Annotated in this window: 49 protein-coding genes and 1 pseudogene (2 of these 50 cut by a window edge); 26 read left to right on the top strand and 24 right to left on the bottom strand. The window is 65.1% G+C overall.

The window, feature by feature from the left end; genetic code table 11:
- Together JOD97_RS04035 and JOD97_RS04040 are read right to left on the bottom strand one after the other, a co-directional pair.
- On the bottom strand, positions 1–1,141 hold the start of the coding sequence (locus JOD97_RS04035) for a nitrate reductase subunit alpha (RefSeq protein ID WP_209713519.1). The gene continues 2,567 nt to the left of window position 1, outside the view; the window shows 1,141 of its 3,708 coding nt (coding positions 1–1,141); its start codon is at positions 1,139–1,141; the stop codon falls past the left edge of the window.
- A gap of 412 nt (positions 1,142–1,553) precedes the next feature.
- Entirely contained in the window at positions 1,554–1,997 is a 444-nt protein-coding gene (locus JOD97_RS04040; protein ID WP_209713521.1) for a hypothetical protein, read from the bottom strand.
- 208 nt (positions 1,998–2,205) lie between these two features.
- Here JOD97_RS04040 and JOD97_RS04045 point away from each other — a divergent pair, with 208 nt between their 5' ends.
- Positions 2,206–2,583: a hypothetical protein gene (locus JOD97_RS04045; protein ID WP_209713523.1), complete on the top strand. Its 378-nt coding sequence runs from the start codon at positions 2,206–2,208 to the stop codon at positions 2,581–2,583.
- A gap of 7 nt (positions 2,584–2,590) precedes the next feature.
- The gene (locus tag JOD97_RS04050; protein WP_209713525.1) at positions 2,591–2,797 is read left to right on the top strand and encodes a DUF3079 domain-containing protein; all 207 of its coding nucleotides are present in this window, start codon (positions 2,591–2,593) and stop codon (positions 2,795–2,797) included.
- Positions 2,798–2,894: 97 nt separating this feature from the next.
- Here JOD97_RS04050 and JOD97_RS04055 read toward each other — a convergent pair whose 3' ends face one another.
- The 5 genes from JOD97_RS04055 to JOD97_RS04075 are packed head-to-tail and all read right to left on the bottom strand — an operon-like array spanning position 2,895 to position 8,416.
- Complete coding sequence (locus JOD97_RS04055) at positions 2,895–3,563, bottom strand: carbonic anhydrase (RefSeq protein ID WP_209713527.1); 669 nt, start codon at positions 3,561–3,563, stop codon at positions 2,895–2,897.
- 10 nt (positions 3,564–3,573) lie between these two features.
- Entirely contained in the window at positions 3,574–4,254 is a 681-nt protein-coding gene (locus JOD97_RS04060) for a Crp/Fnr family transcriptional regulator (RefSeq protein ID WP_209713529.1), read from the bottom strand.
- A gap of 9 nt (positions 4,255–4,263) precedes the next feature.
- The gene (gene hemN / locus JOD97_RS04065) at positions 4,264–5,718 is read right to left on the bottom strand and encodes an oxygen-independent coproporphyrinogen III oxidase (protein WP_209713531.1); all 1,455 of its coding nucleotides are present in this window, start codon (positions 5,716–5,718) and stop codon (positions 4,264–4,266) included.
- Positions 5,719–5,732: 14 nt separating this feature from the next.
- Positions 5,733–7,118, bottom strand: a complete 1,386-nt coding sequence (locus JOD97_RS04070; protein WP_209713533.1) for a NarK family nitrate/nitrite MFS transporter — start codon at positions 7,116–7,118, stop codon at positions 5,733–5,735.
- A 26-nt stretch (positions 7,119–7,144) separates the two neighbouring features.
- Positions 7,145–8,416 (bottom strand): nitrate/nitrite transporter, encoded by a 1,272-nt coding sequence (locus tag JOD97_RS04075; protein WP_209713535.1) that lies wholly within the window; start codon positions 8,414–8,416, stop codon positions 7,145–7,147.
- A gap of 319 nt (positions 8,417–8,735) precedes the next feature.
- On the opposite strand from JOD97_RS04075, the gene JOD97_RS04080 reads away from it, so the two are divergent.
- From JOD97_RS04080 to JOD97_RS04115, 8 genes are all read left to right on the top strand, one after another.
- Positions 8,736–11,009, top strand: a complete 2,274-nt coding sequence (locus JOD97_RS04080) for a nitric-oxide reductase large subunit (protein ID WP_209713537.1) — start codon at positions 8,736–8,738, stop codon at positions 11,007–11,009.
- 73 nt (positions 11,010–11,082) lie between these two features.
- The gene (locus JOD97_RS04085; protein WP_209713538.1) at positions 11,083–11,349 is read left to right on the top strand and encodes a DUF2249 domain-containing protein; all 267 of its coding nucleotides are present in this window, start codon (positions 11,083–11,085) and stop codon (positions 11,347–11,349) included.
- A gap of 112 nt (positions 11,350–11,461) precedes the next feature.
- A complete protein-coding gene (gene nirK, locus JOD97_RS04090; RefSeq protein ID WP_209713540.1) occupies positions 11,462–12,913 on the top strand; it encodes a copper-containing nitrite reductase in 1,452 nt (483 codons plus the stop codon).
- 2 nt (positions 12,914–12,915) lie between these two features.
- The gene (locus tag JOD97_RS04095) at positions 12,916–13,725 is read left to right on the top strand and encodes a formylglycine-generating enzyme family protein (protein WP_209713542.1); all 810 of its coding nucleotides are present in this window, start codon (positions 12,916–12,918) and stop codon (positions 13,723–13,725) included.
- Positions 13,722–14,336 (top strand): SCO family protein, encoded by a 615-nt coding sequence (locus JOD97_RS04100; RefSeq protein WP_209713545.1) that lies wholly within the window; start codon positions 13,722–13,724, stop codon positions 14,334–14,336. The genes JOD97_RS04095 and JOD97_RS04100 overlap by 4 nt, the downstream gene beginning before the upstream one ends.
- A 133-nt stretch (positions 14,337–14,469) precedes the next feature.
- Positions 14,470–16,503, top strand: a complete 2,034-nt coding sequence (locus JOD97_RS04105; RefSeq protein WP_209713547.1) for a ribonucleoside triphosphate reductase — start codon at positions 14,470–14,472, stop codon at positions 16,501–16,503.
- Positions 16,504–16,513: 10 nt separating this feature from the next.
- A complete protein-coding gene (nrdD, locus tag JOD97_RS32970; protein ID WP_209713549.1) occupies positions 16,514–16,693 on the top strand; it encodes an anaerobic ribonucleoside-triphosphate reductase in 180 nt (59 codons plus the stop codon).
- 1 nt (position 16,694) lies between these two features.
- Positions 16,695–17,402, top strand: coding sequence for an anaerobic ribonucleoside-triphosphate reductase activating protein (locus tag JOD97_RS04115; RefSeq protein WP_209713551.1), 708 nt, complete (start codon positions 16,695–16,697; stop codon positions 17,400–17,402).
- A 71-nt stretch (positions 17,403–17,473) separates the two neighbouring features.
- On the opposite strand, the gene JOD97_RS04120 is transcribed toward JOD97_RS04115, so the two are convergent.
- Genes JOD97_RS04120 through JOD97_RS04130 form a run of 3 tightly spaced genes read right to left on the bottom strand, consistent with a single transcriptional unit; the run spans position 17,474 to position 19,925 of the window.
- Positions 17,474–17,965, bottom strand: a complete 492-nt coding sequence (locus tag JOD97_RS04120) for an SCP2 domain-containing protein (protein WP_209713553.1) — start codon at positions 17,963–17,965, stop codon at positions 17,474–17,476.
- Positions 17,962–18,864, bottom strand: coding sequence for a U32 family peptidase (locus JOD97_RS04125; RefSeq protein WP_209713554.1), 903 nt, complete (start codon positions 18,862–18,864; stop codon positions 17,962–17,964). The genes JOD97_RS04120 and JOD97_RS04125 overlap by 4 nt, the downstream gene beginning before the upstream one ends.
- A 26-nt stretch (positions 18,865–18,890) precedes the next feature.
- Positions 18,891–19,925, bottom strand: coding sequence for a peptidase U32 family protein (locus JOD97_RS04130; RefSeq protein WP_209713556.1), 1,035 nt, complete (start codon positions 19,923–19,925; stop codon positions 18,891–18,893).
- Positions 19,926–20,071: 146 nt separating this feature from the next.
- Here JOD97_RS04130 and JOD97_RS04135 point away from each other — a divergent pair, with 146 nt between their 5' ends.
- From JOD97_RS04135 to JOD97_RS04150, 4 genes are all read left to right on the top strand, one after another.
- Positions 20,072–20,323, top strand: coding sequence for a DUF2249 domain-containing protein (locus JOD97_RS04135; RefSeq protein ID WP_209713559.1), 252 nt, complete (start codon positions 20,072–20,074; stop codon positions 20,321–20,323).
- Positions 20,320–21,642, top strand: coding sequence for a permease (locus JOD97_RS04140; RefSeq protein ID WP_209713561.1), 1,323 nt, complete (start codon positions 20,320–20,322; stop codon positions 21,640–21,642). Before JOD97_RS04135 ends, JOD97_RS04140 begins: the two co-directional genes overlap by 4 nt.
- Positions 21,639–22,586 (top strand): PaaX family transcriptional regulator C-terminal domain-containing protein, encoded by a 948-nt coding sequence (locus JOD97_RS04145; RefSeq protein WP_209713563.1) that lies wholly within the window; start codon positions 21,639–21,641, stop codon positions 22,584–22,586. Before JOD97_RS04140 ends, JOD97_RS04145 begins: the two co-directional genes overlap by 4 nt.
- A gap of 74 nt (positions 22,587–22,660) precedes the next feature.
- Positions 22,661–22,852 carry a hypothetical protein gene (locus JOD97_RS04150; protein ID WP_209713565.1) on the top strand — a complete coding sequence of 64 codons (192 nt, stop codon included), beginning with the start codon at positions 22,661–22,663 and terminating at the stop codon, positions 22,850–22,852.
- Positions 22,853–22,854: 2 nt separating this feature from the next.
- On the opposite strand, the gene JOD97_RS04155 is transcribed toward JOD97_RS04150, so the two are convergent.
- The 6 genes from JOD97_RS04155 to JOD97_RS04180 all read right to left on the bottom strand — a co-directional run bounded on the left by JOD97_RS04155 (position 22,855) and on the right by JOD97_RS04180 (position 31,042).
- A complete protein-coding gene (locus JOD97_RS04155; protein ID WP_209713567.1) occupies positions 22,855–24,843 on the bottom strand; it encodes an LTA synthase family protein in 1,989 nt (662 codons plus the stop codon).
- Positions 24,844–24,862: 19 nt separating this feature from the next.
- Positions 24,863–25,702 (bottom strand): hypothetical protein, encoded by an 840-nt coding sequence (locus JOD97_RS04160; protein WP_209713569.1) that lies wholly within the window; start codon positions 25,700–25,702, stop codon positions 24,863–24,865.
- A gap of 24 nt (positions 25,703–25,726) precedes the next feature.
- A complete protein-coding gene (locus JOD97_RS04165) occupies positions 25,727–26,476 on the bottom strand; it encodes a hypothetical protein (RefSeq protein WP_209713571.1) in 750 nt (249 codons plus the stop codon).
- On the bottom strand, positions 26,473–27,630 hold the full coding sequence (locus JOD97_RS04170; RefSeq protein ID WP_229264175.1) for an exo-alpha-sialidase: 1,158 nt from the start codon (positions 27,628–27,630) through the stop codon (positions 26,473–26,475). The genes JOD97_RS04165 and JOD97_RS04170 overlap by 4 nt, the downstream gene beginning before the upstream one ends.
- A 201-nt stretch (positions 27,631–27,831) precedes the next feature.
- On the bottom strand, positions 27,832–28,965 hold the full coding sequence (locus JOD97_RS04175) for a HupE/UreJ family protein (RefSeq protein ID WP_209713575.1): 1,134 nt from the start codon (positions 28,963–28,965) through the stop codon (positions 27,832–27,834).
- Positions 28,966–28,969: 4 nt separating this feature from the next.
- Positions 28,970–31,042 (bottom strand): DUF3500 domain-containing protein, encoded by a 2,073-nt coding sequence (locus JOD97_RS04180; RefSeq protein WP_209713577.1) that lies wholly within the window; start codon positions 31,040–31,042, stop codon positions 28,970–28,972.
- A 258-nt stretch (positions 31,043–31,300) separates the two neighbouring features.
- Here JOD97_RS04180 and JOD97_RS04185 point away from each other — a divergent pair, with 258 nt between their 5' ends.
- From JOD97_RS04185 to JOD97_RS04200, 4 genes are read left to right on the top strand one after another with little or no spacing between them, the layout of a single operon-like run.
- Positions 31,301–34,147, top strand: coding sequence for a type VI secretion system Vgr family protein (locus JOD97_RS04185; protein WP_209713579.1), 2,847 nt, complete (start codon positions 31,301–31,303; stop codon positions 34,145–34,147).
- Entirely contained in the window at positions 34,137–35,105 is a 969-nt protein-coding gene (locus JOD97_RS04190; protein WP_209713581.1) for a hypothetical protein, read from the top strand. The genes JOD97_RS04185 and JOD97_RS04190 overlap by 11 nt, the downstream gene beginning before the upstream one ends.
- A 19-nt stretch (positions 35,106–35,124) precedes the next feature.
- Positions 35,125–38,142: a T6SS effector BTH_I2691 family protein gene (locus JOD97_RS04195; RefSeq protein ID WP_209713582.1), complete on the top strand. Its 3,018-nt coding sequence runs from the start codon at positions 35,125–35,127 to the stop codon at positions 38,140–38,142.
- 51 nt (positions 38,143–38,193) lie between these two features.
- Positions 38,194–39,150 (top strand): DUF6708 domain-containing protein, encoded by a 957-nt coding sequence (locus JOD97_RS04200; RefSeq protein ID WP_209713584.1) that lies wholly within the window; start codon positions 38,194–38,196, stop codon positions 39,148–39,150.
- Between the two features lie 243 nt (positions 39,151–39,393).
- On the opposite strand, the pseudogene JOD97_RS32540 reads toward JOD97_RS04200, so the two are convergent.
- Positions 39,394–39,687, bottom strand: a pseudogene (locus JOD97_RS32540) (helix-turn-helix domain-containing protein); the annotation flags it as partial.
- 41 nt (positions 39,688–39,728) lie between these two features.
- On the opposite strand from JOD97_RS32540, the gene JOD97_RS04210 reads away from it, so the two are divergent.
- The gene (locus JOD97_RS04210) at positions 39,729–40,370 is read left to right on the top strand and encodes a hypothetical protein (protein ID WP_229264176.1); all 642 of its coding nucleotides are present in this window, start codon (positions 39,729–39,731) and stop codon (positions 40,368–40,370) included.
- A gap of 14 nt (positions 40,371–40,384) precedes the next feature.
- Here JOD97_RS04210 and JOD97_RS04215 read toward each other — a convergent pair whose 3' ends face one another.
- The 7 genes from JOD97_RS04215 to JOD97_RS04245 form a co-directional block, all read right to left on the bottom strand.
- Complete coding sequence (locus JOD97_RS04215; RefSeq protein WP_209713588.1) at positions 40,385–40,765, bottom strand: hypothetical protein; 381 nt, start codon at positions 40,763–40,765, stop codon at positions 40,385–40,387.
- Positions 40,766–40,983: 218 nt separating this feature from the next.
- A complete protein-coding gene (locus tag JOD97_RS04220; RefSeq protein ID WP_209713590.1) occupies positions 40,984–41,127 on the bottom strand; it encodes a hypothetical protein in 144 nt (47 codons plus the stop codon).
- A complete protein-coding gene (locus tag JOD97_RS04225) occupies positions 41,124–43,136 on the bottom strand; it encodes a phospholipase effector Tle1 domain-containing protein (RefSeq protein ID WP_209713592.1) in 2,013 nt (670 codons plus the stop codon). Before JOD97_RS04225 ends, JOD97_RS04220 begins: the two co-directional genes overlap by 4 nt.
- Positions 43,126–43,611 carry a hypothetical protein gene (locus tag JOD97_RS04230; protein ID WP_209713594.1) on the bottom strand — a complete coding sequence of 162 codons (486 nt, stop codon included), beginning with the start codon at positions 43,609–43,611 and terminating at the stop codon, positions 43,126–43,128. The genes JOD97_RS04225 and JOD97_RS04230 overlap by 11 nt, the downstream gene beginning before the upstream one ends.
- Before the next feature lie 59 nt (positions 43,612–43,670).
- Positions 43,671–44,573: a DUF4123 domain-containing protein gene (locus tag JOD97_RS04235; protein WP_209713595.1), complete on the bottom strand. Its 903-nt coding sequence runs from the start codon at positions 44,571–44,573 to the stop codon at positions 43,671–43,673.
- Between the two features lie 2 nt (positions 44,574–44,575).
- Complete coding sequence (locus JOD97_RS04240; RefSeq protein WP_209713597.1) at positions 44,576–47,425, bottom strand: type VI secretion system Vgr family protein; 2,850 nt, start codon at positions 47,423–47,425, stop codon at positions 44,576–44,578.
- A complete protein-coding gene (locus tag JOD97_RS04245; RefSeq protein WP_209713599.1) occupies positions 47,422–48,237 on the bottom strand; it encodes a hypothetical protein in 816 nt (271 codons plus the stop codon). The genes JOD97_RS04240 and JOD97_RS04245 overlap by 4 nt, the downstream gene beginning before the upstream one ends.
- A gap of 235 nt (positions 48,238–48,472) precedes the next feature.
- Between JOD97_RS04245 and JOD97_RS04250 the strand changes: the two genes are divergently transcribed.
- The 7 genes in view from JOD97_RS04250 to tssA are tightly spaced (at most 49 nt apart) and all read left to right on the top strand, a layout consistent with a single transcriptional unit that may run on beyond the window.
- Positions 48,473–49,318, top strand: a complete 846-nt coding sequence (locus JOD97_RS04250) for a M15 family metallopeptidase (protein ID WP_209713601.1) — start codon at positions 48,473–48,475, stop codon at positions 49,316–49,318.
- Positions 49,319–49,327: 9 nt separating this feature from the next.
- Entirely contained in the window at positions 49,328–49,597 is a 270-nt protein-coding gene (locus JOD97_RS04255) for a PAAR domain-containing protein (protein ID WP_209713604.1), read from the top strand.
- Positions 49,598–49,633: 36 nt separating this feature from the next.
- Positions 49,634–51,070 (top strand): hypothetical protein, encoded by a 1,437-nt coding sequence (locus JOD97_RS04260; protein ID WP_209713606.1) that lies wholly within the window; start codon positions 49,634–49,636, stop codon positions 51,068–51,070.
- A gap of 49 nt (positions 51,071–51,119) precedes the next feature.
- Positions 51,120–55,055, top strand: a complete 3,936-nt coding sequence (tssM, locus tag JOD97_RS04265; RefSeq protein WP_209717162.1) for a type VI secretion system membrane subunit TssM — start codon at positions 51,120–51,122, stop codon at positions 55,053–55,055.
- The gene (tagF, locus tag JOD97_RS04270; RefSeq protein ID WP_209713608.1) at positions 55,052–56,035 is read left to right on the top strand and encodes a type VI secretion system-associated protein TagF; all 984 of its coding nucleotides are present in this window, start codon (positions 55,052–55,054) and stop codon (positions 56,033–56,035) included. Before tssM ends, tagF begins: the two co-directional genes overlap by 4 nt.
- Before the next feature lie 2 nt (positions 56,036–56,037).
- Positions 56,038–56,826: an OmpA family protein gene (locus JOD97_RS04275; RefSeq protein WP_209713610.1), complete on the top strand. Its 789-nt coding sequence runs from the start codon at positions 56,038–56,040 to the stop codon at positions 56,824–56,826.
- A 27-nt stretch (positions 56,827–56,853) separates the two neighbouring features.
- Positions 56,854–57,671: the 5' portion of a type VI secretion system protein TssA gene (tssA, locus tag JOD97_RS04280; RefSeq protein WP_209713612.1), read on the top strand. The gene runs 247 nt beyond the window's last position; only the first 818 of its 1,065 coding nucleotides appear in the window; the start codon lies at positions 56,854–56,856; the stop codon falls past the right edge of the window.

The following is a 57,671-nucleotide window of genomic DNA, read 5'->3' on the forward strand; positions in this document are numbered from 1 at the left end:
TGGCCTCGTCGATGACGAGGGTTTTCCAGTCCGGATTATTGGTCTCGTCGAGGTTGTTGGCCAGGTGCGAGGCGCGCAGGAAGTATTCGGGCGCCAGGGTGCCGTTCTGCTCCTTGAGCAGCACCAGCATCGGGAAGTCGGTGTATTGCTTGGCGTACTCCTTGAAGTACTGCGACTGTTGCGCGGTGTGGTATTCCTTCAGGATCACATGGCCCATGGCCATCGCCAGCGCGGCGTCCGTGCCCTGCTTGGGCGCCAGCCAGATGTCGCCGAACTTGGCCATTTCGCCGAAGTCGGACGACACGGCCACCGTCTTGGTGCCCTTGTAGCGCACCTCGGTGTAGAAGTGGGCGTCGGGGGTGCGCGTCATCGGCACGTTCGAGCCCCACACCATCAGGTAGGTCGAGTTGTACCAGTCGGCCGATTCCGGCACGTCGGTCTGCTCGCCCCACACCTGCGGGCTGGCCGGCGGCAAGTCGCAGTACCAGTCATAGAAGCTCAGCGCCACGCCGCCGATCAGCGACAGATAGCGGGTGCCGGCGGCGTAGCTGACCATCGACATCGCGGGAATCGGCGAGAACCCGACGATGCGGTCCGGGCCGTATTTCTTGATCGTCAGCGCGTTGGCGGCGGCGATCATCTCGTTGCTCTCGTCCCAGGTGGCGCGCACGAAGCCGCCCAGGCCGCGGATCGACTTGTAGCGGGCCGCGCGTTCGGGGTTCTGGCTGATGTAGTCCCAGGCGGTGACCGGGTCCATTGTTTTGCGCGCCTCGCGCCACATTTCCATCAAGCGGCCGCGCACCATCGGGTATTTGACGCGCTGGGCCGAATAGACGTACCAGGAATAGCTGGCGCCGCGTGGGCAGCCGCGCGGCTCGTGGTTGGGCAGGTCCGGGCGGGTGCGCGGATAATCGGTTTGCTGGGTTTCCCAGGTGATCAGGCCGTTCTTCACATACACCTTCCAGCTGCACGAGCCGGTGCAGTTGACGCCGTGCGTGGAGCGCACGATTTTGTCGTGCTGCCAACGTTGGCGGTAGGCGTTTTCCCAGGTGCGATCTTCGTGCACGACGGCGCCGTGGCCGTCGGAGAACGTCGACGTGGTTTTATTGAAGAACTTCAGGCGATCCAGAAAGTGACTCATGCTGCCTCCTAACTTGCACCCGGCGTTTGCCAGGTATGCGGTCGCATGCGACATGCACGGACTCGACTATGGGACACAGTCTACGGAGCGCAATGGATGATGTGAATCGGCAAGAAGGTGGCTGTGGGGTGGGAGAAGGACTAGTCGGCCTACGCCTAAGTGACTAGTTGGATGGTTGCGCCGCTTGATAGGCCGGGTTTTGATTCGCCGGCAGAGCGTGCATGGCGGATCAACCGCCCGCGCGATACCAAGGAGACACGTAGGGCGGATTAGGCGGAACGCCGTAATCCGCCATTCCATGAGCCGTCGAGACGCGCGCAATGGCGGATTACGCTACGCTAATCCGCCCTACGTGATTTAGACGCATGCCCGGGCTGCGGGCCGCCGCGATGCCGCCAACAACGCAACGCCGTCAGGCGCCACAATCCCCCCGCGCGCACGCCCGCAGCAATTGCGAATAACTAAGCACATCACCCTCGACCACGGCCGCCCGCGCATAGGCGAGCGCGACGCCGCCCGACCGCCGCAGATAAAGCGCGAGCCGCGCGTCGATCCACCCACCATCGACGGTAAACACATACACCGCCCGCACCAACCCCGGCTGCTCCTGCGCACCCAGCTGCGCGAACATCGACTGCACGCCGCAATAACGCAACACCAGCCCGCTGTCATACCGTATCTGCGCCGACACGGCGCTCCGCCCCGTCGACAGCGGCGGATCGCAGCGCGCGTCCGACAACGGCACGGGCGACGCCACGGCCGCCGTGCCATACCCGCGAAATACCACCACCGTGACCAGCGCCGCCGCCAGCGCCAACACGCCCGCCGCGCGGCGGCTCAATTGTTTCGACATCATTCCCCCTCATGCGGGCACACCTTGTGCCGCGCGTCCATTGTCGAGCGCCTCCGCCGCCGCGATCCATGATGCGCATCAAGGATTTCCCGGCGTCATAGACGGCAAAGGAACTAGACGGACTAGTCATTCATGGCGATGGGCGACCGCGCGGGGGCACGGTATAACGGAGGCTGAGGACCACTGTATCCACCAACCCGAGAGGAACATTATGAATATCGCCACCTTTGAAGAACTGCTGATCGCCGCCGCCGTGCAACCGCAACCGCAGCGTCTGCTGATGACGTTCGCGGTCGCCGAGCCGGAAGAAAACGGCGCGCCCGGCCGCGCCACCCTGGTGCCGGTGATGTGCGTCGACAAACAGGTTGGCGAGCTGGATACCTTCGACAACCTGGCCGAAGAAGCCGGCCGCATGGGCCAGCCGTGGGATGTGGTGTTGGTGACCACGCTATCGGGCCAGGGCGGGGTGCTGCCCGACCACAAGCAGACGGACGCGGCATTGAACAAGATGTTGTCGGCGATACAAAACGGCCAGATGGACAGGCTGTTGGCGTTCGACCGCAGCGGCGACCTGCTGCATCACGCCTGAGGCCGTCATGGCCAAGATCTTCCCGATCCATCCGGCCAAGCCGGAGCTGATCTGCTGGGGATGCGACCGCTACTGCGCCGCCAGCGACATGATCTGTGGTAACGGCTCGGACCGCACCCAGCACCCGGTCGAGCTGTTCGGCGACGATTGGGATACGTTTGGGTTGAATGCCAACGACGCGCCGCCGGCCCCGCCAAAGCCAAGTAACACGTAGGGCGGATTAGGCGAAGCCGTAATCCGCCATCTATGGGCCGCCGACGGCGCATGCATGGCGGATTACGCTACGCTAATCCGCCCTACGTGGATCTTCTTTACGCCGACGCCTCAGCCATCGCGCGCGCGGGCAATGGACACACCAGCGGCAGAAATTGCTGCTGCCGCGCCGAATACGCCATCAGCGCCCCGCTCTCGAGGTCGAAATACCAGCCGTGCAGCTTGAGCTTGCCCTCCTCTACCCGCCGCTGGAGCCATGGATACGTCAGCAAATTGTCCAGCGACAGCAGGATGCTGGCCAGCTCGCACGCGTGGTGCTGCTCGGCGCTGTCGCGGTGCCCCAGTTCGCGCCGCACGCGCGCCGCCACCGGTTCGGCGATGCGCATCCACTGGCCGACGAAATCGGTCTCGCGCGCGGCCGGACGCGGCGCCATCAACGCCCGAATGCCGCCGCAACGGGCGTGCCCAAGCACGATCACGCGCTCGACCTCAAGATCGCAGACGGCGAATTCGATCGCCGAGCTGACCCCGGCCGAGGCCGTCGGCGTGCACGGCGGCACCAGGTTGGCGATGTTGCGCACGACGAACATGTCGCCGGGGTCGCTGCCCGTCAGCAGCACCGGATCGACCCGCGAGTCGCAACAGCCGATCAGCAAGGTGCGCGGCCGCTGCCCCGCGCGCAGGTTGTCGTACAAGCTTTGGCTGTCGTTGAAATATTGTTGCTGGAAGCGGCTGAAGCCGCCGATGAATTTTTCGATGTCCTGCATGATATTTCCTTCAACCGGCGCAGCGGCGCAGCGCGGCGGCGTCGGCAATGTTGATCTTGCGGCCCTTGACGGCGATCAGTCGCTGGGTGCTGAGCTCGGTGAGGATGCGGGAGAAATGCTCCGGCGTCAGGTTCAGCCGCGACGCCAGCACCGCCTTCGTCACCGGCAAGGTCAGCTCGACCGGGCCGTCCTCGGTCAGTTCCTTGAGCAGGTAGCCCACCACCCGCTGCGTGCCCGAGCGCAGCGAGTACGATTCCATGTCGCACATCAGGCTGTGCATGCGCTGGCTCAGGCCGGCCAGCATCTTGCAGGCGAATTCCGGGTCGTTGTGGATCTCGCGGTAGATCGCCGCCTTCGACACGTGCAGCAGCAGCGTGTCCTCGGTGGCCTGGGCCGAGACGATGTACGGGCTGCCCATGAACATCAGCGCTTGCCCGAAACTGTGGCCCGGGCCGATCAGCTCGATCACCTTCTCGTTGCCGGACACCGAGGTGAACGACAGCTTGACCTGGCCGTACAGCACCTGGTGGAAACCAAGGCACGGCTCGCCGCGCTGGAACACGATCTCGCCGCGCTCGACATGCCGCTCGGTGGTACCGAGCGCCAGGCGGTCGAGCTCCGCCGCCCCCATCGAATTGAACAGCGGCATGCGCGCCAGGAAGGTCTGCACCTTGATCTGTTTCTTGTCCATGCCCATACCTCAAATGGTTCGCGAGTAGCGCGCCAGTGCCGGGCCTTCCGGCGCCGGCGCGTGCAGGTAGCTGTCGAAGGCCATGCAGATATTGCGTATCAACAGGCGCCCGCGCATCTTGACCTTCAGGCCCTTGCTGCCGATGCATAACAGGCCCTCGTCCTCCAGCGGCTTGAGCCGTTCGATCTCGGCGGCGAAATAGCTGCGGGCGTCGACGCCACCCGGCAGCGCCAGGCGCGCGTAATCCAGCTCGAAGTCGCACATCAACTGCCCGATCACGGCGCGCCGCAGCAGGTCGTCGTCGCTCAGCGCGATGCCGCGCGCGATCGGCAGCTCGCCGCGGTCGAGCCGTTCATAATAGGCCGCCAGCGTCTTTTCGTTCTGGCTGTAGCTGGCGCCGACGGCGCTGATGGCCGACACGCCCAGCGCCACCATCGGCGCGTCCGCGTGCGTCGAGTAGCCCTGGAAGTTGCGCTGCAGGCCGCCCTCGCGCTGGCTACGCGCCAGGTCGTCGTCCGGCAGCGCGAAGTGGTCCATGCCGATGTAGACGTAACCGGCGGCCGTCAGGCGCTCGATGCACAGCCCCAGCATGGCCAGCTTGGTCTCGGCGTCCGGCAGCTCTTCCTCGACGATCAGCCGCTGCGCCTTGAACAGCCGCGGCATGTGCGCGTAGTTGTAGACGGCGATGCGGTCCGGCCGCGCGGCGACGATCTTGTCGAGCGTCGGCCCGAAGCTGGCCACGCTTTGCAGCGGCAGGCCGTAGATCAAGTCGACGCTGATCGAGCGGAAGCCGTTGGCGCGCGCCGCCTCCAGCACCTCCAGCGTCTGTTCGTGCGATTGCACCCGGTTGACGGCACGCTGCACCGCCGGGTCGAAATCCTGGATGCCCAGGCTGATGCGGTTGAAGCCCTGCCGGCGCAACGTGGCGATGCGCGCCGGCGTGACCGTGCGCGGATCGACCTCGATCGAGAATTCGCCCTCGTCGTCGGCGGCGAAATCGAAGTGCGCACGCAAGGTGGAGAGCAGCTCGTCCATCTGCCCGTCGCTCAGGTAGGTTGGCGTGCCGCCGCCGAAGTGCAGCTGGTCGACCCGGTTGCGGCCGGCCAGCAGCGCGCCCTGCAGCGCGATCTCGCGGTACAGGTAGCCGAGGTATTCAGCGGCCTTGCTGTGGTCCTGCGTGATGATCTTGTTGCAGCCGCAGTAGTAGCACAGCGATTCGCAAAACGGGATGTGCACATACAGCGACAGCGGAGAGCGCTCACCGTCCGTGTCCAGGCTGGCGACGGCGGCCCGGTATTGCCCGGGGCCGAAGTCGCCGCTGAACCGGTCCGCCGTCGGATACGAGGTATAGCGCGGCCCGGTCTGGTTGAGCTTGCGCACCAGCGCGGCGTCGAATTCCACCGACGGGGTCAGCGGAATCACCCTGGCGGCTGGCGTGGTGCCTGGTTTGGCGTCGGCTGGCATGGTGGTTCTCCGTGTTAGCAAGGCATGTCCGCGTTTTTGCGGGCGTAGCACCACCAGGTGATGGCGATGCAGCTGACGTAGAAGGCGATGAAGCCCCACAGCGCCGCGTCCGGACCGCCGGTCAGGGCGATCGAGGTGCCGTAGCTCTTCGGAATGAAGAAGGCGCCGTAGGCTGCGATGGCCGAGGTGAAGCCCAGCACGGCGGCGCCCTCCTTGTTGGCGTCGACGATGGCTTGCTGCTGCACCGCGTGCGGCTGGCCGGCGGCGGCGCGCTGGCGTTCGGTCAGGAAGATGATCGGGATCATGCGGAAGGTCGAGGCGTTGCCGACGCCGGTGCCGGCGAACAGCAGCATGAACATCCAGAAGAAGCCGGTGAAGCTGCCGCCGGTGCCGCCCTGCGGCAGGAAGGTGATGACGCCATAGACGGCGCCGATCATGACGGCGAAGGTCCAGAGGGTGACGCGGGCGCCGCCCAGCTTGTCGGAGATGATGCCGCCGATGACGCGCGCCAGCGCGCCGACCAAGGGGCCGAGGAAGGCGTATTGCAGCGGATTGACATCCGGGAACTGGGTCTTGATCAGCAGTGGGAAGCCGGCCGAGTAACCGATGAAGGAGCCGAAGGTGCCGGTGTAGAGCCAGCACATCAGCCAATTATGCTTGCGCTTGAAGATCACCGCCTGCTCGGCGAACGAGGCCTTGGCCGAGGCCAGGTCGTTCATGCCGAACCAGGCCAGCAGGCTGCTGACGACGATGAATGGTACCCAGATGAAGCCGGCGTTCTGCAGCCACATGGTGGTGGTGACGCCGGCCTTGACGGCGTTTTGCGACTCGCCGCCAAGGCTGCCGAACACGCCGGCGGTGATCACCAACGGCACGACGAACTGCACCGCCGACACGCCCAGATTGCCCAGGCCGGCGTTCATGCCCAGCGCGTAGCCCTTTTTCGCCTTCGGGTAGAAGAAGCTGATGTTGGCCATCGACGAGGCGAAGTTGCCGCCGCCGAAGCCGCACAACAGCGCCAGGATCAGCATGGTCGGATAGCCGGTGGTCACGTCCTGCACCGCGAAGCCGATGCCGATGGCCGGGATCAGCAGCGAGGCGGTCGAGATCGTCGTCCATTTGCGGCCGCCGAAGATCGGCACCATGAACGAATAGAAGATGCGCAAGGTGGCGCCGGACAGGCCGGGCAGCGCGGTCAGCCAGAACAGCTGGTTGGTGCTGTACTGGAAGCCGATGGCCGGCAGGTTGACCACCACCACGCTCCACACCATCCACACGGCAAACGCCAGCGCCAGCGCGGGGATCGAGATCCACAGGTTGCGGTTGGCGGTGTCGCTGCCCCCGCTGCTCCAGAACGTGGAGCTTTCGGGCTCCCACGTGTTAATCATGTATTTGCTCATAGTATTCTCCTTAAAATCGTTATGAATCAGGCGGCGGCGGGCACGGCGGCGGACACGGCCGCCGTTGCGGCTGGGCGGAACGAATAATGCATCCACACCAGCGACACGCACACCGCGCCGTACAGCAGCATGAAGGCGCTCGACCGCACGCCGGTCAGGTCGAGCAGCGCGCCGAACATGATCGGCAGCACGAAGCCGCCCAGCCCTCCGGCCAGCCCGACCACGCCCGAGACGGCGCCGATGTTGTCGCTGAAATCGTCGGCGATGAATTTGAAGACCGAGGCCTTGCCGACCGCCATCGCGGTGCCGACCACGAACAGCAGCGCGGTGAAGACCGTCGGCGACAGCGCCAGGTTGATGCCGACGTCGCCATGGGTGGTCTTGACGATCATCGCGGTCGGTGGGTACGACAGCAGGAAGAAGCACACCCAGCACACCCACATCACCCACCAGGTGACCTTGTAGGCGCCGTAGCGGTCCGAGATCCAGCCGCCCAGCGCGCGCAGCACGCCGCCCGGCAGCGAGAAGCAGGCCGCCAGCAGCGCCGCCAGGCGCAGGTCGAAGCCGAATTCGCCGACGTAGTATTTGGTCATCCACAGCGCCAGGCCGACGTAGCCGCCGAACACCACCGAGTAATATTGGCAGTAGCGCCACACGCGGCGGTCCTTGAGCACCTTGACCTGCTCGGAAAACGGCACGCTGGCGCCGCTCTGGTGCGACGGATCGGTGGCCGAGAACATCCAGAACAGCAGCGCCGTGACCAGCATCGCGGCCGCGTACACGGTCGGCAGCGCTTGCCAGCCCCAGGCGGCGATGATGGCGGGGGCGACGAACTTGGTCAGCGCCGAACCGGAGTTGCCGGCGCCGAAGATGCCCATCGCCAGTCCGCGCCGTTCGCGCGGGAACCAGCGCGCCACGTACGGCGTGCCGACCGAGAACGAGCCGCCGGCCAGGCCGATGAACAGCCCCAGCACCAGGAATTGCCAGAACTGCGTGGCCATGCCGATCAGGTAGATCGCCGGCACGGTGGACAGCATCAGCACGAAGAACACGATGCGGCCGCCGTATTTGTCGCACCAGATGCCCAACGGCACCCGCACCAGCGAGCCGCTCAGCACCGGCATCGCGGCCAGCAGGCCGAATTCGGTTTCGTTCAGGCCCAGCATCTTCTTGATCGGAATGCCGAGCACGGCGAACATCATCCAGATCGCGAAGCAGATCGTGAACGACACGGTGCTGCTGGCCAGCACCCGGATTGCCTTATTGTTATTTGACACCTTGATTCTCCTGATACACATAGGGATGGCATCAGGTTACGCGGGGCGGCACAGGCCGCCAATCGGCAGGACGGCTACTTATCCCAAGGCAAGAAGACTAGCCGCCTACGCCGAAATGACTAGGTCGAACAGGCGGGATTGACGGCCGTTGCAATTGCTCATAATCTGGATCAAGGAAAACATGCATCGAATATACATGTTTATCCCGGAAGACTAGAATCGGCGCCATCAACCCCGCACGACGGTCCGCTGCGGGGTCGGACCCCATGGGGTCCGACCCCTCTTCCGAAGTGCGGGTTGAAGCCACGCCCCCCATCAAGCCACCATAAGGAACCATGCCATGCACGCCACACGCAAGCTCTGGACCTGGCTCGCCGTCATCTGCGTCCTCTCCTTCGCCGTCCTCGGCTGGGTCGGCGCGGAAATCTACCTGACCGCGCCGCCTATCCCCAAACAAATCGTCAGTGCCGACGGCGATGTGCTGTTCGCCGAGGGCCAGGTCGACCGCGGCCAGCAAGCCTGGCTGTCGGCCGGCGGCCAGCAGCTCGGCACCGTCTGGGGCCACGGCAGCTACGTCGCGCCCGACTGGTCGGCCGACTGGCTGCACCGCGAGGCGCTCGCACTGCGCCAGATCTGGGCCCTGCGCGACCACGGCGTCGACTTCGACCGGCTCGACAAGCCGGCCCAGGCCGCGCTCAACGCCCGCCTCAAGGACGAACTGCGGCGCAACACCTACGACGCCGCGCGCGGCACCATCGTGCTGTCGGCCGACCGCGCCGCCGCCGTGCGCAGCGTCGCCCGCCACTACACCGACCTGTTCGGCGACGCCCGCGCGCTCGACCATCTGCGCGAACAGTACGCGATGAACGCCAACTCGATCACCGACGCCGACGACCTGCGCGCGCTGCCGGCGTTCGTGTTCTGGTCGGCCTGGGCCGCCGGCACCGACCGCCCCGGCGCCGTCGACCTGAGCTACACCAGCAACTGGCCGCATGAGCCGCTGATCGACAACCGTCCCAGCGCCGGCGCCGGCGTGTGGTCGATCGCCAGCATCATCCTGATGATCGGCGCCATCGCCGCGATGGTGATGTACCACTCGATGGCCAAGGAGGACGCCGATCCGGTGCCGCCCAAGGACGATCCGCTGTTCAGCCTGAAGCCGACGGCGTCGATGCGGGCGACCAAAAAATACTTCTTCGTCGTCATCGGCCTGATCCTGGCGCAGGTCGGCATGGGCGTCATCACCGCCCACTACGCCGTCGAGGGGCAGAGCTTCTTCGGCTTCCCGCTGGCCGAGCTGCTGCCGTTCGTTGTCAGCCGCACCATCCACACCCAGTTCGCGGTGCTGTGGATCGCCACCGCCTGGCTGGCCACGGGCCTGTACATCGCGCCGGCCATCTCCGGCCACGAGCCGCGCTTCCAGGCGCTGGGCGTGAACGTGCTGTTCTACGCGCTGCTGTTCATCGTGGTCGGCTCGACCGCCATGGGCTGGCTCGGATCGCTGCAACACAAGGGCACCGCCTTCGCCTTCTGGCTCGGCAACCAGGGCCTGGAATTCACCAGCATGGGCCGCATCTGGCAGATCCTGCTGTTCGTCGGTCTGCTGTTCTGGGTCCTGCTGCTGGGCCGCGCGCTGTGGCCGGCGCTGAAAAAACCGTCGGAAAGCCGTGGCCTGATCGTCATGGTGTTCCTGGCCGCGCTGTGCATCGGCGGCTTCTACGCCACCTCGCTGACCTGGGGCCGTCATAGCCACTATTCGATGATCGAATACTGGCGCTGGTGGCTGGTGCACCTGTGGGTCGAGGGCTTCTTCGAGGTCTTCGCCACCGCCGTCATCGCGCTGCTGTTCACCCGTCTGGGCCTGATCCGCGCCGCCTCGGCCAACAGCGCCATCGTGCTCGAGACCATCGTGTTCCTGTTCGGCGGCATCCTCGGCACGCTGCACCACCTGTACTTCACCGGCACGCCGACCTTCGTCATCGCCATCGGCGCCATGTTCTCGGCGCTGGAAGTGGTGCCGCTGTCGATGATCGGCGTCGAAGCCTGGCGCAACCTGCAGCGCTCGAAGGCCGCGCCGTGGGTGCAAAGCTACAAGTGGCCGATCCTGTGCTTCATCGCGGTGGGCTTCTGGAACACCGTCGGCGCCGGCCTGCTCGGCTTCACGATCAACACGCCGATCGCGCTGTACTACATGCAGGGCCTGAACATGACGGCCGCCCACGGCCACGCCGCGCTGTTTGGCGTCTACGGCATGCTGGGCATCGGCCTGCTGCTGTTCTGCCTGCGCGGCCTGAGCGAACGCCTGGCCTGGTCCGACGCCCTGCTGCGGCCAATGTTCTGGTGCCTGAACATCGGCCTGGCGATGATGGTGTTCATCTCGCTGGTGCCGGCCGGGATCTACCAGGCCTGGGCCAGCATCGGCACCGGCATGTGGTTCGCCCGCTCGCCGGAAGTGGTCCACTCCAAGGTCATGGAGACGCTGGTATGGATGCGCGTCCCGGGCGACATCGTGTTCTCGATCGGCACCCTGTTCCTGGCGCTGTTCGCCTGGCGCCTGATCGCCGGCGCCCGCAAGGCCAAGGCCATCGCCGCCGCCGGCGTGCGCCGCGCCTGACCCACCGGGCCTTCCCGCGCGATGCGGGAAGGCCCACAACCCCTATCCCATTTAACGCATACAGGAGTACACCATGTCCCACGATTGCTCGCTTCCGTCCGGCCCGGACGGCATCTATCCCTTCGACGCGCGCGGCGTCGCCAAGCGCTTCCGCCACGCGGCCATTTTCGGCGCGCTGGAGTCGCTCAACCCCGGCGAGATCATGCGCTTTTGTAACGACCACGATCCGCTGCCGCTGCTGGCGCAAATCGAACGGATCTACGGCAACCGCGTCAAAGCCGCTTACGTCGCGCGCCAGCCCGGCCAGGTGGTGATCGACTTCCTCGTCGCCACCGACTGACCGCTTGCGATTTCCAGAATCCAGATCATGGATTCCCGCGCCCAACGCACTTAGCATGAAGCCGCATCCTGTTCGATGGATGCAGCCAATCAAACGCATAAGGTGAAATAAGATGAAAACCCAATTCAAGCTTGCCGCGGCCTGCCTGGCCACCGCCGGCGCCCTGCTGGCCATGATGCCCGGCACCGCCACGGCCGCCACCGAATCCGCACTGCCAGTGATCACCCAGGAGCTGGTGGCGCCGCCGCTGCTACCGCCGCGTATCACCCGCAAGACCGCCGCCCACGTGGTGGTCAACCTCACGGTGGAGGAAGTCGAGCGCGAGATCGCGCCGGGCACGCGCTACACCTTCTGGACCTTCGGCGGCACCGTGCCGGGCAAAATGATCCGCGTGCGCGAAGGCGACACCGTCGAGCTGCACCTGCAAAACCTGGCCGACAACAAGCTGCCGCACAATATCGACCTGCACGCCGTCACCGGCCCGGGTGGCGGCGCCGGCCAGACCCTGATCGCCCCCGGCAACGAGGCCAGTTTCACCTTCAAGGCGCTGGCGGCGGGCTTGTACGTCTACCACTGCGCCACCGCGCCGGTCGGCATGCACGTGGCTAACGGCATGTACGGCATGATCCTGGTCGAACCGAAGGAAGGCATGGCCCCCGTCGACCGCGAATACTACGTGATGCAGGGCGACTTCTACACCAACGGCATCTACCGCGCGCCCGGCCTGCAGAATTTCGACATGCAGAAGGCGATCGACGAGAAGCCGACCTACATCGTCTTCAACGGCGCCGACGGCGCGCTCACCGGCGCCAACGCGCTCACCGCCAAGACCGACGAAAAGGTGCGGCTGTTCTTCGGCGTCGGCGGACCGAATATCACGTCGAGCTTCCACGTGATCGGCGCCATCTTCGACCGCGTGTACACCGAGGGCGGCAGCCATTTCCAGGAGAACGTGCAGACCACGATGGTGCCGGCCGGCGGCTCGACCATTGTCGAATTCACCCCGCGCGTGCCGGGCAACCTGACCTTGGTCGACCATTCGCTCACGCGCGCCTTCAACAAGGGCGCCATCGGCCTGATGGCGGTCAGCGGACCGGAACGGCCGGCCATCTACGGCAAGGGCATCAAGCAGCCGCTGGCCGCCGCCGGCGCGCCCGTCACCGCGAAAGTGGCCGCCAAGTCTGTGGAGAAGCCCGCCGCCAAACCGGCAGTCGCCGCCGCGACGGACATCGATCACGCGCAACAGACGCGCGGCAAGGCCGTCTTCGACAGCAGCTGTGCGGCCTGCCACCAGTCCGACGGCAAGGGCGTCGCGGGCGTGTTCCCGCCGCTGGCCAACTCGGACTTCTTCCAGCAACGGCCATATGAGATGGCGCACATCGTGCTCAATGGCCGCAGCGGCGAGATGGTCGTCAACGGCGAGCACTATAACGGCGTGATGCCGCCCCAGGACCTGAGCGACGACGACATCGCGGCCGTGATCAACTACGTCAGCGTGGATCTGAACAAGGGCAAGGCGGTGCTCACGCCGGCGCAGGTGCGCGACATGCGCAAGAGCCGCTAGCCATGCGCGCGCGCCTGTCATCGGCGCTGGCCCTGACGGCGCTGATGGCCGTCGCCGGCGGCGCACAGGGCCGGCCGGACGCCGACTACCGCGCCATCGGCGGCGGCGCACTGCGCAGTGTGCTGCCGGCCGACGGTGTGGCGTCCGACGCCACCGTCGCGCCTTATCTGCTGCGCAGCCGCCTGGTCACCAACGGCGAGTTCGCCGCGTTCGTGCGCAGCCATCCGGCATGGCGGCGCGGTGACGCCCCGGCGCTGTTCGCCGCCGCCACCTATTTGTCCGGCTGGGGCGATGCCGCCGACCCGGCGCCGCTGGCCGATGATGCGCCGGTGGTCCACGTTAGCTGGTACGCCGCCCAAGCCTACTGCGCCAGCGAAGGCGCGCGCCTGCCGCGCTGGTACGAATGGGAATTCGCCGCCGCCGCCGACGCCACCCGCGCCGACGCCCGTGACGACGAAGCCTGGCTCGCCGGCATTCTCAACTGGTACGCGGACGCCGGCAAATCGGCGCCGGGCAGCGTCGCCACCGGCGCGCCCAACTACTACGGCATCCACGACCTGCACGGATTGGTGTGGGAGTGGGTCGAAGACTACAGCGGCTTGTTCGTCAACGCCGACAGCCGCGCCAAGGGCGAACAAAAACTGCTCGACTACTGCGGCGGCGCCGCCGTCTCGCTGGCCGACCGCCGCAACTACGCCATCCTCATGCGCCTTGCCCTGCTGTCCGCGATGGGCGGCCAGCAGGACGGCGCCAACCTGGGGTTCCGCTGCGCGCGCGATCCCCTCCCTCCCGATAAAGAAAGCACACCATGAAAACTGCAACAACCCTGCGCCGCCTGGCGCTGGCCGCCGCCCTGCTGGCCGGCCTGGCCGCTCCCGCAGTCGCCCGCATGCCGATCGCGGCCACCGCGCCCGCCCCAGCCGCGCCAGGCGCCTCGCTCTACCAGCTCGACACGGTGCTCACCGACGGCGCCGGCCAGCGCTTCACGCTGCGCGAGATGGCCGGCGCGCCGCTGCTGGTGACGATGTTCTACGGCGACTGCCACGCCGCCTGCCCGATCATCATCGAAACCCTCAAGCGCACCGTCGCCGCGCTGGGCGCCGCCGGCAAGCCGCTGCGGGTGGTCCTCGTCAGCCTGGACCCGTCGCACGACACCCCGGCTTCGCTCGCCATGCTCGCCAGCAAACACGACCTGGACGCGCCACAGTTCCGGCTCTCGGTGGCCGCCGACGAAAGCCAGACCCGCACCATGGCCGCCGCGCTCAACATCAAGTACCGGCGGCTCGACAACGGCGAGATCAACCACACCACGCGGGTTGTTTTAGTCGACGCGACCGGCAACCAGGTGGCCTCCAGCTCGCGGCTGGAAGTGACGCCCGATCCGGTGTTCGTCAAACAGATCGCCGCGCTGCTGAAAAAGTGAAAACGCCGTCTGCATCACGAAAAAACCCGGTCAAATCAAGGAATCGCAAAGTCGCGGCGACATTGATTGACGCCTACCGCATCTAGTATTTACTCTTACCGAACCTACTACATACGGTATTCAAGGAGAAAGCGTGGAAGCGGAATTTTTTGAGACGACAGTCACCAAACGCGATGGCGGCGCGCAGCCGTTCAGGCGCGAGAAGATCGAGGCGGCGCTGCTGCTGGCAGGCCGCGCCAGCGGCGAATTCGACCTGCGCGAGGCGCGCCAACTGGCCGACTGCACGCTGCTGCACCTGGCCTCGACGCGCGCGCCGCAAGCGCTGACGGTCGAACAGATCCAGGACACCGTCGAAAGCGTGCTCTATGACGCCGGCTACCGCCAGACCCTGCGCCGCTACGTGGTCTACCGCGAGCAGCACGCCACGTTGCGCCAGGACCGGCAATCGCTGGTCGACGTCGAATCGTCGATCAACGAATACCTCGACCGCCAGGATTGGCGCGTCAACGCCAACGCCAACCAGGGCTACTCGCTGGGCGGCCTGATATTGAACGTGTCGGGCAAGGTGATCGCCAATTATTGGCTCAATCACGTCTACCCGCCGGAGGTGGGCCAGGCCCACCGCCAGGCCGACCTGCACATCCACGACCTCGACATGCTGGCCGGCTACTGCGCCGGATGGTCGCTGCGCACCCTGCTCAACGAAGGCTTGAACGGCGTTCCGGGCAAGGTGGAATCGAGCCCGCCGCGCCACATGTCCAGCGCCATCGGCCAGATCGTCAACTTCCTCGGCACGCTGCAAAACGAATGGGCCGGCGCCCAGGCCTTCAGCTCCTTCGACACCTACATGGCGCCGTACGTGCGCAAGGATGATCTGAGCTACGCCGACGTCAAGCAGTACATGCAGGAGCTGATCTACAACCTCAACGTGCCGTCGCGCTGGGGCACGCAAACGCCGTTCACCAACCTGACGTTCGACTGGGTCTGTCCCGAAGACCTGCGCGAGCAGATACCGCACATCGCCGGCGAGGAAATGCCGTTCGCGTACGGCGATCTGCAGCGCGAAATGGACATGATCAACCGCGCCTACATCGAGATCATGATGACCGGCGATGCCAAGGGGCGCGCATTCACCTTCCCGATCCCGACCTACAACATCACCGAGGACTTCGCGTGGGACAGCCCCAACGCCGAGCTGCTGTTCGAGATGACGGCGCGCTACGGCCTGCCCTACTTCCAGAACTTCATCAACTCCGAGCTCAAACCAAACATGATACGGTCGATGTGCTGCCGCCTGCAGCTGGACCTGCGCGAGCTGCTCAAACGCGGCAACGGCTTGTTCGGATCGGCCGAGCAAACCGGATCGCTGGGCGTAGTGACGATCAACTGCGCGCGCCTGGGCTATCTGCACCGGGGCGACGAGAAGGCGCTGATGGCGGCGCTGGACCGGCTGCTGGAGCTGGGCCGCGACAGCCTGGAAATCAAGCGCAAGGTGATCCAGCGGCATATGGACAATGGGCTGTTCCCGTACACCAAACGCTATCTGGGCACGCTGCGCAACCACTTCTCGACCTTGGGCGTGAATGGCGTGAACGAGATGATACGCAACTTCGACGCCTCGGGGGAGCACGACATCACCACATCATGGGGCCGTGCCTTCGCACTGCGGCTGCTCGACCACGTGCGCGCGCGCATGATCGAGTTCCAGGAGCAGACCGGCCATATGTACAACCTGGAGGCCACGCCGGCCGAAGGCACGACCTACCGTTTCGCCAAGGAGGACCGCAAGCGTTATCCGCATATCCGCCAGGCGGGCACGGAGCAGATGCCGTACTACACCAACTCGTCGCAGCTGCCGGTGGGGTACACGGACGATCCGTTCGAGGCGCTGGAGCAGCAGGATGAACTACAGCGTAAATACACCGGCGGCACGGTGCTGCATTTGTATATGACCGAGGCGCTGTCGAGCGCGGACGCCTGCCGCACCTTGGTCAAGCGCGCGTTGGGGCGTTTCGGGCTGCCGTATATCACGGTCACGCCGACGTTCTCGATCTGTCCCAAGCATGGTTACCTGAACGGCAGCCACAAGTTTTGTCCGAAGTGCGACGCCGATCTGTTGGCGCGCAAGCAGCACACCAGCAGTTCGTCGCTGTCCCCATCTTTATAAAGGAAATCCCATGATTGATACCAAACTCTCTCCCACCGCCATCGAACTTGACGACGCCGAGCGCCAGCCCTGCGAAATCTGGACCCGCGTGATGGGCTACCACCGCCCCGTCTCGTCGTTCAACACCGGCAAAAAAGGCGAATTCCACGAACGCACCTACTTCCGCGAAACGCCCGCCAAGGCGGCCTAGCATGGACGGCAGACCGCTCAAGGTGGGTGGCTACACGCCCTTCAGCACCACCGACTATCCCGGCCACCTGTCGGCGGTGGTGTTTGTGCAGGGCTGCCCGTGGCGCTGCGGCTACTGCCACAATCCGCACCTTCAGCAGCGCACCCGCGACAGCCCGCTGTCGTGGAGCGCGCTGCTGGCGGGCCTGGAGCGGCGCGTCGGCCTGCTTGACGCGGTGGTGTTCTGCGGCGGTGAAGCCACCATGGATCCTACGCTGGGCGACGCCATCGCGCAGGTGCGCGCGCTGGGCTTCAAGGTCGGATTGGAGACCGCGTGCATCTACCCGGACAGGTTGAAACCCCTGCTGCAGGCGCTCGATTGGGTCGGCTTCGACGTCAAGGCGCCGTTCGCGCGCTATGCCGAGATCACTGGCGTGGCAGGCAGCGGCGAGCCCGCACGAGAGAGCGTCGAGGCGATCCTCGCCAGCGGTGTCGATTACGAATGCCGCACCACGGTGCATCCGGCGCAGCTGCCGGCGGCGACGCTGATCGAGCTGGCGGCGACGCTGGCCGGAATGGGCGTCAACAACTACGCGCTGCAGGAATTCCGCGCCACGGGCTGCGCGGACGAGGCGCTGGTGGCCGCAGCCATCGCCGGCTATCCCGGCGGGGACACGCTGGCCAAGATCGCACCGATGTTCCCGCGCTTCACGATGCGGCGCGGGCACTAAGCTCCCTTCTAAACCACGTAGGGCGGATTAGCGCAGCGTAATCCGCCAATGCATGCTCCGTCGGCGACTCGCTACGTGAATCCGCGCAAATTCACCAGCCGCGACAGCGCCTGCCTCCCCAGCTCCGTCAACGGTACATCGATCGCATCCAGCGTATTCTTGACCAGCAGCCCAAGCTCGGTATCGCCCTCCATCGACAACCGGCGGGAAAAGAACAAGGTATCCGGGTCCTGCTCGCGCCGCGCCAGCGCGACGAAATCGCGCGCGCACGCACCGATCTCCAGATCCGCCTCCGCCCCGCCCCTCAACGCCGCAAAGCCGCCCTCACGCCAAGTGAAATCGAAACCGACGCCGGCGTCGCAGACCCGCACGCGCAGGCGCTTGCCGCGCAAGCTGGCGCGCACGTCGTCCGGCAAATGCGGCCGCAACACCAGGTTGAGCGCGGCCACGCACAGCAACGACCCCGGCCAGGCCGGCAGGCGCCTGCCCAGCGCGCCGACCAGCGGCGGCAGCGGCGAAGGCGCCCGCGCGCCGCCTGCGATGTTGGTGGTGATCGAGTTCATACCGTGGTCTCCGTCAAATGTTCAAGTCCGGGCTTGCCGTACCAGTAGCCGTTGCAGGCCTGCGCCGGCAGCAGCGGCGCCATCATGCGCGCGCTGGCCGCCGCCGGCGCCGCGCCACGCCGCACCGCGTCGAACGCGCCGATGATCTTGCCCATGTGTTGGGACTGCGGACTAAGGCGCACCACGTCGACGCCCATCTCGCGCAGCTGCTCCAGCTCCGCCAGCAGGTTGTACACCAGCGCCGACTGGCTCTGGATGCCGTTAAGGACCAGGAAGTCCTGCTTCTCGCGCGTGCGCATGACCAAGCCGTCGGGATGCTCGATGCAGCTGAAGCGGCAGTCGTCCTTGGGCAGGTTGCGGTTGCGCGCGGTGAAGCAGCGCGCCGAAAACGCCAGCGGCATGCGGCCGTAGGCGAATACCTCGGTCTCGATGCCGGCCGGGCGTTCGCGCTGCATGTGCGCCAATCCGGCGCGTCCCATCTCCAGCGGCATGACCCAGCGCCGCGCGCCCAGTCCGGCCAGCAGCGACAAGGTCGGCGGGTTGTAGATGTTCAGGTGCGTCCCGGCGACGAACGGCGCCTGCCCGGACAGCAGCTGCACCGCGCCCATGTCGCTGGCCTCGACGGTGAAATGGCCATTCGCCGTCAGGCGGCGCAGCGCCGTGACATCGGCGCTCGACTCGATCAGCGCCAAGGTCGACATCACCACCTGCTTGCCCTCGGCCTCAAGCATCGCGCCCAGGGCCAGCCAGTCGGCCGCGCGCAGCTCGTGGCGGCGCGAGCACACCGTCTCGCCCAGGTAGACGATGTCCACCGGCGAGGCCGCGACCTCTTCGTAAAACGCCATCACCTTCTCGCGCGGCCAGTAGTACAGCAGCGGTCCCAGGGCCAGTTTGAGCATAGGTTCTCCGTGTTTCATCATGTTCTTCATTTCCAGGCGCGGTGGTAGGCGCCCAAGGTGTGTTGCTGGCCCTCGGCCAGGGTGTTCAGTTCGGCCATCCAATCCGGTTTGACCGCGTAGCGCGCGGTGTTGTGCAGGCACTGGTCGAGCGCCTCGCGCCACACGCGCGTGACCTGCGCCACGTAGGCCGGGCTGCGCTGGCGGCCTTCGATCTTGACCGCGCGCACGCCCATCGCCAGCAGCTTCGGTAGCAGTTCCAATGTGTTCAGACTAGTCGGCTCCTCGACCGCGTAATAGGTCTCGTCGTTGACTTCGAACCGGCCCTTGCACAGCGTCGGATAGCTGGCGTTTTCCTGCGGGGTGTAGTGGTCGATCATCACACCGTTCAGGCGCGACTCCAGCCCGCGTGGATTCTGCTGCCAGCGCACCGCCTTGGCCGGCGAGCAGACACCGTGCGTGTTGGGTGACTCGCCCGTCACGTACGACGACAACGCGCAGCGGCCCTCGACCATCACGCACAGGCTGCCGAAGCCGAACACCTCGATCTCGACGTCGGTGTTGTCGACCACGTGCTCGACCTGCGCCAGCGACAGCACGCGCGGCAGCACGGCGCGGGCGATGCCGAACTGGCGTTGGTAGAAGTTGATCGCCTCGGCGTTGGTGGCCGAGCCCTGCACCGACAGATGCAGCCGCAGATCGGGATAGTTATCGGCGGCGTAGCGCATCAGACCCGGATCGGCCAGGATCACGGCGTCGATGCCGGCGGCCGCCGCGCGGTCGATGGCGCTGCGCCACAGCGCGCTGGTCTCCGGTTGCGGATAGGTGTTCAGGGCCAGCAGCACCTTGCGGCCGCGCGCGTGCGCGTAGGCGATGCCCTGGGCGATGGCGGCGTCGTCGAAATTGAGGCCGGCGAAGTTGCGCGCGTTGGTGGCGTCGCGAAAGCCGAGGTAGACGCAGTCCGCGCCCAGGTCGACGGCGGCCTTGAGCGCCGGCAGGCTGCCGGCCGGGCACACCAGCTCGATCGGCGGCGCGGCGGAAACGGGGGATTCAGCATGGATCATGGGGTACTTGTGAAGCTAAAAAGTCGTGGCCGGATGGCGGACGAACTGTAGCGCGGCGTCAAGCCCGGAATCCTTGATGTGCATCAAAGAAATTGTGCTTGGGCGAATGGGACAATGCTGTCCAGCACATCAAAGAGGACCACAAGATGCACAACACACACGGCGGCAGCGTACGCCTGCTCGACGTCGGCGGCATGGAGCCGCCGCAACCGATGCAGCACATCCTCGAAGCGCTCGACACGTTGGGGCCGGACGAGCGGCTGCGCGTGCTGATCGACCGCGATCCAATCCCGCTGTACCAGGTGCTGCGACGCTACGGCTTCGCGCACCGCACCACACCGCAGGGGGCGCGCTACGAAGTGCTGATCTGGCAGGTGCCCGACGGCGGTGGCGCGTGAAGCCCGCCGGCGCGCCACGGCGCGCGCTCTCGTTCGATGAGAATCCGGCGCTGTCGCTGCCGCTGCGCTATTTTCTGACCGCGCCGCTGTTCGCCGCGCTGGCGGCCGGCCTGTTGATGTGGCGCGGCGAACCGGCGTTGCTCACGCGCTGGTCGCCGCTGACACTGGCGTTGACGCATTTGATGGTGCTCGGTTGCCTGAGCATGACGATGATCGGCGCGTTGCTGCAGATGCTGCCGGTGGTGGGCGGCATCGCCGTGCCGCATGTGGGCCGGGTCGGCGCCGCTGTGCACCTGGCGTTGAGCGCCGGCGCGCTGCTGCTGGCGTGCGCCTTCTGGTCGGAACAACCGGCGCTGTTCGCGCTGGCGCTGGCGCCGTTGCTGGGAGCCCTGCTGCTGTTCGTGGGCGCCTGCACGGTCGGCATGTGGCGCGAACACGCGCCAGGTTCGGGCGCGGTGGTGGGCGGCATCCGGCTGGCGCTGACGGCGCTGGTGCTGACCGCTACCCTGGGCGGCCTGCTGGCGGGCGCCTTCGCCTGGCCGTCCGGGACGGATCTGCCATTGCAGCGGATGACCGACCTGCACGCGATGTGGGGCTTGCTGGGCTGGGTCGGCCTGCTGGTGATCGCGGTGGCGTTCCAGGTGGTGCCGATGTTCATGCTGACCGAGCCCTACCCCGCGTTCCTGACCGGCGGCTACACCACCGTCCTGTTCCTGCTGCTGGCGGCGGCGTCGCTGTCGAGCGGGCTGCCGGGCGCCGGGCTGCGGTTCCATCAGGTTTGCCTGGCCTTGCTGGCGGCCGGCTACGCGCTGTTCGCCGGCGTCACGCTATATCTGCTGGCGCGCCGCAAGCGGCCCAGGGCCGATCCCACTACGCTGTACTGGCGCGTGGCGATGGCCAGCCTGATGGCGGCGCTGGCGCTTTGGTTGTGGCCCCGGGGCGAGGTATCGAACGCCACGCCGCTGGCACTGGGCGTGCTGCTGATCGCCGGCTTCGCGCTGTCGGCCATCAACGGCATGCTGTACAAGATCGTCCCCTTCCTGGCCTGGTACCACCTGCAGGACGCGATGGCCGGCGGGCGCCGGCCGCCGGCCGCGAACCTGATCATTCCGGAGCGGCGCGCCAACTGGCAGCTGGCCGCGCACGTGGCCGCGCTGCTGCTGTTGCTGGCCGCCTGCTACCAGCCGGCGCTGACACGGCCGGCGGCGGCGCTGATGTGCCTCGCCTGCCTGGCGCTTTGGCTCAACCTGTGCACGGCGGCGCGGCTGTACTGGCAGCTGCGCGCGCCGCCGGCCACCATCACCTCGCAACCATCATGAACGTCACCACATTAAACACCACCACCGAACAATACCTCGACGCCTGCCTGAGACAGATCCGCCCGCGCCTGAGCGGCATGCTGAAGCTGATGTTCGGCGAGGCGCACACCTTCGGCGTGCCGGCGCAATGGGTCGGCAGCGCCATCGCCCTGATGGAGCCGCTGAACATGCAGGAACGGGCGACGCGCACCGCCCTGTTCCGGCTCAACGAACAGCGGCAATTGCTGGTCGAGCGGCACGGCCGCCGCAGCCTGTGCAGGCTGGCGCCGGCGGTGGACGCCGCGCTGACGGACACGCGCCGGCGCCTCGACACGCCGCCGGCGCGCAGCTTCGGCGAGGATTGGACCTTGCTGGTCAACAGCGGCGGCCTCGCGGCCGCGCGCTACGCCGCCGTGCGCAAGCAGCTGCAAGCGCTGGACTACTGCCTGCTCGCGCCCAACGTGCTGGCGCGCCCGCTCGCCAGCGCGGGCCAGCGGCGGCCGGGCATGCCCGCGGCCGAGGATCACGGGTTGGCGTTGTTCGAGGTGAGTGGCGCGCAACTGGCGGCGGCGGTGCGCCAGCCGCTGTTCGGCAAGGCCGACTGGGACCTGGACGGCGCGGCCGCGCTGTACCGGCAATTCGAACAGCGCTTCGCGCCGTTGCGGCGGATGCTCGGCCGGCCCGGCGCCGTCAGCGACGAGCAAGCGTACGTGATCCGGCTACTGGTCAGCCACGGCTATCTGCACTGCCGCCGCAGCGATCCGCTGCTGCCGCGCGAACTGCTGCCGGAGGACTGGCCCGCGATGACCGCCTACCAAACCTACCTGGCGCTATACGGCGGCTGCGCCAGCCAAGCGCGCCGCCACATCCTGAAAGTGATGGCATCGACGGCGCCAGAGACAAAGGAGGGGCCCGCACACGCCGAACAGCAAATAAGACACGTAGGGCGGATTAGCGCAGCGTAATCCGCCATCGACGAGCCGTTGTGGGCGCACGCATGGCCCACAACGGCAACCCACCCCAAGAAAGAGCACCAACCATGGAACAACTGGCAGAAGACATCTACACCGGTCCCACCCTGAGCATCACGGTAGGCCGGGACGGCAACCGCGTCCACCGTCTGATCGACGACACCAACTATCCGCAGCGCGCCACGGCGGTGGTGGTGCGCCGCGATCCGATGGTCGCGGCGCTGTTCGGCGCGGTCGCCAAGACCACGCCGCCGCGCTGACCTTACTTCGTCAATTTATAGCGCTGTTCCCGATACAGGATCGACGGCAGCACCACATGCGACATCGCCTTGTCCACCAGTTGCGGGTCTGGCGGCGTCGAACTGGTGGTCAGCGTCTTGGTGGCCGGGTCGTACTGCCCCAGCAACGGCGACTGGCCCGGCCGCAGGATGGTGGCCGACGAGCCCTCCAGCCAGGCGAAGTAGTTATCGAACTGGATCAGCGCCCGGCCCGGCGTCTCGCTATCCCTGGCCAGATCGCGGCCGATCATCGGGTGCTCGCTCGACACGCCCATCAACGACAGCATCGTCGGCGCCAGATCGATCTGGCTGGCGATGGTCTTGATCACCTTGGGCTGGATATCGGCGCCCATGATCAATCCGGGGATGTGGAATTTATTGATCGGCACCAGGCTGTCGCCGTAGACCCGGTTGTCATGGTCGGCGACGATCAGGAACACGGTGTCCTTCCAATACGCCTCCTTCTTGGCCTGGGCGATGAAGCGGCCCAACGCGTAATCGGCGTACTTGACGGCGTTGTTGACCGTTTGCTTTTCCGCGTCGTGCAGCTTGATGCGCCCGTCCGGAAACTGGAACGGCTCGTGGTTGGACGACGAGAAGATCAAGCTGAAGAACGGCTTGTTGGCCGCGTGCAGAAGCTTGAGCCGCTCCAGCGATTTGTCGAACAAGTCCTCGTCGGAGGCGCCCCAGCTGCCTTCGAACACCGGGTTCATGTCGCGGCGGTCGACCACTTTCTGGAAGCCGTTACCGGTGAAGAAGCCGCGCATATTGTCGAAGTGCGCCTCGCCGCCGTAGACGAATTCCGTGTGGTAGCCCTGCTGGCCCAGGCCCAGCGCCAGCGTGTAGAAGTTCTGCTGGGCCAGCGACAGCTTGACGACGCTGCGCGCCGGCGTCGGGCCGTAGCCGGCGACGACCGCCTCGATGCCGCGCACCGAACGGGTGCCGGTGGCGTACAGCTGCTCGAACCACCAGCCCTCCTTCTTCAGCTTTTCCAGCTCGGGGGTGACCGGCAGGCCGCCGAGCGACTCGACGAAGGTCGCACCCAGGCTCTCCTCCAGCACGATGACCAGGTTGAGCGGACGCTCGCGCTGGCTGGTGGCGACCTGCTTGTGCAAGGTCGGCAGCTCGGCGTTCGTGAACTGCAAATCCTTCAGCCACGGCGCGCTCTTGACGGTCTGGAAGACTTTCTCGCGCGGGTACTTGCCGTAGATCTCGGACGAATTGGCTTCCTTGCTCATCGAGTTGAGCGCGTCGAACACCGACCACGGCGAATTGATGATCAGCGAGTTGACCAGCGAATCGCCGCTCAGCGCGAACAGCGCCGGATTGGCCGGCCGGTGCGCGGTGGTCGAGCGGATCTGGATGAACACCAGCACCACCAGCACCGGCCACACCAGCAGCAACTTCAGCGGGCGCCACACGACCGCGTTGGACGACGCGGCCTTGAGCAGGCGGTAAATCCCCACGCCCAGCAAAATCGTGAACACGACGCCCAGCACCAGCGCGATGCGGAAGCCGTTCCACAAGGTGGCCATGACCTCCTTCGGATACGACAGGTATTCGATGAACAGCCGGTTCGGGCGCACGTCGAACTGCATGATGAACTGCGGCGTGGACACTTCCATGAAGACGATGAAGATCAGCGCGAACGTGGCCCAGCCAACCGTCAACAGCCGCCACAGGCCCTGCGTGCGCCGATGCGCCAGCAACGGCGCCAGCGCCAACGGGATGATGATGAAGTAGCCGAGCAAAATCAGGTCGGCGCGCACGCCCTGCACGAACACCTGCGGCACGATGCCGGTGGCGGCCACCCGTCCCCACTGCCAGGCCACCAGGCCGGCGCGCGACAGCGAGAAGATGACCAGGCCAAGCAACAGCAATTGCAGCAGGCTGGAAAACGGGCCGGCCCAGACGGTCAGCTTTTCGAGCCTGGCCGCGCAGCGGTTCAACAGGCTATTGGAACGTTGTGTCATGGAGTTTCTGTCGCGCGGATTAATCGGTGTTCGGGGCGGTGATCGGGTGCGACGCCAGGTACTGCGGCGCGCCGGCGCCGGCGCTGAGCAGCCAGCCGGTCATCAGCAGGAACGCCATCAGCATGACGAACAAGGTCGACACGCGGCGGGCGTCGGCCGGCTGCTGGAACACCGCCGGCTTACCATACCCAACGCCCATGAAGTAGGCGCCGAAGACGGTGGTCATGTAGTGCACCGCGCCGAACATCTCGCCCAGCTCGCCCTTGCGCGGATGGTCGACCGCCAGGTGCGACACGGCCACCAGCGCGATGTAGATCACCGACGCCGACAGCGGCGGCAGGTACAGGCCGAAGCTCTCGACAAAGCGCTGCACGCCGGGACGCGTGCGCGCCACCAGCGGCAGGATGATGTTGTGCGTCAAGCCGACGATGGCGATCACCTTCAGCAAGATCGTCTTGTGCAGGCTGGCGTTGCCGAGCGCGAGGTTGTGCAGATTGGTCTCGGACTGGCGGTTATGGGTCAGGAAGTACTCGGGCGAGGCGATGTGCAGGATGCGCTGGAACCAGCTGATCTCCTCCAGCGCGGCCAGCGCCACCAGCGCCGACAGGCCGACAAAGGCCAGCAGCTGCAGGTTGACCTTGGGCGTGCGCTGCCATTGCTCGACGGCCAGGAAGGCCAGCAGGCCGGAAGTGGCGGCGAAGCACAGGAACTGCATCCATTCGACGATGCCGTCCTCCACCAGCAGGCGCCACAGCTGCGCCTGGTCGCCCTTCCACAGGATCGCCAGCGCCATCACGAAGACGTTGATAATGACCCCGACCGCGATCACCGGATGAACGTACCACTTGTTCTTGACCATGCATTACTCCATTGCTGATTAAATTTATTCGTTACCGGACGCGTGCGCGAACTCCGGCTCTTCCATGCCCGGGTCGTCGGACGCCGTCTGCAGCGCCAGCTGGACGGCGCCGCGCGCGGCGCGCTGGCGGCGCAAGGCGACCACCGCCGAGCCCAGCGCCCACGACCACAGCAGCGGATCGAGCAACGCGTCCCACAGGTTGCCCGAGGGCAGGCGCAGCAGCGAAAACAGCAGCACGGCGGCCAGCAGCGCGGCGGCCACGCCGGTGGCCACGCCGCGCGCGATGGCCACCGCGCAGGCGATGGCGGCGGCGCAGGCCAGCAACGGCGCGGCGGCCGGGCCGAAGCCGCCCGCGTACAGGCCCAGCGCCAACACGCCGAACGCCTCGAGATACAACAGCAGGCCGGCCGCGGCCAGCGGCAGCGCGAGCCCGGCCGGCATGACGAAGTCGGCCGGCCGGCCCCGCCAGCGCGCGGCCAGCGACACCAGCGCGCAGCCGGTCATCAGCCCGCTCGGATACTGGCACACCAGCGCGATCCAGTAGGCCGGCGACGCCGCGCCGGGCAAGGCCATCAGCAACACCGACGCGCCCACCACCACCGCCGTCGAGCGCCGCGCGCCGTCGGCCGCCGGGCTTGGGGTCAACCGGCAGACAAACGACGAAAACAGCGCCGGCGCCAACGCCGGCAGCAGCGCCAGCAGCATCGCGGCGACGACCAGCGCCCAGGCCAGGCGGCCATAAACGATCTGCAGGGCGAGATCAGGCAAACTCATAACAAGTCCTTCCCGGTGTGGATTTTGAGGCGGTGGTGCGCGATCGCGCGCCGCTGGTAGGTATAGGTGATGTGCAATTCGTCGCCCTCCTGGTACATCGCGGGGTACGAGAACTCGTCGCCGGGCTGGCCGCTGACGATGTCGGTCAGCGGCCGCCAGGTGTGGGCATCGCTGGAGATCGACAGCGACAGCGTGCTGCGCTCGGCGCGCCCGGCGGCCCCTTCGTTGCGCAGCATCAGGAAGCTGCCGCTGCTCAGGCGCAGCACCGCCAGCGCGGTGCCATGGTTCGACATCGGCGTCGCCTCCATGTCTTCCCAGCTGGCGCCGCCGTCGCGGGTGTAGGCCTGCTGCACGCGCCGCTCCTGGCCGGCGTCGCGCATCCACGCCCGCACCTCGGTGGCCGACACCGGCACCAGGGTCGGCTGCAGCGAACGCCAGCGGGTGCCGATGCGCGTCAGACGCTGCGGCTCGCCGTGGGCGTCGAACGACATCATCATCGGGTATTTGTTGCCGATTTCAAAATACGCCGGCAGCCACCAGCCGCCGTCGGCCACCCCGATCGGCGCCGAGCGCACCAAGGTGCTGGTATTGAAGACGGGGGACATCGGCAGCACGCGGCGCACGGCGAACGTGGCGCCCTGGTCGTGCGACTCCATCTGCACCACGCGCGAGGCGGCCCAGCCGCCCAGCCCGGTCGCCACCACGTACAGGTGGACGGTGCCGTCGGCGGCGGTCCACGCCACCGGATTGCCGATCCGCCGCACGCCGTAGCCCAGCGCCCGGCCCAGCGACTCGCGGCTGGCCACTTCCCAGTTATCGCTCCATTTACCGTTCGACCAGCGTGACGCGTAGACCTTCACATCCGGGCCGCTTTCACGGCTGCCGGCCCACCAGAACGAAATCACATCGGTGCCGGGCAGATCGGCCAGCGCGCTGGCGTGCGCCGACGGCACGCCCTTGGGCATCGGGATCATGGCGCGGGACAGTTCGGTCAGCGTGACGTCGGCCGGCGCGGCGGTGGTGATGGCGGCCGGCATGCCGCCGGGCGGCGCGGCGCGCGACCAGCGCCAGGCTTCGGCGCCGGCGGTGCCGGCCACGGCCAGGATGCAGGCCGCCACGGCCAGACGACCGGCCCGCTGTAAAGGTGGGCGCAAAGCTCCCATTCCGTCTCCAAGAGATCGGGACACGAAGGAAGCACTTGCAATGATCCTCTTGCCCAAGAATTAACATACACCCGCACAAGCCTCGCGGCAGGCGGCAATCGCTATCACATTTCGTCGCGGATTGTCTTGACGAATCCGGTATCGTACATGAAAAACTGAAAGAAATGTTAAAGCCAGGCACGCCAAACGGACCTAGGCCCGCTGCGCCATCCACACCACCGCCATCACGCCGGCCAGCACGGCGCCGATTTTGCGCGCCACGCGATACGAAGGGTTGCCGGCCGTCAATACGAGCAATGGCGCGACAATGGCGACGAGTAGCGCCTGGATCGCCTCGATGCCCAGGTTGAACGCGAGCACCCCGGCGGCCAGGCGCGCGCCGTCGAGCCGCAGGTCGGCGATCGCCGAGGCGAACGCCAGCCCGTGCACCAGACCGAAACCGGCGGCGACCCAGCCCTCGCGGCCCGGGAACAGCGGCCGCCAGGCGTGCAGCGCGGACACCAGAATCGAGGCGGCGATGGCGAATTCCACCGGCCGCGCCGGCACCCGCACCGCCCCCAGCGCGCCCAGCGCCAGGGTCAGCGAGTGTCCCAGCGTGAAGGCGCTGACCACCTTGAGCAGATAGACAGCAAGGTGGCGGCGCCCACCGAAGCGGCCCCAGCGGCCGTCTCCGGCCAGCAGCGCCGCCGGCAGCAGCAAGGTCAGCAGGAACAGCAAATGGTCGGCACCCTCGGCGATGTGCGTCATGCCGAGCAGGAACAGATCGGCGCAGCCGGCCCACCAGCGCGGGTCCGCGCCGCGCACCTCCAGGCTGCGCTGGCCGAAGTGCAAGGTACCCAGCACCCGCGCCGGCGCATCCGGCGCGGCGCGCAAGGCCACCACGGTCAGGTGGCTGTTGACGTGGTGGGCGATGGCGTCGTCGCCGAAGGTGAAACGGTCCAGCGGCGCGCCGGCCGGCGGACGCAGCGTCATGCTGGCGACCAGGTCGGCCGGCCCGGCGTCGAGCAGCCAGCGCAGGCCGTCGACCTTGACCACCCAGGCGCGACCGTCCGGGGACACCGGGCGGATGTGCGCCGCCAGGTAGGCTGCCACGTCGGCGTCGCTCGGCAACCCCGGGCGGCCGGCGGCGCCCGCGGCCGGCGGGTCCACCAGCGGCCGCGCGAACGCCAGCTCGAGCTCGGCGAGCGGCAAGGTCAGTTCGGCGTGGACGCTGCCGGCGCGGCCCTCCAGCAGCACTTCCGACTGCGGCGACGGATGGGCGCCGGCGGCCGCCATGGCCAGCGCCAGCGCCATTCCGGCGGCGGCGATACGGTCGGGGATGCGCATCGCGTCAGAAGCTCCCGCCGTAGTCGGCGGTCTTGTCGCGCCAGATGCTGTGGTAGTGGACATTGCTGGCGTAGAGCACGCCCTGCTGGACCACGAATTCGATCCACACGCGCGGACCGTCGATGCGGATATAGGAACGCTGCGCCTCCAGCGGCGACGACAGCGAGTTCGGGAAGGCGCTGAAATCGGCCTTGACGCCGTTCTGGCCGACGCCGTAGCCGACATAGGTGGCGGCCAGCGCGGCGTCGGACAGGTAGTCGCCCAGCAAGGCGGCGGCGATGTCGCCGGCCTGGGTGTTGACCCAGGCCTCGATCGCCGCGCGCACATAGGCTTGCTGGGTGGCGTTCATGGCCGAGTATTGCAGCCCGCGTCCACTGGTCGGATAGGCCAGCGACTTGAAATTGCCGTCGCTGTTGCCGGAGGCGCCCATCAGCACATCGGTGAATGTGCCGGGCAGCTTGGCCGCGGCCGACGTGGCGGCGTCGGCGTAGATCGATTCGGCCAGGTTGTAGACGGCGGCGCGCTGCTTTTCCATCGGCGCGTGCGCCCGGCCGGCGGCGTCGGCGTTGCCGGTGACGGCGACGCCGCCGTCGGCCGCGACGCTCCAGTTCGGCGGCTCGACGCCGACGAAGGTCGGGGTCGCGCTGACCTTGCCGGTGTTGTAGGTGATGTTATAGGCCAGATGGTGGCCGGCCACCTGCAGTATCCACGGCGACGTCAGCGACGGCGCGCCGACGAAGGCGATCGAATACAGGTCGGATCCGTAGCCGAGCCCGGCGCCGCCGGTGCCGCCGCCCGGCGCTGTGCCGCCTGGCGCGGTGCCGGCGGGCGGCGCCGTGCCGCCGGCGTCGGTGGGCGGCGTGGCGCCGGCGTCGGCGGGCATCGTGCCCGGCATGCCGCCGCCCGTCCCCTGCGCGTTCGCCAACACCTGGTCGGCCGCGCGCAATTCGGTCAGCAAGGTGATGCCGGTCGCGCTGAGCGCGCGGGCGATGACGATGTTGGCCGCCGCCAGTTGCGCGGCCGTCAAAGTGGTCGTATTGAGGCGCAAGCCATGGCGGTCGCCGGGCAGGTTGGTCCACTGGATGGAATTGGCCAGTGCGTAGTCGAACATGACGGTCGACGACGACGTGGCGGAGCTGGCGGTGGCCTTCTGCTCGGCCGACAAGGTGGCCAGGAAAGCATTGGCGGCGTTCACCACGGACGCGGTGTTGGCGCCGGCGTTGACGACGTTCACCTTCAAGGCGACCGCCGCGCTGGTGGCGCTGCCGGCGGTATTGGTGACCACGACCTTGTAGTTGCCGGCGCTGTTGGCGTTGGCGGTGCCGATCCGGTAGATGCGTTCGGTGGCGCCGGCGAGCGGCGCGTCGTTGCGGTACCACTGGTAGGACAGGCTGGCGCCGTTGGCGGCGGTCCACAATAGCGCGCCGCCGCCGGCGTTGACCGTTTGCGCCACCGGCTGCACGTTGATGACCGGCGCCGTCACCGACGCCGACACGCTGATCGCGGTGGCCGCGCTGGTGACCGAGCCGGCCGTGTTGGTGACGGTCACGGTGTAGCTGCCGGCCGCCGAGGCCGCGTAACTGGCGTGCGTGGCGCCATCGATCGCCACGCCGTCCTTGTACCACTGATAGGCCAGCTCGGCGCCATCGGCCGTCACCGACAGCGTCTGGCTGGTGCCGCTCAGGATCGTCGCCGGCAGCGGCTGCGCGTTGATGACCGGCGCCGTGCTCAGCGTGACGACGGCGTTGGCGCTGGTGACAGCGCCCTCGGCGGTCGTCACCACCACGTAATAGGTGCCGGCGGCCGTCGCGGCATAGGTGGCGGCGCTGGCACCATCGATGGCGGCGCCGTCCACATACCATTGATAGCCCGGATTGGCGCCGCTGGCCACCACGGACAGCACGGTGTTGGAACCGGCGATGATCGACGCCGCCGCCGGCTGCGTGACAATGGCGGTGCCGTTGGCGCTTGCGGCCGCTCCAGCCGATACCGGGTCTGAACCGCCGTTGCCGCACCCCGATAGCAACAGCGACAAAGATGTGGCATAGACGGCAACCGTCCGGGTGGAAATGGTCATGATTCGCTTTCTCATAGGTAATAGAAAGCGGACTTTATCGAAAGTACTACCTGAAAAGGGGCCGCCTGGCCCCACTTTTCCCGGTTTTACACGATTTAACAGAAGGCCATGCTGGCGGCGCGGGCGGCGTGGCGGGACCTGCTTCAAACGAATCGCGCTTGTCAAATAGTAATTTCTAGGGTGTAATCTTGCCTGGATTGTATTTAGTAGACGTCAGGCGGTGTTGGCGTCGCGTATCGGCATCGGAGTGGACGCAACATGGCAGAACCAGTAGCAACAAAGAATAGCTCGTCGGACCCGCTCGCCCTGCTCTCCGGATTCTCGCAAAGCACCCGCATCCTCCAACTGACCACCCCCTTGGGCGCCGACGTGCTGCTGGCCGAATGCGTGCGCGGCGAGGAAGGCATCGGCACCGGCTTCCGCTTCAAGATCGCCGCGTTGTCGACCGAGGCCGCCATTTCCCTCAAATCGCTGATCGGCCAGCCGGTGCTGCTCGAGCTGATGACCGCCGCCAGCCGCGATCAGTTGCGCCCGTTCCACGGCCACGTCACCGCCATCGACATGGCCGGCGCCAACGGCGGTTTCGCCCGCTACAACCTCACCGTCGAACCCTGGACCGCCTTCCTCGCGCGCGGGCGAGACAGCCGCATCTTCCAGGACATGACGGTGTTCGACATCCTCGACACCATCTTCAACGCCTACCAGGGCCAAGGCAAGCTGGCGCCGGCGTGGCGCTTCGACATCGTCGACCGCGCCGTCTATCCCAAGCGCAGCATCACCACCCAGTACCAGGAAAGCGACCTCGCCTTCGCCGAACGCCTGATGCACGAGGAAGGCCTGTTCCATTACTTCGAGCACAGCGGCGACGCCGCCAGCCCCGGCCTGGGCAGCCACACGATGGTCATCGCCGACCACAACGGCAGCTTCAAGCCCAACGCGCAGGCCAGCGTCGCCTTCAGCCAGCCCGGCGCGACGATGCGGGAAGACACGCTGGACCGCTGGCGCACCGAGCTGCGCCTGCAAACCAACGCCATCGAGCTGAGCAGCTGGGACTACCGCTCGCTCGACACCCGGGACGTCGGCGCCGCCAGCGCGGACGGCGGCGACGGCGCGCCGCTGGTCAGCCGCGACGCCCCCGGCGCCTACGCGTACCAGTCGCGCGAACAGGGCCAGCGCATCGCCGACAACCAGTTGCAGGCGTTCGAGGCCAGCAAGGAAATCCACGTCGGCGCCGGCACCGTGCGCACGCTCGCGCCCGGCACCACCTTTGCATTGACCGGGCAGGCCCAGTTCGACCTGGCCGGCAGCGACGACGAGCGCAGCTTTTTGGTCGTGCGCGTGGTGCACCTGATGCACAACAACCTCGGCGCCGACCTGAAGTCGAGCCTGATGCAGCGGCTCGGCCAAGGCCTGCTCGACGCCTTGATCGGCGAAGAGGAAAAAACCAGCCTGCATGCGGTGGGCAAGGCCATCGCCGAGCGGCCCTTGTACCGCAACCGCATCGACGCCATCCGCAGCAACATTCCCTACCGCTCCAGCGGCACCGACGCCCACGGCCAATTGCTCCATCCGCGCCCGACCATCCACGGCCAGCAGACCGCCATCGTGGTCGGCCCGCCGGGTGCGCCGATCCACACCGACCGCGACCACCGGGTAAAGGTGCAGTTCCACTGGCAGCGCGGCGCGCAAAGCCACAGCCGCCTGCAGCATCCGATGCCCGACGGCCACACCGGCGCGCCCGGCGACGACCAGGCCGGCACGTGGGTGCGGGTGGCCACGCCGATGGCGCCGGTGGCCGGCGCCAACTGGGGCAGCAGCGCCCTGCCCCGCATCGGGCAGGAAGTACTGATCGATTTCCTGGAAGGGAACATCGACCGGCCGGTGGTGATCGGCACCGTCTACAACGGCCGCGGCCAGGCCGACGCGCAGCACAACCAGGTGGCCGGCGGCGCCGGCGTGGCGACCGGCAACGCGCCGGCCTGGTTCCCCGGCGAGGCCGGCGGCCACGCCCATCCGGCGGCGCTGTCGGGCATCAAGACGCAGGCGCTGCAATCGAGCCAGGGCGGCAGCGGCGCGTACAACCAGCTGGTGTTCGACGACACGCCCGGCCAGTCGCGCCTGGGCTTGCAGCGCCACGCCACCGCGCACCAGGGCACGGCCGAGCTGAACCTGGGCCATCTGCTGCACCAGAGCGACAATCAGCGGCTGAAGCCGGCCGGCTTCGGCGCCGAGCTCAAGACCGAACACAGCGTCGCGGTGCGCGCCGGCAAGGGGCTGCTGCTGTCGACCGACGCGCGCGGCAGCGCCACCGGCAGCCAAATGGATTCGAAAGAGGCCATCACGCAGATCGAGGAAAGCGTGCAGTTGCAGACCGATCTGGCCGAGATGGCGCAGAAGCACAATGCAAAGCTCAAGGACGAAGCGGCACCGGCGGAACTGCTGGCTATCAAGCAGGTGAAGCATGTGGGCAAAGTATTGAGCGGAACCGACGGCGGATCGTCCTCCGAATCTTCGGGCGAATCCGAATCGCCAAAAGCCACCGCGTACACTGAAGCTCACGCGCAACTATCGAGCCCAACCGGCATCGCTGCGGCGACACCGGCCAACGCCCTCCTGGCCTCCGGTAAAACCGGCAATCTGAGCGCTGGCCATGACATCAATTTTGCTGCTCAGGGCAATACCTTCCATGCCGTGAAAGCTGGCATTGGGCTGTTCACCTATGGCAAGGCGACCAACCCTGAAAAGCCGAACAAGGAGATAGGCATTCGCCTGCACGCCGCCAGCGGCAAGGTAAGCACTCAAAGCCAGTCGGACGAGACGAAATTAACTGCCGACAAAGCAATTACAGTTACTAGCGTGACGAAAAGCGTAACGGCCAGCGCCAAACAGTACCTGGCGTTAACCTCCCAAGGTGCGAGCCTGAAGATGGAGGGTGGCAACATCATGCTACACGGCCCGGGCACGATCACCTTCAAGGCCAGCGCTAAGGAGCTGACCGGGCCATCAAGCTCTTCGAGCGAGCTGAAGTTGCCGGCGGTCGGCAAGCTGGCGGAATGCCCATCGGCACAATCGGACGCGGCCACCGGGGGCGCCAGTGCAATCTAAGCTGGCTCAGTTACGTGCCAGCATCGATCCTGTAACGCCTCTGTTCGCGCTGGTCGATCCGATGGTTGGGGAGCCACTGCCCGGCATCGGCGCGACCGCTGTCGGTTCGGACGGGACAGATCAGCGCGCGCAGGGTTGGGGCCGCGACGTCGTCTCGGTCCCGCTGCCAAAAAGCATCGCCCTGCCCGCCCATCAACATCCTTACCTGATCCAGCTGCACGGCCCGGACGACCCCTTGCTGGAGGTGACATTCGCCATCGCCGACGAAGAGCGGCTCACGGCGCAGTGCGGGGGACTCGATGGAACAGGCCGCTCCGCCCATCGTATCGGTGGTTGGTTGCAAAGCAGCATGCGCTGGCCGGAACTCGGCATGCTGATCGCGGAAATGTGCCGCGTGAACACCGAGGCGGTCACCAAGGCGACCTATTTGCGGCTTGCGGATCGTCGGGTGCTTGATCTTTTATGCCACGTCGCGGGCCAAAGCCGTGTCGCCGCTCAATTCGGGCGACTTCAGAGTTGGACCTATCTGAGCGCCAATGGCGAGCTGTCCCGCCTGCAATCGCAGCGCGAGCACAGCGAACGGCTGCGCCTGGACGAAACCGAATGGCAGCGCATGCAGCGCGGCGAAATGCTGCATCGGGCAATTGCTCATTACCTCGGCGAGGCGACTTTTACCGAAACGATGATCGAACCGCCGACGTACGCCTCCGCCGAACCCGCGCTGCTCCTCGCCGCAGACGCGGCACTCCGATGGCCGCACCGTTTCAAGAGCGACGTTGACCACGCGGTGTGTGCCGCGCTCGCGATGTGGCGGCCATCAATGGCAGACGTGTCCACGATCCGCGTCTTGCTAGACGATTTAGGGTCGGAAAGCGAGCCCGCTGAGCCGCTCAGCATTGTGCACCGCGACCTCATCACACTGATACAGCAGGCGGAAAAAACCGCCCGATTTGATTGACCAAAGGATTTAGATACACATGGCCACGCCTTCCGGTTGCGACGTCTGCAAAAAAAGCTCGCTCTCACTGCTGCTGCTCCGCCCCAGCCCCATTTCCAAAAGCCCTTTGCTGCTCGCATCTGGCTCGCAAAGTGTTGCGGCCGAACCTGCTTCTGTCGCAGGATTGCTGCCTTCGCGTCTGCCAACTGAAGCGCGCTTCGGGCTGCGCTTGCTGCGCGAGGGCTATGTGCACGTCTACATTCCAAACCCTCCGCCCAGAATGACGCATTGGCGGGTCTACCGGGTGACCCAGCAAGCAGATCTAGTACCGCAGGAACATGCATTGTTCTCGCAACCGGGCGAACCCGTCGCCTGCGAACGACCAGGTCACATCGCCACAGGCATGAAGGTCCTGAACATCCCTCAAGCGGACAAGATTGCCGAGATCTGGATCGCATACAGCGCCAACCTTTGGAACGAAACATTACGCAAAAAGAATGCTGGCGACGCAGCGGTGATGCAGCACGTCTCATTGAGGGGAAGCGGACCGAACACCTTCACACCAACTGCGCAAAAACTTAAAGCCCAAGTGCTGGAATGCGCGCTGACCTCATACATCATGGACGGCTCGGCGGAGCAGGATTTCGCATTCAATAGCGTGGCCAAAAGCGTCGACCAGTTGGCGGCGGGATTGGCGGCGGCCGCCGCCACGCATCCAAAGACTGCCGGCAAAGAAGTTGCGGTGGTACTGCGCGATCCGGTAGCCATCGCAGCGGAACTCAATTCATTACGGATTCGCCGTAACGAGCTCATCAAACGGGAATTTTCCAAGCCAGAGGTGCAACATCCACTAAATAGTTCAAATACCATATTAGGTCTGAAGCAATCCGTCGTTGATGAGGCCGAAGCCGCAAGTTTTGATGAGGTTACACCGATTGTCGAGGAGAAAGAGTTCGGTTTTCGAACTTGGCCACCCGGAACAAATTTCAAGCCTATCTCATCTGCTGAGCGTGAAATGCTTCTAAAGAAACCACCCCACATCTTGAGACCGCTTAGGAAGGCGCAGCTTCTTAAAAATAAACTGATAATGGGATGGGTAATTTACCCGGATGTTGCTGAGCGCGCCGCAGAATGGACTAAGAAAAAGTCCGAGCAAAACTGGTCAAAATTTGAACGATATCTAAATGAGGATGAGAGAAAGAACTGGCTCGCAACCTTCAATAAGAAGCTCGAGCGCGAGCACTACGAGCCTTTACAAAAGATGGAGGATGACTGGTTTTCGGCCGCAATCGACCCAAGGACAGTAGCATATTTTGATCGGCACTTTGACTCGGAGTCAAAAGCATCGTTGCTCAATCCTCCAGTGGACAGCGTAACATACGCAATCGAGAGTAAACTGATACATCAACCAGCCCCGATTTCCAAGGGGACTGTAAATGAACGCTACGTCGCGCTACTCGATAAGTCAATTGCCGATCCCTCGGCCATAGTGCAACGCGCACTCGCGGGGAACAAAAAGGAACTGTTCAGTGCGATTCATGAGCAATTGACTGGCGACCCCGGGGCAGAGGGAATGCGTGATAAAACATACGACATTCTCAAGGGATTTAGCGAATTGAACCGTGTGAGACCGTCGTTGCCATCACATGGCTGGATTGCACATGCTTTGGCACTGTATAGCATAGGGCAGATCACTGCCTTCACTGGCGCCGTGCTTGCTGTGGCTGGAAAGACCATAGGTGGTCATCCTAGCACTGCGCGAGCAGTTGCTAGGCTTCAAGCCTTTATTTTAGTGCAAAAGATCTGGGAAAATGTGGTCGAGGGTGCTCTCAAAGGCACAGCCCCGAAGCTGCCCGTACTGATCAAATTCCAGGTCGACGCCAACGAGGCATTGGCCATGCTGGCGGCTCGCTCCGGCCAAGACCTCGGCACAACGAAGTCCAAGCTCAAGAAATATCGGGCGCAAGGCCGAATGGTGACCTTGACGTTGTTAACCGATACAGACGCAATCAAGGCAGCTAACGGGAACCTTCAGAATGTTGCAAATGACGCAACCACTGGAAGTGTAAAAATGGGCTCTGCAGCGACCGCGACCGCGATCACAGCAGCAACCGGCAAAGCGACGATTCTAAGTAAAGATGCTTTTATGGATCTTTACCAAGGTCAAGCTAGCAGAGCGGCAAGAGCGGCCAACGTGCTGCGCGACGCGTTACCCGCACTAAATCGAACCGTGACTGGCGCCAACGTTTTGGAGTTATCAAAAACGTTGGATGCCCGATTGGCCTTGGGCAGCATGGCAATCCAAATCATCGGCATGTGGAACGGTATCCAGGCGATGCTAGCAGCCAAGACAGATAGCGATAGGCTTGATGCAGCCTACGGAGCGATGGATAGCGTCATGGGGTTCACCGGCGGAGCGGTGCAAATGGCCACACTTTTTGGGGAAATTAGGCTTATAAACCGGGTAGCTGCGCAGACCGGTTCGCTTGCCGGGCAAGCTGGAGCGAATGCTGTCGCCCAGAGTGTAGGGATCGGACTGCTGAAATTTCTAGGGAATGCCACCGGCGCTGCCGGGGGCGTAATCAACTACCTCGCATCTACCAAGAAAGCCGGTGATCAATACGTTCAAGGCAACGACGATGTAGCAGCGCTTTACCGTCTCTCCGCCATTGCCTCTGCGGGAACCGGATTGGCCGCTGGCGCCTTAATGGTTGGCAGTGCCGCCCAGACGCTATCCGCGAATGCCGTGGGAGGCGCGGTGGTAAGGACCGTCGCCACACGATTAGCAGGCGGAGCGGTGGTTGGTACGATCGCAGGCGTGGGGCTGACGGTGTCCGGCATAGGATTGGTGCTATTGGGAGCAGGCGTGCTCTTTCAAGTTGGAGCGGTCGTACTGACGCCAAGCGATACTCAGCGCTGGGTGGCGAGGAGTTACTTCGGCAATAGTGGCTTCCCATTCTATGGCGACCGAGATGATAAGTTTCCCAAGGGGAACTGGACGGCAGAAAGACAGGGACTTGAGGAACTATTGAAGGGCCCAGTAGAAGACGAAAAATAGGGTCTGGTTTTCGAATAACATCCGAAATAGATCAATAATGAGAATTAAATTATGCACAAAGAAAAATTAGAAGAAAAATCCAGCAATAATATTTCAGGAGCGATCAAAAAATTCGACAAGCACAAGAGCGCCGCCTCGACCGCACTGACTTTTTGGTTGATAAAAAAAACCTATTCAGATGCGATTGAATACACGGGGATTGCTAGAGGAACAAGAGGCCTTATTATTTTTGCTGGCCTCATTGCATCCTCGCTAGGATTTTGGTTTGGCTGGCGTTTAATACTTGATAGTTTGCGATGGGGAATAGATGGATTTGTTGGTTGGTTTTCAATTCTATGCGCTATAGGTAGTTTAATATTTGGCTTTTATATCGCTATAAAATCGGTGCGATTGGAATTCTTCAGGCCGGAAGATGAACCTACAATATTCGATCGTAAAAACCGTAAAGTCTATCGTATTTATCGCGAGACTTACTCGGGATGGAGGGGGCTTTTGCGACCTTGGCCGGTAAAGACTGCGACATATGAATGGGATCTGGTTGACGCGGAACACCATGCCCAGCTGAATTCCAATACTGCTACTGTAAGTCGCATTCATAGCTTGGTCTTTTTAGTCAGAAAAAATTCAGCTGACCCATCTATAGTTGACACATTTCAAATTGGCAACAGCATGCAGATGAGTGAAGTCACCGTGCCAGCAGTCTGGGAACACATCAGACGATTCATGGAAGAAAATGGACCACACTTGTTGCCTGGGGAGGTCTTATTTTCTTTCGAAAAGCCCAAGAATTGGTGGGAGTCTGTATTGAGTGCAGGTCCTTATGGTGGGAATTTTAAAAATATATGGCAACACCATAGGTTTTTTGCAGTCGCCTCGTTGATTTTTTTTCCTATTATTTTTCCGTTCATCATCTTAGTAGGCAGTTTTGCTTGGCTGAGCTTTGAAACATCTACGCGTATTGGTTGGGCACCCGAAGTTTTGCAGGCAGTCGGCGATCCAATTAGCTAGACTGCCGGCGCGGCAGCAATGTCTTCGATGTTGCGCGGGCCTAAGCGCCGCAGCGCGGCGGCAAGACGTCTGTGATTGGTGACGCCGTTTACCAAGACGTTGCCAAGCGCCGGAAACGCTGGTACCAACGTCGAATGGCATACTATGAAGCCCAATTTGCATAAGGGCTCAATAAGAACCACTTCTACGGCTCGCCCTCCCCCCCGCTGAAGGCTAACTCAGGTGTCGTGCATAGTACAAAGGCCAAGCATGCTGATCCCCTTGGACCGCACGATAGGCTTCGCGCCCGCCGTTGCGTTTGATTTCCCTGCTGATGGTCGATGGTCCGCGTTCGAGGCGCGCTGCGAGTGCGCGGACTGACTCTTCGGTGACGGCGGATCGGGATATTTCTTCGCCTTCAGTAAGCGTCAGAGCCCGCGCGGCGCAGCACCGCTGTCCGGCGGAACGCCGCCCGCCTCCGCTAGAATCCGTTGGATCGACGAGTGGTTTCGATCAAAACATTTGAAGGGAATCACCTTGTTTCCAGTGTTCCCACATCAAAAGTACATTCAGCGGCCGCCCGTAGTAGGACGACTACAGTGCTAAGTAAAACCGCCTTTTTGCGGCTCTATCAGGGGCAATTAAGTACTGCCGGCAAAACGGCCAACGTACTTCGTGACGCATTGCCGGCGTTGAACAGAACGATGACAGGCCCCAACGTCGTTGAACTCACAAAGACACTCGACGTGCGCTTTGCGCTGGCGAGTATGGCGATACAGGTGATCGGTATGTGGAACGGCGTGAAGAGTTGGTTCAACGCAACTTCCGATAGTTCTCGGACCGATGCAACATATGGCGTACTAGATAGTCTGTTTGGCTTCACTGGAGGCGCATTGCAACTGAGCGCCGTGTATGCGGCGGTCGCCCAAAGCGCCTGCATAGGGGCACTTAAGTTTTTCGGCTGTGCGACTGGCATAGCCGGTGGCGGCATAAATTTAGTCGCATCTTGGAAGAAAAGAAATGACCAGAATAAACTCGGCAATTCGACGGCAGCCGAACTGGATACGATGTCAGCATTAGCGTCGGGAGGTACATTGTCGACATCAACTGCGCTAACAGCAGGTTCATTAGCTGGAACACTCGCGGCACGAGCCGTAGGTGGCGCAATGGTTGAAGCCGTAGCCGTTCGCTTGGGTGCGAACGCAGTCTTAGCAACCGTTGGCGGTACTCGGGGCGTTTAGCACGAATTACCGCATCATCCGCCATGATTTTTACCCCCTTTGGCAGCCTCACTCAAACCTTTCGCACTAGGCTGAGGGCGCCCCACGCTTGTGGAGAGCTCGACCGTTTCGTCTGGGTAAATATGAATCCCCAAATACTGAGCGCCGGGCAGAATATCAAGCAGCTCAAGACGATTCTTGTTGACGAGGGTATCTCCATTGCGCGGTAAACCTTCAGGCCCGCCAAGCCTCCAGGTGACCGTCTTCGGCCCTAAAGTTAACGACACCCCACCCGTGACGCCCTTCCCTGTATTGGGGTACGCCCCGGAAGCCTCATCGACTTTCCCATCGATGTTAACCTCAAAAATCGGCCGATCCCAATAGCTGAACACGACAACATTCAAAACCACTTTCATCGACTTCGCCTCGCAAGCCATAATAAAAAAAAGGGAACCCAGCGCTGTGATGAACACGCGACGGCTAAGGTGCATATCCGTTGAGATTACTGGACACATGACAACCACTCAATTAATTCGGGAATCTTATCCGGTCGCACTCCGCCGCCACGGCCGTCGGCGCGCCAGGAACGCCTTCTGCGCGCTGTCGGCAAAGGCGTACCAGTTTTCCACTACGATTAGTTTCGCGGCTCGCCGTGCGCCTCGGCCTTGGGGGCGTCGATGCTTTCCTGGCTCAGCATGCCTGAGGTAGGCGTCAGCATCGCCTTCAACGGCGCCGCCTTGTCGGCGAGCTTGAAAGCGTCAGTTCTGCTGCCAGTCATTGCCCTTTCACAGTCCGCTTAATCCAGTTCACGCCGCGGTCATACAACCTTTCCGCGCTATCTTCCATATCGCCGATTTTCTTCGCTCCCGCCCTGGCCGCATCCTTGCCCGCCTTGGTAGTGGCGTTGTAGGCGTCGCCCACGGCATCGGCGGCCGCCTGCGCTTTACGACGCGCATACGCGGCAGCTTCCTGCGCTTGGTGCTGAGCGGCTTCGGCGGCGTCATTAGCAGCCTTGGCCGTGGCGTCGTAGGCGCGCTTGGTCGCCGCAGCGGCTTCGTCGGCTTTTTGCCGCGCGTAGTCGGCAGCTTCCCGCGCTTTACGCTGGGTATAGGCTGCCGCCTCTTCCGCTTTGCGCTTGGCGTATTCGGCGGCTTCTTCGGCCTTGCGCTGGGCCGCTTCGGCGGTGTCCTTGGCTGCCTTGGTAGTGGCGTCGACCGCTTCGCCGACCTGCTTCTTGCCGGACTCATAGGCGTTGCCGACGGTTTCAGTCACCGCGTCGCTCTTGGCGACGACCCAGTTTCCCCATTCCGTCCAGACGCTGACGTTCGATTCCCACACCCCCCGCGGCTTGAAGTAGCTGAACGGCTCGATGTTGCCAATGAAATCGACTTTCGAGTCGTGGACGAACTGCGACACGAACTTGACCACACCGTCACTTGCCGGCTTGTCCCAAGCGGCTAACTGCCATTCTTCAGGTTTGATATATTGGGCATAGCTATTCACGGCGGAGCCGCCGATCCGCAGCCATTCGCCGGCTTTGGCCACTTCGCGATATCGGTCCACTTCCCATGCCATGCCCTTGGGCCCCAGGGATTTGAACGTGCTCGCCGCGCGGCTGCGGGCACCCGGAGTCTCGATGCCCCTGCGATGGATGGTTCCACTCGCGCTGTAAAACACCTCGAGGTGGCGCTTCATCTGGTTCTCGACAGTGCCACTCATGGCGCCGCAGGCCGCCATATAATCGCGGTAGGCGGCTTCCGTCGCATCCAAACACTCAAATCGCTCCGTGAAGAGTCCATACATCGTCTCTTCAATCTCTTTATAGCTCCTCATCCTGACGCCGTTGGAAACGGCCTCGCGCATCATGTCCCGCATGGGAATACGCGCATAGTTATTCTGGATGCCCTGATCGTCCGCCGTATAACCGCCGCCGACGTCGGAGTGCACACCGGGATAGACATTTTCGACCCACTCCCCGGCCAGTTTCCCGTTTTTCCTGATGAGATCAACCGGAAAGGCGACCCGGACCTCATGCGCCGCCACATAATGAACGCAGCGTTCGATCAAAGGCGATACCACCAATTCACGATCCCGGAATGGCAACTGGACGTTGTGCGCGGGCAGACCGAAAGAAGCGACCGTGTCGAAGATGCCGAGAAAGCTGGGCCGCATCGGATAGTTTTCGAGCAATAAGTCCGAGCCACTTTTCTTACAATTGCTGATAATGCGGTAGGAAAACGCCCGCGCCAACGCCGCCCCACGCGAAAAGCCAAAAAACGACATGTCGATCATTTTGATCAAGCGGTGTTTTGCCAGCGCCTCGTGGACTTTGGCCCTGGCCTTGGCGCTGCCGGCGGCGGCGTATTTTTCCACCTCGAGGCCTTGCTCTTTCGCTTGAACAAGGAGCGCATCATACAACCGTTGGTTCACGCCGTCCTCGCCCTGACGCAGCCTGCGCTCGCCACCACCACCGAAGCCCAAGCCTTCGATGTTATCTTCTATCCAGACCCCGGCCGAGTCGAGCCAGTTGCCGGCCGTGCCGTTGAAGGTGGTGCCCACTCCCGAGATATAGATCGGATACACGTTCGCTTGTTGGCGCATCGCCATCGTCAACCGTCCGACATTGCTCCACTTCTGTTTCTCCCCGTCCTCCTCCCGGTTGTTCCCGGTACCATCGAAGAAAAGACTGATGTGTACGACATCGCGGCAGTCCTGGAACGGACCGGCCGGTTCGTCGGGCACATCCCGGCTGGCAGCCTCAACGGCAGGTATCGCCTCATTTGCCATGCCGATCACCCATTTTTGCGGCTTCCTTTTCCCCGCGCGCGGTTGCGTGCGGGAAATTGACCGAGGTTATAAGCTCAACCGTGTCATCTGGATAGATATGAACCGATATAAATTTCGCTCCTGGCACGATCTGATTCTGACTCAGCTCGAGCGCGTTTTTGTTATGAACCCTTTCCCCAATACGGGGCGCGCCTTTCGGCCCGTCGAGCTTCCAGGTGACGATCTTGGGACCCAGCTTGAGTGCAAAGCCGGTGGTCGTAGTTTTGCCGGTTTCTGGGTACGCGCCTGATACCTCGTAGCCGATGCCATCGACATTGACGGCGAAGATCGGTCGATCCAGGTAGTTAAACACCACCAAATCCAGCACAACACGCATATCCTTAGCCTCGCAAGCGTTAAGTAAAAGAAAACCACAGGCGGCGAGCATCAGATTGCGCCGCTTCACCGGTATACCGTTCTTGAATTTTTTTTCCACAATATCCTAATCCCTATTCAGCCGCGCATAGGCTTGGCTGTTTGATGCGCCGCAGGCAATCACGGCATCAACTTCATCGCGGCGGAGAACCTGAGCTCGCCACGTTTCACTCGTGCCAACAGCTCGCCGATGCCGCTGTCTTCTCGCAAGCGGGTGCCATAGATCAGCGAGACGCAAACATAATTGACGAGGTCCTTCATGGTCTCCAAGCCGATCTCCCGGGCACCAGTCAAAGCCCGCGCCACGTATCCGTAACGCTCCTTTGGCGGAATATCGTTCAATAAAAACGGCTGGTTCAGATCTACATAGAACAGGACGTGGTCGGGCATGCTGGCCTCGACCAGATCGTCCACTTGGCTTTGCGCGAGTATTAGCGGCTTGGCCAGACGCACCGGCGGCGCCTCGCTATCGATCTTGAGCGAATGCATGGCGCCATCGCGATCCCAATACCACCAGCCCGCCAACCCGCCCAACAACATTGCGCGCTGCTCCTCGTCAAACACCGGCCCGCGCACGTGCAAGGTGCTGTCGTCCTCCTGTCCCATTACTGTACCGAGGATGGCCGGGTCCCAAAACGCGAAGAACATCTCAGTCCCATCCGGGAGGCGAATCTCGGCGAACTGTTTTATTTGCTCAAAAATTGCCTCGAAGGACAACCGGCTGGCGAGCACCGTCACGCACGGCTGTCGCAACGCCATCCGTCCAATCCACTCCCAAACAGCACCGCCACGGGCCGGATCGGGCAGTTCGATCAAATGCGGCGACTTTTCCGCCAACGGGCTGCCCTGAGTGGCGCCAAGCAGGCAGCGCACCTGGCCGCCGGCGGACGTCAATGCGCCAGGCAAGGCATCGTTCTGCGCACTGTCGGCGATAGCATACCAATTCCACTGAGGTTCGTTGCTCGCCACTGCCGCCAGCGTATCGATGTGTGGGTACTGTTCCGTATAAATCCCGTCGATCACGCCTACGCCCCTTTGTTAATGAAAGCAGTACGCTGCGCGGCCCGCTTGGCCAGGCATTCGATGCACACCGATTGCGGCAGGATCGGCAACTTATAGTTGACCTCCTGACCGCCGGCAAAGCTCTTTTTCGCCGCATGGATCGTGATCTTGCCAGGGCACTGAATGGTGATATTGCCCCCGGTAATAGTGATATTCGCCCCGCCCGCCGTCGACAGGCTGATGCTCTTGGCCGCCGCCCAGTCGATGTGCGCGTTGGCGCTGACGATGTTGACCTCGTCGCGCGCCTGCACGTTGAGCACGTCGCCCTGCGCCTGCAGGTCGATCGCGTCCTTGGCCGCGATCAGTTGCAGCCCCACATTGCCCTCGCCGGCCTTGACCGCGCCGCCCAGCATGCCGATCGCCTGGCCGCTGTGCACCCGCATCTGGCCGCCGATGGCGAACTGCGTGTCTTGTCCGCTCATCAACGTGATCGTTTCGCCGTTGGCCCATTGCAGGTTCTGCCCCGCCAGCACGCCCAATCCGGCCTTGGCGGCGATGGCGATGATGGCGCCGCTGCTGTGCGGTAGCTTGTCGTCGGCCGGCGCGATCGGCTTGCCAGGCGCCTCCGCCTTAGCCGCGTCGATACTTTCCTGGCTCAGCATGCCCGAGGTGGCCGTCAGCATCGCCTTCAACGGCGCCGCCTTGTCGTCGAGCTTGCTGGTGTCCGCCTTGGCCGCGCCCAGGTGGCTGGCGTACGCCACCGTCTCGTGCGTCTTGGCCGCGCCGCTGAACGTCTCGCCCAGCTTGACGGCCTGCTTGAGCAGCGCCATGCCGGCCGTGTTGTCGCCGGCCGGGTCGCGCGCGTCGGCGCCGTGCGTGATCTTGTAGCTCGACACCAGCAGGCCGGCGCCGGCGCGCACCGCGCCGTAGCCGTCGGTGCGCAATTCCGCGCCCGTGCCGCGCAGGCTGCCGCGATAGTTGTCGGCCGCGTGGATCAGGTGGCCCAGGTTCAATTCGCTGGCCGCGTGGCTGCTCTTGAGCTGGATGCGGCCCTGGTTGTCGGTGTCGTCGAACAGCAGCTGGTTGTAACCGACGCCGCCGAATTCCTTGCTGCGCACGCCCCATTGCGCGGCGCTGTTGCGGTGGCCGGCGGTGTCGGCGGCGGCGCCGTGCCACAGCGGGCTGTTGCCGCCGGCGACGTTGCCCTGCCCCGAGACGCCGTGGTCGTGCGCCGACTGGAACACGGCGCTGTCGCTGTCGCGCTCGCTCTTGCCGCCGGGCGTGGGCGCTTGTCCGCCCTCCCCCTGGCCGTTGTACAAGGCGCCGACGATGATCGGCCGGTCGATGTCGTTTTCCAGGAATTGCACCAGCACCTCCTGGCCGATGCGCGGCAGGAACTGGCTGCCCATGCCGCCGCCGGCCGAACGTTGCGCCACGCGCACCCAGCAGGTGGCGCCGGCTTCGCGCTGCCAGTGGAAGCGGATGCGCACGCGCCCCAGCTTGTCGCAATAGATCTCGTCGGCGCCGTTGGCGCTGCCGCCGCCGTCGACGCCGACGACGATCGCGCTCTGGCTGCCGTGCGCGGTCGGTTTCGGGTGGTGGCGCAGACCGTTCTCCCCCACCACCGGACGCCACGGCGTGTCCGCCGCGATCGCCTCGAAATGGTTGGCGTAGCCGCTGGCGCTCGCCTGCGCGATGACGGCCGCGAAGTTCTCCGGCTGCTCGCGCAGCGATTCCTCCAGCAACTCCGGTATCGGCCCGAACAATTCCTCCAGGCCCTGCCTGGCCGGCGTCGGCAGGTTGTTCACCCCCACGCTGAGCACGCGCAGCACCACATAGGCGGCGTCGCCGCCTTGCAGCGGACCCTGCGTCAGCGTGAAACGGGTGCCGGGGCGCAGCGTGCGCACGGTCGAGCGCGCGTCCCACAGGTGGCGGCGCGCCTCGTTCGCTTCCATTTGCAACAAAGCGTAGCGCTGAGCCTGCCCGCCATCCGAATAGAAATATTGCCCCGGCGTGTCGTAGCTCTCGAGCACGGGCGCGTTGGCGCCGCCGACCGGTTGGTTGGTCGGCACGCTGGCGCTGACGGCGCTTTTGGCCTTGTAGTCGTAGCTGAGCACGGTGCTGAGCGCGGCCCGCAGGCTGCGGTGCGCGCGCAGCGCCTGGATGGTGTCGGCCGATTCGCCCACGCGCGCGCCGTGGAAGCGGATGCCGCCCCCCGCTTCGCTACTGGCGTCCTCGGGCGTGGCGCTGGTTTCGACGCTGTTGGCGAACAGCACCATGCCGTGGCCGTCGTCGGTTTCCTCGAAGCGCCAGGCCAGGCCCTCCTCGGTCAGCAAACGGGTGATGAAGTCGAAGTCCGATTCGCGGTACTGGCAGCAATAGCTGCGCGCGCCGGCGGCGGCCATGAACGGCGCCGTCTCGTCGCTCCAGCGCCAGACCGCGAGCGGCGCGTGCTCCTGGAACACGGATTCGACGATCTCGATGACCGTCTTGTCTTGCCACACGCGGCTGTTGCGCGTCTGGCTCAGGCGCCACAGCCACGGCGTCAGCCGCAGGCGGTAGCGCGCCAGGCCTCCGAAGCTGCCCAGCATCGCCGCTTCGCTGACCAGGCCGCTGAAGCGGGCGCGGGTGCCGTCGGCCAGGCTGGTTTCCAGCGCGGCCGGTTTGCCCAGCAGCGGCGCCAGGTCGATGAAGGCGTCGGTCGACAGCGCGATGATGTCGCGCGCGCCGATCGCCTGCAGGCCCTCGTCGGCGGCAAAGGCTTCGACCATCAAGGCCGGGCCGTCGTCGCCGAAACTGAGCGCGTAGAGCCGGGTGGCGCTGGTGAACTCAGCCAGCGCGCCGACGACTTGATCCACCAATGCCAAGCTCATCGCGACACCACCTTGCAATCGCCGGTCTTGGTGCGGCCTTCGCAGACGCGCTCGTGGCAGTGGGCCGCCTTGGACTTGCTCAACTTCTTGCACTGGGCCAGTTGTTCTTTTACGCTGAGCTTGGGCTTTTTGGGTGCCTCCGCCCGCTCGGCCGCCTGGGCGTGCGCCACCAGCGCCGACAGCAAGGCGATATCGCTTTCCTGCTCGGGGGTCGTGGCCGGCTCGCTAGGGGCTTTCTTGACCTCCTTGGCCGCCGGCTTGGGCTTGGGTTTGGGCGCCGGCTTGGCCGCGCTTTTCGGCGCCGCGCCGGCGGACGGGGTCTCCAGCGCTTTGCTGATCACGTCATGACCGGCCTTCGGCGCCGGTTCGCCACCCGCGTTGAGCATTTCGCTCAGGCTTTGCTGCTTTTCCGGCGCTTGCTGGGCGGCGCGGTCCTCGTTGATGACGGCCGCCGGCGCGGCGGACGCCAGCACCTCGTCGGCCGACACCTCGGCCGCGGCCGCCGGTGGCGGCACGGTAGCGGCCGCTGGCGCAGGCGGCGCCTCCTTGCTGGCCGCCACCACCGTGGCCATGGCGTCGTCGTGCGCGGTCTCGCGCGTCACCCACATGCCCACGCCGGCCGCCAGCGCCAGTACGCCCAGTCCCATCGCCGCCAAGGCATAGCGCGACGGGCCGCGCTTGGCGGCCGGCTTGCCGGCGCCACCGCCGGACTCAAGCGTCGACAATATGCGGTTGCGGTCGGCCTCTTCCTGCTGCGCCGGCGTCAACAAACTTGGCCGGGAGGGCTTGGGACTGTCATCTTTTCGTTGCAAAATACGAACTCCTGTCTGTTATTGCAATACTTTACTATATTCAACAGCGATGCGACGCATGGTAGAACGTTAACTGTACGCGGACTCAACAGTGCGCACAATTGAACCGAATAGTCATGCCATTATCAGACTAGTAAGATATACTCTCAAGCAATAATTAATCTGGCAGTAAAGAAAGTTTGTACAAAATGCCTCGACGAGGCGCCGATTGACGTGGTTCAGGGTTGAGGTTGTCGTGTTTTTATTGGCGGTGGTGCTGTATTTCCTTCTGGCGTGCTTGGTGAGCTGGCTGGCCCTGTTTCCGGCCGGCCGCGCCTTTGTCGTCGAGCGCGCCGCGCGCGCCGAAGCGGCACTGCAGCGCCGCTTCGCCGGCCTGAGGCGGCGCCAGACGGCCGGCGCGCAGGCGCTGCGGCAGTCGGGCGCGGCGTCGGCCCAGGGGCTGGCGGCGTTCGCCAGGCGCCATTACCTGCTGTGCCTGGCGGGATTGGCTTTGCTCAGCCTGCCGCCAACGCTGGCTTTTTTGGCAAGTGGCAAGAACATGCTGGGCGCCTACGACGTCTCGACGCGCGAAGTGAACACCCAGGTGGCGGAACTGTTGGAAGGCGAGCAACTGGTGCCGCCGGTGGCGCTGCCGCCGACCGTGTTCGCCACGGCCGAAATCGAGCGCGAGCGCCCGATGCTGGTCTCGGCCAGCCGCAACTGGGCGTTGATGGATCCGGAATACACGCAGCGCCTTTTACTTGTATTTAAGATCATGAAGGAACAGCACGGTTATGATATGGCAATCCTGGAGGGTTACCGCAGTCCCGAGCGCCAGAATATGTTGGCGAGCCTGGGCAGCAGCGTGACCAACGCGGCGGCGTTCCAGAGCTGGCACCAATACGGCCTGGCCGCCGACTGCGCCTTCCTGCGCGACGGCAAGCTGGTGATCTCGGAAAAGGATCCATGGGCCATGCGCGGATACGAACTGTACGGCCAAGTGGCCGAATCGGTCGGCCTGACCTGGGGCGGCCGCTGGAAAATGATGGATTTCGGGCATACCGAATTGCGCGTGCCCGGCGTGATGAAACGAAAAGCTTAAGGAGACAAGATGGCTGGTCCGTTGATACGGTTGGGGGATAAGACGTCGCACGGCGGCGTGGTGGTGAGCGCCTCGCTTTTGAGCGACAGCGGCGGCGTTCCGATCGCGCGCGTGGGCGACATGGTGGTGTGCCCGATTCCCGGCCACACGCCTGGCGTGATCGTCAGCGGCGACTCGACCATGATCGTCGACGGCATGCCGGTCGCCCGCGACGGCGACAAAACCAGTTGCGGCGCCAGCCTGATCGCCAGCCAGCAAGCCACCACGGACCAGGTCTAGACGTATGCAAGGTCTTCAAATGGACGGGCGCCGCTGATGCGCCCCTGGATCAGTCGTAGCCTGATCGTCGCCGCCACCTTCGCCGCCTGCTGGCTGGGCGCGGTGTGGTATTGGCGCGAGACGCGCCGCATGCCGGGCACCGACGACCTGGTGATCTATCTGCTGCTTTTGCCGCTGCTGCTGTTGCTGCTGGTGTGGGGCGGAAGCAAGCTGCTGGCCGCCGCGGGCGCGGCTTCGGCGGCCAGCGCCGCCGCTGCCGCCAACGCCACCGAGGCCGCGGCGAAAACCGTTCCGGCCGCGCCGCCCGCCGTCGCGCTGACCGTGCTGGCCGGCGCGTTGCGCATGCCCCATGGCGACAGCGCCGCGCGTGTGGCCGAGGCGTTGTTGTCGCGCAAGGCCAATCTTGCCCTCGATCCGGAATTGGTCGACGAGAGCGGCTACCCCATCCTCAGCGGCCGGGTCGACGACGTCGACGTCGCCGCCCAGCAGGACGGCATGGCCGACTGGCTGCGCGAGCACCACCCGGACACCGATTTCACCGACGAGCAATGGCGTGCGCTGGCGCTCGGCACTGCCGTGGCCGCCGATCTTGCCGCCGAACTCGGCCCTCATCCTGCCCTGCCCCGCTACCTGGACGCGGCCGCCGACGGCAAACCGTTGCCGCCGCTGCCGGCGCTGCACGTGGTGCCCCTGCTGCCGGCCGAATGGACGGACGCCGAACGCGCCGCCGCGTCCGGCTGGCTGCGCCACGTCGTGGCCCGCCACGGCTGGCCGCAGGCGCGCCTGGCGCCACCGCTGCTGGCCGCCCACGCCCAGCCGCCGCTGCCGCTGATCGGCCAGTTGGCAAGCGAGGCGCGGCGGGAGGACCAGCCGTTGTTGTGCCTGATGCTGGCGTGCGGCTCGCGCATCGGCGCGGCCAGCACGCGGGACTGGGCCGACCATTTCATATTGTTCGACAGCAACCATCCGCAGGGCCGCATCCCCGGCGAAGGCGCGGCCGGCCTGCTGCTGGCCGACACCGCCCAGGGCGCGCTGTTCGATGCCGCCGACGCCGCTTTGCTGTATCCCGCCAGCAGCGCGCTGCGCGCCGCCTCGGCCGACACCAAGCCGCGCGGCGACACCGGCCTGCTGGCCGAACTGGCCACGCAGGCGATCGCCACGGCCGGCGTCAACGCCGCCGACATCGCCATGCTGACCGCCGACAGCGACCAGCGCGTCAGCCGCATGACCGAACTGCTGGGCATGGCCAGCGCCACCTTGCCCGAGCTCGACCTGGGCAGCCAGGTGCTGTCCGTCGGCGCGGCCTGCGGCGACGCCGGCACCGTCACGACCCTGGCCGCGCTGGTGCTGGCGCAGCAACAGGTCAAGGCCGGCGCCGGCCCGGCGCTGTGCGTGACCAACCTCGATCCTTTCCACCGTGGCGCGGTGCTGCTGACGGCGCAAGCCGCCATCACCGAAGCGGCCACGGCATGAACCATTTCACTCAACCCAAGTACGCCTTAGCCCCTTTAGCCCCACTATGATGCAACGATTCTGGCACTTTCTCACCGCTCGCTTCAGCCTGGCCGTGATCGGCTTCGCGGCCTTTGCCGCCGCCCTGCTGATCGCCGCCGCCGTCTTCGAGATTTCCTATAAATGGGTGCTGCTGGTGCTGCTGGCCGCGCTGCTGCTGTACGGCGCCGTCTGGCTGTTCAAGCGCTACCGCCGCCAGCGCTCCGGCGCCGCGTTCGGCGGCATGCTCGAGCAGCAGGCCGGCGCCGCCAAGGCCGACGCCGCCCAGCGCGAGGAAAACGAGGCGCTGCGCAAGCGCATGATGGAAGCCATCGGCACCATCAAGACCTCCAAGCTGGGCCAGCTCTCGGGCGACGCCGCGCTGTATGAACTGCCGTGGTATATGGTCATCGGCAACCCGGCCGCCGGCAAGAGCACCGCGATCGCCAGTTCCGGGCTGCAGTTCCCCTTCGCCGACAGCAAGATCGTCCAGGGCGTCGGCGGCACCCGCAACTGCGACTGGTTCTTCACCACCGACGGCATCCTGCTCGACACCGCCGGCCGCTACTCGGTCGGCGAGGAAGACCGCGCCGAATGGCTGGGCTTCCTGGGCCTGCTGAAAAAATACCGCAAGCGCGCCCCGATCAACGGCATCATCATCGCCGTCAGCGTCGCCGAGCTGACCGGCAGCCGTCCCGAGTTCGCCATCAACCTGGCCAAGAACCTGCGCCAGCGGGTGCAGGAGCTGACCGAGAAGCTCGAAGTGCACGCGCCGGTCTACGTGGTGTTCACCAAGGCCGACCTGATCACCGGCTTCAACGAGTTCTTCCAGGACGCCGAGCGCGGCGAACGCGACAAGGTGTGGGGCGCGACGCTGCCCTACAGCCAGACCAGCTCCAAGCAGGACGTGCTGGAGCAGTTCGACCAGCGCTTCGACGAGCTGTACGACGGCCTCAAGGACCTGAGCCTGGCCAACATGGCACTGCAGTGGCGCGAACGCATGCCGCCGGGCGTGTTCACCTTCCCGCTCGAGTTCAGCTCGATCAAGGGGCCGCTGCGCACCTTCATCGCCACCCTGTTCGAGGAAAACCCGTTCCAGTTCAAGCCGGTGTTCCGCGGCTTCTACTTCACCAGCGCGCTGCAGGAGGGCGAATCCGTTTCGGCCTCGTCCGAGCGCGTCGCCCACCGCTTCGATTTGCAGATGCTGCCGGCGGCCCAGTCCGAGGTGCATGACCAGCACGGCTACTTCCTGCTCAACCTGTTCCGCAAGGTGATCTTCGCCGACAAGGACCTGGTGGCGCAGTACGCCAGCCCAGCCAAGACGCGCATGCGCTACGCCACCTTCTTCGGCGCCATGGCGCTGGTCGGCCTGGCGCTGGGCGGCTGGAGCTGGTCGTACCTGGCCAACCGCCAGCTGGTCAACAACGTCCAGGCCGACCTGGCGCAGGCCGTCAAGGTGCAGGAAAAACGGCTGGACCTGGCGTCGCGCTTCGAGGCGCTGGAAATCCTGCAGGACCGCATCGAGCAGCTCGAATCGTACCGCACCGACCGTCCGCTGTCGCTGTCGCTGGGCCTGTACCAGGGCGAGTTCCTCGAACGCAAGCTGCGTGAGGAATACTTCTCCGGCCTCAAGGAAGTGATGCTGAAACCGGTCGGCCAGTCGATCGAAGCCTTCCTCGGCGAAGTCAACAGCGGCGCCGACAAGCTCGAGCCGATGTCGCGGCCGCCGCAATCGGGCGCGCTCAACGCCGGCGCCGCCGCGCCGGCAGCCGCCGTGCCCGGCGCAGCGCCGGCTGGTGCAGTGCTTCCCGCCGTCGCGCCCGGCGCCGCCCCGGGCGCCCTGCCCGGCACGGTCGCCCTGTCGCCGGCCGCCGCCGTCAACTTCGGCGCGCTGCAGTTCAAGGACGCCAACCCGGCCAACGTCGAGGACGCCTACAACGCGCTCAAGACCTACCTGATGCTCAGCGACAAATCGCGCGCCGAGGCCAGCCACCTGAACGACCAGCTGACCCGCTTCTGGCGCGTCTGGCTCGACAGCAACCGTGGCACCATGCCGCGCGAGCAGATGATCCGCAGCGCCGAACGCATGATCTCGTTCTACCTGAGCCAGATGAGCGACCCGTCGTGGCCGACCATCGAGCCCAAGCTGGCCCTGGTCGACCAGAGCCGCGACAACCTGCGCAAAGTGGTGCGCGGCCTGCCGGCGCGCGAACGCGTGTACGCCGACGTCAAGGCGCGCGCCGCCACCCGCTTCCCGTCGATGACGGTGGCGCGCATCGTCGGCGAGCAGGACAAGGAACTGGTGGTGGGCAGCTACGCCATCCCGGGCACCTTCACGCGCGAGGCGTGGGACAAGTTCATCCAGGAAGCCTTCCGCGACGCCGCCAACCGCGAGCTGCAAAGCTCGGACTGGGTGCTGAAGACCGCCGCCAAGGACGACCTGACCCTGGAAGGCAGCCCGGAGCAGATACAGAAGGCGCTGCTCGAACTGTATAAGAACGACTACGCCAAGGAATGGCAGAAGTTCATCCAGAACGTCAGCATCCGCGAACTGAACGGCTTCGACCAGGCCGCCAGCGCGATGAACCGCCTGGGCGATCCGCAATCGTCGCCGATCGACAAGCTGATCAAGACGGTCTACGAGCAAACCTCGTGGGACAATCCGTCGCTGATCGACGCCGGCCTGCAACGCGCCCAGCGCGGCGTGGTGGAATGGTTCAAGCAAACCATCCTGCGCCAGAAGCCGTCCGGCATCGACGTCAACATCAACACCAGCGCCGCCGCCGGCAGTGCCCCGATCCCGATGGGGCCGGTGGGACGCGAGTTCTCCGGCGTGGCCAAGCTGGTGGTCAGCAAGGACAAGGGCGCCACCCTGATCGGCGGCTACATGGACGCGCTGTCCAAGCTGCGCGGCCGCTTCAACCAGATCAAGAACCAGGGCGACACCGGCCCCGGCGCCAAGCAGTTCATGCAGCAGACGCTCGACGGCACCGGCTCCGAGCTGGCCGAGGCGCTCAAATACGTCGACGAGCAGATGCTGGTGGGCATGACCGACCAGCAGCGCCAAGCCATCCGTCCGCTGCTGGTGCGGCCGCTGATGCAAACCTTCGCCGTCATCGTGCGTCCGACCGAGACCGAGATCAACAAGGTCTGGACCGCGCAGGTGCTGGAGCCGTTCAACCGCAGCCTGGCGCTCAAGTATCCGTTCGCGCCCGAGTCGCGGGTGGAGGCCACCGACGCCGAGATCGGCCAGATGTTCGGCCCGGACGGCGCCATCGCCAAATACTTCAACACCACCATCGGACCGTTGGTGGTGCGCCGTGGCGACACGCTCAGCGCCAAGACCTGGGCCAACATGGGCATCAACCTGGCGCCGGGCGTGATCAACAGCTTCCCGAGCTGGGTCGCGCCGCTGTCGGCCGGCGGCGTGGCCGCCCAGGCCGGTGCCGCCGAGTCGCAGACGCGCTTCGACGTGCAGGCGCTGGGCGCCACCGGTGCCACCGAGTTCACCATCGAGATCGACGGCCAGGCGCTGCGCTGGCGCGGCCAGCCGCAGCCGTGGGTGCACATGGTGTGGCCGAATCCGCAAGGCACGCCGGGCTCGCGCATCACCGCCATCACGCCCGAGGGCCGCACCGTGGTGCTGCTCAACGAGCCGGGCCACTTCGGCCTGAAGAAGATGATCGACGCCGCCAAGCGCACCCGCAAGGACAACGGCGTGTTCGAGCTGAGCTGGGAAAACAACGGCGTGGTCGTGCGCGCCAACCTGAAGATCGTCGCCACCACGCAGGCCGCCCCGGCCGCGCCGCCGCCACCGGGCGCCGCCGCCGGCTTCCGCCGCATGCGCCTGCCGGAGCTGATCACCGCGCCGGCGCCGGCCGCCACGCCGGCACCGGCCCCTGCGGCCCCGGGCCCCGCAGCGGCGGCGGCCCCGGCGGCGGCCGCCGCCCCAAGGAGCCAGCCATGAGCCGTGCCACCCCGATCTCCATCGGTTACTTCGGCAAGATTCCCAGCCGGGGGGACTTCGTCAAGGCCAGCGACAACCCGGCCCTGATCAACATCCTCGACGCCTGGCTGGCGCAGGCGATGGACCTGCTGAGCGCCGACGCGCGCTGGAAGCTGACCTACGACGCGCTCGCGCCGCTGCATTTCGCCTTCATCGGGCCGCGCCGGGGCCGCGCCATCGCCGGCCACATCGTCGCCAGCAGCGACCAGTCGAAGCGGCGCTTCCCGTTCCTGATGATGAGCACGATGGACGTGGAAGACCCGGCCGGCTTCGTGCCCAACAGCCCGCTGGTGCTGTCGCGCCTGTGGAACCGGCTCGAATCGCTCAGCGCCGGCGTGCTGGCCGCGCCCGAGCCAGCCGGCGCGCTGCAGGCGGCCGCCGCCAGCATCATCGAGCTCGACCTGCGCAGCGCCGCCTACGAGGCCGCCTTCACCGACTTCCTCGACCTGCAAACCATCGGCGGCCTCGACGCCATGCTGGCGCAGACCGGCTTCCCCGGCTCGGTGCGGCAGGTGCTGCTCGCGCTGGGCCTGTTGCTGCAGCCGGTCATGGCCAGCAGTTCGAGCCGGCTGGAGAAAAGCCTGGTGCTGCCGCTGCCGTCCGATCCGATGTACCGCAACCTGGTGGGCGCGTTCTGGATGCACCTGATCACGCCGTTCCTGATGCGCGCCGACTTCGAGCTGTCGCTGTTCACCACCCGCCTGGGCGGCCGTCCGGCGCTGGTGCTCGGCTTCAGCGGCGCCTCGTCGCTGACCTTGCAGGCCATCATGGACCCGCAGGCCGGCCTCGAACACCACATCGCCTTCGACGAACTCGACTGGGTCGAGGAACAGGTCGACGCCGACTACGCGATCAAAAAGGTCTCGACCTACCTGGCCCAGCCCAACCTTTCACTCAAATCGGCCTGCGACTCCGTGCGCGCGGCCTTTATCGGAACCTGATCATGCGTTTTATCCGGACAGCTCTATTCATTAGTCTCACCGCGGGTCTTGCCGGCGCGGCGGCCGCGCAGGCGGTGCCGGCGGCGGCGACGCCGCAGCCCGGCCAGGTGCTGGCCAGCGGCACCGTGCCCGACGAGGCCACCAAGGCCGCCGTGCTGGCGCGCCTGCGCGACGTCTACGGCGCCGACAAGGTGGTCGACCAGATCGCCGTCGGCCAGGTGGCGCAGCCGGCCAACTGGAACGCCTACGTGCAAAAACTGATCACGCCCAACCTCAAGCAGATCAGCCGCGGCCAGCTCAAGATCGACGGCAGCACCGTCAGCGTGCGCGGCGAGGTGGCCAACGAGGCGCAGCGGCAAAAGATCGCCAGCGACTTCGCCACCAGCCTCAATCCGACCTATGTGGTCAACAACGGGCTGCGCGTCTCGGCCGCCGAGCAAAACATCCTCGACAACACGCTGGGCAACCGCATCGTCGAATTTGAAAGCGGCAAGGCGACGTTGACGCCGGCCGGCCAGGCCATCCTCGACCAGATGGGCGCGGCCATGCAGAAGCTGCAGGGACGCAAGGTGGAAATCATCGGCCACACCGACAACCAGGGCCTCAAGGCCAGCAACCAGAACCTGAGCCAGGCGCGCGCCGAGGCGGTCAAGACCTACCTGACCGGCAAGGGCCTGAACGGCGACATGCTGACCGCGTCCGGCCAGGGTTCGGACCGCCCGATCGCCAGCAACGACACGCCGGACGGGCGCGCGCGCAACCGCCGCATCGAGTTCCGCATCGCCCAATAAGCGGGTCATTACATTCAAAGGTAACGTATGTTTTCAGCAGAACAATTGCTTGCCCCGATCAGCCCAGGCGCCCCCAGCGGCGAGGACCTGTCGTTCTCGGCCGACCTGGACGCCATCGCGCAAGCGCGCCGTTTCGACGATCCGTCGCTCGACCAGGGCGAATGGGTAACCGAGCTCAAGGAAGCCGACTGGGACTTCGTGGTGCGCCGCTGCGCCGCCCTGCTGCAGGAAAAGAGCAAGGACTTGCGGCTGGCCGTGTGGCTGACCGAGGCCGGCGCCAAGACCGTCGGCCTGCGCGCGCTGGGCGAAGGTTTCAAGGTGCTGGCCGGCCTGTGCCGGGAATTCTGGGACCAGGGCTTGTATCCGGAATCGGATGGCGACGATCACGACCAGCGCATCGGCAACCTGAGCTGGATACTGGGACGCACGCCTGCGCTGCTGCGCGAGATTCCGCTGACCGAGGGGCGTAGCGGCGCGTATTCGACGATCGATTTCGAAACGGCGCGCAAGCTGGCCGGCGCCAACAACGGCAACAGTTCGTCAGGCAATCCGGGCGCCAAGCTGGCGGAGATGGAAACGGCGCGCAAGAATAATTCGGCGCAGTTCGTCGCCGCGTTCGCGGCCGACGCGCAGATGTGTCTGGATGCGTTGAAGGAGTTGGAACTGGTGGCCGACGAGCGGCTGGGCGTGGATAGCCCGGGGTTCTCGACGGCGCGCGACGCCTTGCAGACGTTGCAGCGGATGATGCCGGCGCCGGTGGCCAATGGCGCCGCAGTGGAGACGGAGTTGGCGGATAACGGGTATGTGGGGTCGGCGGCGGTCGATTTCACGCATGACGGTGGCCA

This window comes from Duganella sp. 1411 (assembly GCF_017833525.1).
In the GTDB taxonomy this organism is placed as follows: Bacteria; Pseudomonadota; Gammaproteobacteria; order Burkholderiales; family Burkholderiaceae_D; genus Rugamonas.

Excerpts from the sequence above, each read along its gene's own strand:
- JOD97_RS04150 (WP_209713565.1), top strand. The coding sequence starts at position 22,661 with ATGGAACAACTGGCAGAAGACATCTACACCGGTCCCACCCTGAGCATC.
- JOD97_RS04125 (WP_209713554.1), bottom strand. The coding sequence starts at position 18,864 with ATGCTCAAACTGGCCCTGGGACCGCTGCTGTACTACTGGCCGCGCGAG.
- nirK (WP_209713540.1), top strand. The coding sequence starts at position 11,462 with ATGAAAACCCAATTCAAGCTTGCCGCGGCCTGCCTGGCCACCGCCGGC.
- JOD97_RS04180 (WP_209713577.1), bottom strand. The coding sequence starts at position 31,042 with ATGACCATTTCCACCCGGACGGTTGCCGTCTATGCCACATCTTTGTCG.
- JOD97_RS04165 (WP_209713571.1), bottom strand. The coding sequence starts at position 26,476 with ATGAGTTTGCCTGATCTCGCCCTGCAGATCGTTTATGGCCGCCTGGCC.
- JOD97_RS04095 (WP_209713542.1), top strand. The coding sequence starts at position 12,916 with ATGCGCGCGCGCCTGTCATCGGCGCTGGCCCTGACGGCGCTGATGGCC.
- JOD97_RS04145 (WP_209713563.1), top strand. The coding sequence starts at position 21,639 with ATGAACGTCACCACATTAAACACCACCACCGAACAATACCTCGACGCC.
- JOD97_RS04160 (WP_209713569.1), bottom strand. The coding sequence starts at position 25,702 with ATGGTCAAGAACAAGTGGTACGTTCATCCGGTGATCGCGGTCGGGGTC.
- JOD97_RS04225 (WP_209713592.1), bottom strand. The coding sequence starts at position 43,136 with ATGGCAAATGAGGCGATACCTGCCGTTGAGGCTGCCAGCCGGGATGTG.
- JOD97_RS04115 (WP_209713551.1), top strand. The coding sequence starts at position 16,695 with ATGGACGGCAGACCGCTCAAGGTGGGTGGCTACACGCCCTTCAGCACC.
- JOD97_RS04240 (WP_209713597.1), bottom strand. The coding sequence starts at position 47,425 with ATGAGCTTGGCATTGGTGGATCAAGTCGTCGGCGCGCTGGCTGAGTTC.
- JOD97_RS04220 (WP_209713590.1), bottom strand. The coding sequence starts at position 41,127 with ATGACTGGCAGCAGAACTGACGCTTTCAAGCTCGCCGACAAGGCGGCG.
- JOD97_RS04185 (WP_209713579.1), top strand. The coding sequence starts at position 31,301 with ATGGCAGAACCAGTAGCAACAAAGAATAGCTCGTCGGACCCGCTCGCC.
- JOD97_RS04200 (WP_209713584.1), top strand. The coding sequence starts at position 38,194 with ATGCACAAAGAAAAATTAGAAGAAAAATCCAGCAATAATATTTCAGGA.
- JOD97_RS04085 (WP_209713538.1), top strand. The coding sequence starts at position 11,083 with ATGTCCCACGATTGCTCGCTTCCGTCCGGCCCGGACGGCATCTATCCC.
- JOD97_RS04260 (WP_209713606.1), top strand. The coding sequence starts at position 49,634 with ATGCGCCCCTGGATCAGTCGTAGCCTGATCGTCGCCGCCACCTTCGCC.
- nrdD (WP_209713549.1), top strand. The coding sequence starts at position 16,514 with ATGATTGATACCAAACTCTCTCCCACCGCCATCGAACTTGACGACGCC.
- tssM (WP_209717162.1), top strand. The coding sequence starts at position 51,120 with ATGCAACGATTCTGGCACTTTCTCACCGCTCGCTTCAGCCTGGCCGTG.
- JOD97_RS04045 (WP_209713523.1), top strand. The coding sequence starts at position 2,206 with ATGAATATCGCCACCTTTGAAGAACTGCTGATCGCCGCCGCCGTGCAA.
- JOD97_RS04100 (WP_209713545.1), top strand. The coding sequence starts at position 13,722 with ATGAAAACTGCAACAACCCTGCGCCGCCTGGCGCTGGCCGCCGCCCTG.
- tagF (WP_209713608.1), top strand. The coding sequence starts at position 55,052 with ATGAGCCGTGCCACCCCGATCTCCATCGGTTACTTCGGCAAGATTCCC.
- JOD97_RS04060 (WP_209713529.1), bottom strand. The coding sequence starts at position 4,254 with ATGGACAAGAAACAGATCAAGGTGCAGACCTTCCTGGCGCGCATGCCG.
- JOD97_RS04120 (WP_209713553.1), bottom strand. The coding sequence starts at position 17,965 with ATGAACTCGATCACCACCAACATCGCAGGCGGCGCGCGGGCGCCTTCG.
- JOD97_RS04255 (WP_209713604.1), top strand. The coding sequence starts at position 49,328 with ATGGCTGGTCCGTTGATACGGTTGGGGGATAAGACGTCGCACGGCGGC.
- JOD97_RS04070 (WP_209713533.1), bottom strand. The coding sequence starts at position 7,118 with ATGAGCAAATACATGATTAACACGTGGGAGCCCGAAAGCTCCACGTTC.
- JOD97_RS04155 (WP_209713567.1), bottom strand. The coding sequence starts at position 24,843 with ATGACACAACGTTCCAATAGCCTGTTGAACCGCTGCGCGGCCAGGCTC.
- JOD97_RS04195 (WP_209713582.1), top strand. The coding sequence starts at position 35,125 with ATGGCCACGCCTTCCGGTTGCGACGTCTGCAAAAAAAGCTCGCTCTCA.
- JOD97_RS04080 (WP_209713537.1), top strand. The coding sequence starts at position 8,736 with ATGCACGCCACACGCAAGCTCTGGACCTGGCTCGCCGTCATCTGCGTC.
- JOD97_RS04075 (WP_209713535.1), bottom strand. The coding sequence starts at position 8,416 with ATGTGTATCAGGAGAATCAAGGTGTCAAATAACAATAAGGCAATCCGG.
- JOD97_RS04050 (WP_209713525.1), top strand. The coding sequence starts at position 2,591 with ATGGCCAAGATCTTCCCGATCCATCCGGCCAAGCCGGAGCTGATCTGC.
- JOD97_RS04135 (WP_209713559.1), top strand. The coding sequence starts at position 20,072 with ATGCACAACACACACGGCGGCAGCGTACGCCTGCTCGACGTCGGCGGC.
- JOD97_RS04130 (WP_209713556.1), bottom strand. The coding sequence starts at position 19,925 with ATGATCCATGCTGAATCCCCCGTTTCCGCCGCGCCGCCGATCGAGCTG.
- JOD97_RS04055 (WP_209713527.1), bottom strand. The coding sequence starts at position 3,563 with ATGCAGGACATCGAAAAATTCATCGGCGGCTTCAGCCGCTTCCAGCAA.
- JOD97_RS04275 (WP_209713610.1), top strand. The coding sequence starts at position 56,038 with ATGCGTTTTATCCGGACAGCTCTATTCATTAGTCTCACCGCGGGTCTT.
- JOD97_RS04040 (WP_209713521.1), bottom strand. The coding sequence starts at position 1,997 with ATGATGTCGAAACAATTGAGCCGCCGCGCGGCGGGCGTGTTGGCGCTG.
- JOD97_RS04215 (WP_209713588.1), bottom strand. The coding sequence starts at position 40,765 with ATGAAAGTGGTTTTGAATGTTGTCGTGTTCAGCTATTGGGATCGGCCG.
- hemN (WP_209713531.1), bottom strand. The coding sequence starts at position 5,718 with ATGCCAGCCGACGCCAAACCAGGCACCACGCCAGCCGCCAGGGTGATT.
- JOD97_RS04175 (WP_209713575.1), bottom strand. The coding sequence starts at position 28,965 with ATGCGCATCCCCGACCGTATCGCCGCCGCCGGAATGGCGCTGGCGCTG.